Annotated in this window: 47 protein-coding genes (2 of these 47 running past the window's edge); 17 read left to right on the top strand and 30 right to left on the bottom strand. The window is 69.8% G+C overall.

Annotated elements, in window-relative coordinates; all coding sequences use genetic code 11:
- The 5 genes from F9C12_RS33245 to F9C12_RS33225 form a co-directional block, all read left to right on the top strand.
- A protein-coding gene (locus F9C12_RS33245; protein ID WP_409185699.1) for a hypothetical protein crosses the window boundary here: on the top strand, positions 1–713 show its 3' portion. The gene continues 421 nt to the left of window position 1, outside the view; 713 of the gene's 1,134 nt are visible here — the last part of the coding sequence; its start codon lies beyond the left edge, outside the window; the stop codon is at positions 711–713.
- Positions 714–888: 175 nt separating this feature from the next.
- Positions 889–1,986 (top strand): methyltransferase, encoded by a 1,098-nt coding sequence (locus tag F9C12_RS33240; protein ID WP_409463006.1) that lies wholly within the window; start codon positions 889–891, stop codon positions 1,984–1,986.
- Between the two features lie 63 nt (positions 1,987–2,049).
- Positions 2,050–3,318 (top strand): sensor histidine kinase, encoded by a 1,269-nt coding sequence (locus F9C12_RS33235; RefSeq protein WP_409463005.1) that lies wholly within the window; start codon positions 2,050–2,052, stop codon positions 3,316–3,318.
- Positions 3,319–3,533: 215 nt separating this feature from the next.
- Positions 3,534–3,908, top strand: a complete 375-nt coding sequence (locus tag F9C12_RS33230) for a helix-turn-helix domain-containing protein (RefSeq protein WP_409185696.1) — start codon at positions 3,534–3,536, stop codon at positions 3,906–3,908.
- A gap of 128 nt (positions 3,909–4,036) precedes the next feature.
- Positions 4,037–5,959, top strand: a complete 1,923-nt coding sequence (locus tag F9C12_RS33225) for an NB-ARC domain-containing protein (RefSeq protein WP_409463004.1) — start codon at positions 4,037–4,039, stop codon at positions 5,957–5,959.
- Between the two features lie 221 nt (positions 5,960–6,180).
- Here F9C12_RS33225 and F9C12_RS33220 read toward each other — a convergent pair whose 3' ends face one another.
- Positions 6,181–7,401: a hypothetical protein gene (locus tag F9C12_RS33220; protein ID WP_409463003.1), complete on the bottom strand. Its 1,221-nt coding sequence runs from the start codon at positions 7,399–7,401 to the stop codon at positions 6,181–6,183.
- A gap of 191 nt (positions 7,402–7,592) precedes the next feature.
- On the opposite strand from F9C12_RS33220, the gene F9C12_RS33215 reads away from it, so the two are divergent.
- Entirely contained in the window at positions 7,593–10,580 is a 2,988-nt protein-coding gene (locus F9C12_RS33215; protein ID WP_409463002.1) for an AfsR/SARP family transcriptional regulator, read from the top strand.
- A 310-nt stretch (positions 10,581–10,890) separates the two neighbouring features.
- Here F9C12_RS33215 and F9C12_RS33210 read toward each other — a convergent pair whose 3' ends face one another.
- From F9C12_RS33210 to F9C12_RS33190, 5 genes are read right to left on the bottom strand one after another with little or no spacing between them, the layout of a single operon-like run.
- A complete protein-coding gene (locus F9C12_RS33210; protein WP_409463001.1) occupies positions 10,891–11,088 on the bottom strand; it encodes a ferredoxin in 198 nt (65 codons plus the stop codon).
- Complete coding sequence (locus F9C12_RS33205; RefSeq protein ID WP_409467117.1) at positions 11,085–12,182, bottom strand: NADH-ubiquinone oxidoreductase-F iron-sulfur binding region domain-containing protein; 1,098 nt, start codon at positions 12,180–12,182, stop codon at positions 11,085–11,087. Before F9C12_RS33205 ends, F9C12_RS33210 begins: the two co-directional genes overlap by 4 nt.
- Before the next feature lie 12 nt (positions 12,183–12,194).
- On the bottom strand, positions 12,195–12,758 hold the full coding sequence (locus F9C12_RS33200; RefSeq protein ID WP_409185691.1) for a ferric reductase-like transmembrane domain-containing protein: 564 nt from the start codon (positions 12,756–12,758) through the stop codon (positions 12,195–12,197).
- Entirely contained in the window at positions 12,755–13,672 is a 918-nt protein-coding gene (locus tag F9C12_RS33195; RefSeq protein WP_409463000.1) for an FAD:protein FMN transferase, read from the bottom strand. The genes F9C12_RS33200 and F9C12_RS33195 overlap by 4 nt, the downstream gene beginning before the upstream one ends.
- A complete protein-coding gene (locus F9C12_RS33190) occupies positions 13,669–13,902 on the bottom strand; it encodes a hypothetical protein (protein ID WP_409462999.1) in 234 nt (77 codons plus the stop codon). Before F9C12_RS33190 ends, F9C12_RS33195 begins: the two co-directional genes overlap by 4 nt.
- A 104-nt stretch (positions 13,903–14,006) precedes the next feature.
- Between F9C12_RS33190 and F9C12_RS33185 the strand changes: the two genes are divergently transcribed.
- The 3 genes from F9C12_RS33185 to F9C12_RS33175 all read left to right on the top strand — a co-directional run bounded on the left by F9C12_RS33185 (position 14,007) and on the right by F9C12_RS33175 (position 18,421).
- On the top strand, positions 14,007–15,095 hold the full coding sequence (locus F9C12_RS33185) for a glycosyltransferase (protein WP_409462998.1): 1,089 nt from the start codon (positions 14,007–14,009) through the stop codon (positions 15,093–15,095).
- Between the two features lie 156 nt (positions 15,096–15,251).
- Positions 15,252–16,700: an argininosuccinate synthase gene (argG, locus tag F9C12_RS33180; protein WP_409185687.1), complete on the top strand. Its 1,449-nt coding sequence runs from the start codon at positions 15,252–15,254 to the stop codon at positions 16,698–16,700.
- A gap of 119 nt (positions 16,701–16,819) precedes the next feature.
- Positions 16,820–18,421 (top strand): DUF885 domain-containing protein, encoded by a 1,602-nt coding sequence (locus tag F9C12_RS33175; RefSeq protein WP_409462997.1) that lies wholly within the window; start codon positions 16,820–16,822, stop codon positions 18,419–18,421.
- Here F9C12_RS33175 and F9C12_RS33170 read toward each other — a convergent pair.
- Positions 18,418–18,840 (bottom strand): Fur family transcriptional regulator, encoded by a 423-nt coding sequence (locus tag F9C12_RS33170; RefSeq protein ID WP_101438277.1) that lies wholly within the window; start codon positions 18,838–18,840, stop codon positions 18,418–18,420. The two genes, F9C12_RS33175 and F9C12_RS33170, sit on opposite strands and share 4 nt — an antisense overlap.
- Before the next feature lie 118 nt (positions 18,841–18,958).
- Here F9C12_RS33170 and F9C12_RS33165 point away from each other — a divergent pair, with 118 nt between their 5' ends.
- Positions 18,959–19,357 carry a Fur family transcriptional regulator gene (locus tag F9C12_RS33165; protein ID WP_409462996.1) on the top strand — a complete coding sequence of 133 codons (399 nt, stop codon included), beginning with the start codon at positions 18,959–18,961 and terminating at the stop codon, positions 19,355–19,357.
- Positions 19,358–19,360: 3 nt separating this feature from the next.
- Here the strand turns inward: F9C12_RS33165 and F9C12_RS33160 are convergent, their stop codons facing one another.
- Positions 19,361–19,498, bottom strand: coding sequence for a hypothetical protein (locus F9C12_RS33160; RefSeq protein ID WP_409462995.1), 138 nt, complete (start codon positions 19,496–19,498; stop codon positions 19,361–19,363).
- 72 nt (positions 19,499–19,570) lie between these two features.
- On the opposite strand from F9C12_RS33160, the gene F9C12_RS33155 reads away from it, so the two are divergent.
- The 3 genes from F9C12_RS33155 to F9C12_RS33145 all read left to right on the top strand — a co-directional run bounded on the left by F9C12_RS33155 (position 19,571) and on the right by F9C12_RS33145 (position 21,896).
- On the top strand, positions 19,571–20,437 hold the full coding sequence (locus F9C12_RS33155; RefSeq protein ID WP_409462994.1) for an alpha/beta fold hydrolase: 867 nt from the start codon (positions 19,571–19,573) through the stop codon (positions 20,435–20,437).
- Positions 20,438–20,441: 4 nt separating this feature from the next.
- Complete coding sequence (locus tag F9C12_RS33150; RefSeq protein WP_409462993.1) at positions 20,442–21,035, top strand: TetR/AcrR family transcriptional regulator; 594 nt, start codon at positions 20,442–20,444, stop codon at positions 21,033–21,035.
- Positions 21,036–21,380: 345 nt separating this feature from the next.
- On the top strand, positions 21,381–21,896 hold the full coding sequence (locus tag F9C12_RS33145; protein ID WP_409185681.1) for a lytic polysaccharide monooxygenase auxiliary activity family 9 protein: 516 nt from the start codon (positions 21,381–21,383) through the stop codon (positions 21,894–21,896).
- A gap of 54 nt (positions 21,897–21,950) precedes the next feature.
- On the opposite strand, the gene F9C12_RS33140 is transcribed toward F9C12_RS33145, so the two are convergent.
- The 12 genes from F9C12_RS33140 to F9C12_RS33085 all read right to left on the bottom strand — a co-directional run bounded on the left by F9C12_RS33140 (position 21,951) and on the right by F9C12_RS33085 (position 36,914).
- Positions 21,951–22,748 carry a nuclear transport factor 2 family protein gene (locus F9C12_RS33140; protein WP_409462992.1) on the bottom strand — a complete coding sequence of 266 codons (798 nt, stop codon included), beginning with the start codon at positions 22,746–22,748 and terminating at the stop codon, positions 21,951–21,953.
- A 31-nt stretch (positions 22,749–22,779) separates the two neighbouring features.
- The gene (locus F9C12_RS33135; RefSeq protein ID WP_409185679.1) at positions 22,780–23,022 is read right to left on the bottom strand and encodes a PLDc N-terminal domain-containing protein; all 243 of its coding nucleotides are present in this window, start codon (positions 23,020–23,022) and stop codon (positions 22,780–22,782) included.
- Positions 23,023–23,143: 121 nt separating this feature from the next.
- Positions 23,144–24,259: an FAD-dependent oxidoreductase gene (locus F9C12_RS33130; protein ID WP_409462991.1), complete on the bottom strand. Its 1,116-nt coding sequence runs from the start codon at positions 24,257–24,259 to the stop codon at positions 23,144–23,146.
- 1,036 nt (positions 24,260–25,295) lie between these two features.
- Entirely contained in the window at positions 25,296–25,442 is a 147-nt protein-coding gene (locus tag F9C12_RS33125) for a hypothetical protein (protein ID WP_409462990.1), read from the bottom strand.
- 823 nt (positions 25,443–26,265) lie between these two features.
- On the bottom strand, positions 26,266–29,616 hold the full coding sequence (locus F9C12_RS33120; protein ID WP_409462989.1) for a TM0106 family RecB-like putative nuclease: 3,351 nt from the start codon (positions 29,614–29,616) through the stop codon (positions 26,266–26,268).
- A 656-nt stretch (positions 29,617–30,272) separates the two neighbouring features.
- On the bottom strand, positions 30,273–31,238 hold the full coding sequence (locus F9C12_RS33115) for an alpha/beta hydrolase (RefSeq protein ID WP_409462988.1): 966 nt from the start codon (positions 31,236–31,238) through the stop codon (positions 30,273–30,275).
- Between the two features lie 252 nt (positions 31,239–31,490).
- The gene (locus F9C12_RS33110) at positions 31,491–32,708 is read right to left on the bottom strand and encodes an RNA polymerase sigma factor (RefSeq protein WP_409462987.1); all 1,218 of its coding nucleotides are present in this window, start codon (positions 32,706–32,708) and stop codon (positions 31,491–31,493) included.
- On the bottom strand, positions 32,705–33,028 hold the full coding sequence (locus F9C12_RS33105) for a YciI family protein (protein WP_409462986.1): 324 nt from the start codon (positions 33,026–33,028) through the stop codon (positions 32,705–32,707). Before F9C12_RS33105 ends, F9C12_RS33110 begins: the two co-directional genes overlap by 4 nt.
- A gap of 24 nt (positions 33,029–33,052) precedes the next feature.
- Positions 33,053–33,673: a dihydrofolate reductase family protein gene (locus F9C12_RS33100; protein WP_409462985.1), complete on the bottom strand. Its 621-nt coding sequence runs from the start codon at positions 33,671–33,673 to the stop codon at positions 33,053–33,055.
- Between the two features lie 291 nt (positions 33,674–33,964).
- Positions 33,965–34,873, bottom strand: coding sequence for a ribonuclease Z (locus tag F9C12_RS33095; protein ID WP_409462984.1), 909 nt, complete (start codon positions 34,871–34,873; stop codon positions 33,965–33,967).
- A 110-nt stretch (positions 34,874–34,983) separates the two neighbouring features.
- Entirely contained in the window at positions 34,984–35,949 is a 966-nt protein-coding gene (locus F9C12_RS33090; RefSeq protein ID WP_409462983.1) for an NAD-dependent epimerase/dehydratase family protein, read from the bottom strand.
- Positions 35,946–36,914 (bottom strand): ScbA/BarX family gamma-butyrolactone biosynthesis protein, encoded by a 969-nt coding sequence (locus tag F9C12_RS33085; protein ID WP_409185670.1) that lies wholly within the window; start codon positions 36,912–36,914, stop codon positions 35,946–35,948. The genes F9C12_RS33090 and F9C12_RS33085 overlap by 4 nt, the downstream gene beginning before the upstream one ends.
- Before the next feature lie 183 nt (positions 36,915–37,097).
- Between F9C12_RS33085 and F9C12_RS33080 the strand changes: the two genes are divergently transcribed.
- Positions 37,098–37,718, top strand: a complete 621-nt coding sequence (locus F9C12_RS33080; RefSeq protein ID WP_409185669.1) for a ScbR family autoregulator-binding transcription factor — start codon at positions 37,098–37,100, stop codon at positions 37,716–37,718.
- A 322-nt stretch (positions 37,719–38,040) separates the two neighbouring features.
- Here F9C12_RS33080 and F9C12_RS33075 read toward each other — a convergent pair whose 3' ends face one another.
- Positions 38,041–38,658, bottom strand: coding sequence for a ScbR family autoregulator-binding transcription factor (locus F9C12_RS33075; RefSeq protein WP_409462982.1), 618 nt, complete (start codon positions 38,656–38,658; stop codon positions 38,041–38,043).
- A 275-nt stretch (positions 38,659–38,933) separates the two neighbouring features.
- Here F9C12_RS33075 and F9C12_RS33070 point away from each other — a divergent pair, with 275 nt between their 5' ends.
- A complete protein-coding gene (locus F9C12_RS33070) occupies positions 38,934–39,701 on the top strand; it encodes a BTAD domain-containing putative transcriptional regulator (RefSeq protein WP_409462981.1) in 768 nt (255 codons plus the stop codon).
- Positions 39,702–39,946: 245 nt separating this feature from the next.
- On the opposite strand, the gene F9C12_RS33065 is transcribed toward F9C12_RS33070, so the two are convergent.
- The 5 genes from F9C12_RS33065 to F9C12_RS33045 form a co-directional block, all read right to left on the bottom strand.
- On the bottom strand, positions 39,947–40,519 hold the full coding sequence (locus F9C12_RS33065; RefSeq protein ID WP_409462980.1) for a hypothetical protein: 573 nt from the start codon (positions 40,517–40,519) through the stop codon (positions 39,947–39,949).
- Positions 40,520–40,597: 78 nt separating this feature from the next.
- Entirely contained in the window at positions 40,598–41,467 is an 870-nt protein-coding gene (locus F9C12_RS33060) for a nucleotide disphospho-sugar-binding domain-containing protein (RefSeq protein ID WP_409462979.1), read from the bottom strand.
- A gap of 100 nt (positions 41,468–41,567) precedes the next feature.
- A complete protein-coding gene (locus F9C12_RS33055) occupies positions 41,568–44,123 on the bottom strand; it encodes an ABC transporter permease (RefSeq protein ID WP_409462978.1) in 2,556 nt (851 codons plus the stop codon).
- A complete protein-coding gene (locus tag F9C12_RS33050) occupies positions 44,120–44,860 on the bottom strand; it encodes an ABC transporter ATP-binding protein (protein WP_409462977.1) in 741 nt (246 codons plus the stop codon). The genes F9C12_RS33055 and F9C12_RS33050 overlap by 4 nt, the downstream gene beginning before the upstream one ends.
- Positions 44,861–44,886: 26 nt before the next feature.
- Positions 44,887–45,117: a hypothetical protein gene (locus F9C12_RS33045; RefSeq protein WP_409185662.1), complete on the bottom strand. Its 231-nt coding sequence runs from the start codon at positions 45,115–45,117 to the stop codon at positions 44,887–44,889.
- 412 nt (positions 45,118–45,529) lie between these two features.
- Between F9C12_RS33045 and F9C12_RS33040 the strand changes: the two genes are divergently transcribed.
- Complete coding sequence (locus F9C12_RS33040; RefSeq protein ID WP_409462976.1) at positions 45,530–46,159, top strand: ScbR family autoregulator-binding transcription factor; 630 nt, start codon at positions 45,530–45,532, stop codon at positions 46,157–46,159.
- Between the two features lie 179 nt (positions 46,160–46,338).
- Here the strand turns inward: F9C12_RS33040 and F9C12_RS33035 are convergent, their stop codons facing one another.
- Positions 46,339–46,941, bottom strand: a complete 603-nt coding sequence (locus F9C12_RS33035) for a ScbR family autoregulator-binding transcription factor (RefSeq protein ID WP_409185660.1) — start codon at positions 46,939–46,941, stop codon at positions 46,339–46,341.
- Positions 46,942–47,279: 338 nt separating this feature from the next.
- On the opposite strand from F9C12_RS33035, the gene F9C12_RS33030 reads away from it, so the two are divergent.
- On the top strand, positions 47,280–47,990 hold the full coding sequence (locus F9C12_RS33030; protein WP_409185659.1) for a BTAD domain-containing putative transcriptional regulator: 711 nt from the start codon (positions 47,280–47,282) through the stop codon (positions 47,988–47,990).
- Positions 47,991–48,115: 125 nt separating this feature from the next.
- Here F9C12_RS33030 and F9C12_RS33025 read toward each other — a convergent pair whose 3' ends face one another.
- From F9C12_RS33025 to F9C12_RS33015, 3 genes are all read right to left on the bottom strand, one after another.
- Positions 48,116–48,943, bottom strand: coding sequence for an ABC transporter permease (locus F9C12_RS33025; RefSeq protein WP_409462975.1), 828 nt, complete (start codon positions 48,941–48,943; stop codon positions 48,116–48,118).
- A complete protein-coding gene (locus F9C12_RS33020) occupies positions 48,943–49,866 on the bottom strand; it encodes an ATP-binding cassette domain-containing protein (protein ID WP_409462974.1) in 924 nt (307 codons plus the stop codon). The genes F9C12_RS33025 and F9C12_RS33020 overlap by 1 nt, the downstream gene beginning before the upstream one ends.
- 113 nt (positions 49,867–49,979) lie before the next feature.
- Positions 49,980–57,671, bottom strand: partial view of an SDR family NAD(P)-dependent oxidoreductase gene (locus F9C12_RS33015; RefSeq protein WP_409462973.1) — the 3' portion only. The gene runs 2,646 nt beyond the window's last position; only the last 7,692 of its 10,338 coding nucleotides appear in the window; its start codon lies off the right edge, out of view; it ends in the stop codon at positions 49,980–49,982.

The raw sequence follows: 57,671 nt of genomic DNA, 5'->3' as shown, positions 1-57,671 counted from the left end.
CGACCGCGCTGAAGAAGGTCACCACCGCGGAGTCCACGAAGAGCACGTACATCCCGCACTGGACGTATGACTCGCAGACCGTCTCGGTGTACACCGGCGCGCGCGGCGAGTACTACTACGTCACCGAGACCTACTACGACAACGGCGAGCGCAAGACGCGTCAGGTGCGGCATACCCGCTGGTACCCGGCGCGCGGGCAGGTCGCGCGGAACTTCGACGACGTCCTGGTTCCGGCGAGCACCCAGCTGCCGCTGCCGGAGCTGGACAAACTCGCGCCGTGGCCGCTGCTCGACTCCGCGCCGTACCAGCCGGAGTTCCTCTCCGGGCATTTCGCGCTGCGGTACGACATCGAGCCGGAAAACGGCTTCGAAGAGGCGAAGAACCGGATGGCCCCGGTCATCGCCGACGACTGCAAGAACGACATCGGCGGCGACACGCAACGGCTGAATTCGGTCGATACGCAGCACAACAACGTGACCTTCAAATTGATGTTGCTTCCGGTGTGGGTCGCGACTTATGTGTATGCCGGGAAGAACTGGCAGATCCTGGTCAACGGCCGCACCGGCGAAATCCACGGCCAGCGCCCGTGGAGCAAGGTCAAGATCGCCATCGCGGTGGTGCTCGCGCTGATCGTGGTCGCGGTGATCGTCTATCTCGTCGCGACGAAGGGGCACAGCACCGGCACTACGCACCATTCCGTTACGCACCACTGAGTTTTCCCGAAGGAGGTGAGGTGCCGTGCTGATGGGCATGGTTCTCGGCGACCGCCGCTCCCGCGTTTCGCGGGAGCACGCGGGTTCGCCGCTGTCTTGACCGGCGGGAATCCCTGCCTGCTCTTCGCGAAGCGTCGACGGCTGACTGGCCCTTCGACCCTTCCCGGGAGCATTCATGTCCACCGTTCAGTGGACCGAAAACGGAATCACCCGCACCGCCCGCTGGCATTCCGAGAACGGAACTCCGCCGCCGGGCCGCATCGTCGTCGTCGATGACCGGCTGAGGCCTGCCGCCGCTTTGCGGTTCGCACGCGCTGGCACCGGAATGCTGTGGCGCGGCGATTTTCCCAACGCCCGGCAGCTCGTGCGCGCCATGGACCGCCGGATTCCGCGACCGCCAGGCTCCTTTCCCGAGATGCGCGCGGCTCGGGCTCGACGCGCGATTCTGCTGGGAAAAGTCCTGGTCTTCGTGGAAAGCGACCATTCGCTGCACCTCCGGAGAGCCCCCGACATCCGAGCCGCCTGTGAGCACGCGTTCGGCGGTATCCCCGGCACGCTGCTCTCGTTGCGTGAGCTGCTCGGTGCCCTGAGCGCTTATCAATGGCATCAGAAAGGCATCTATCTCAAGGCTTTGGACGCGCGGATCTTTCCGTCGTACAGCGTGTTCGCGCCGACCCGCAGCGAGTACCTCGATCTCGTCGCGCGGGAACCGTTGCCCGGCAAAGGGTCTCCGGTCGTCTTCGATCTCGGCACCGGTACCGGCGTGCTCGCCGCGCTCCTCGCCCGGCGCGGTGCCGCCGAGGTGGTGGCGACCGACCTCAACCCGCGCGCGGTGCGCTGTGCCCAGGACAACCTGCGCCGGCTCGGCCTGACTGATCGGGTCCAGGTCCTCGAAGCCGACCTGTGGCCTTCCGGCCGGGCTGACCTGGTCGTCTGCAATCCGCCCTGGCTGCCCGGAAACCCGGCGTCGGCGCTGGAACTCGGGATCTACGACGCCTCGTCCGCCATGCTGAACCGGTTCCTCGCTGGTCTGCGCGAGCATCTGACGCCGCACGGCGAAGGCTGGCTGATCCTGTCGGACCTGGCCGAACATCTCGGCCTGCGGACCCGCGCCGAACTGCTCGCGCGGATCTCCGCCGCCGGACTCGAGGTCGCCGGACGTCGCGAAACCACGCCAAGGCACCGGCGCGCCACGGACAGTGCCGATCCGCTGCACCCCCAGCGTTCCCGCGAACGGACGACGCTGTGGCGGCTGACCATGTCCAGAGCGTGACCCGGCGTTTCCACACTGGACTACACCAATCGAATATCCTCGCCGAAGACACGGGGAGGGACGATGCCCGGACCGGGTTTTGCCGTACCACGCGGGGAATTCGTGCGGACGCTGCTGCATCGCGGCAGCCCGCCGGAGCGGCCGGACACCGGCGGGGACCTCGCCGCGGTCGGCGACGCGACGCTGGCGCGGGCCGCGCGGTACTGGGTCGTCGTGCCGGTCGCCTACCGGATCGCCGCGTTCGTGAAGGTGTTCATCGGGTTCGCCGCGGCCAACGGCAGCGTCGGGTTGTTCCCGGTGCTGCCCGCGGCCGCGCTGGGCGTCGCCGCGAACGCCGGGTTCCTGTGGTGGCTGCTGCGCTCCGGCGGCCTGCCCGCGCGGCGCACGCGGCGGGTGCTCACCGCGGACCTCGGCGCGGGGCTCGTGCTGAACCTGCTGACCGCGGTGCTCGCGCCGGACGCGGTGCAGCCGTTCGCGATCGACGTCACCTGGACGTGGCTGGTCGGCTCGGTGGCGATGTGGGCCGGGACGTCCGGACTGCCCGCGGCGCTGCTGCTGCTCGCCGCGGCCGTCCCGGTGCGCGTGCTGCTGACCGTGGCCGGCGGGCTGCGGCCGGACGACCCGCTCGCGCTCAGCCGGTCGATCGGCTGCCTGGTCGCGCTGGCCGTGGCGATCGTGGTCGCGTGCGGGATCCTGGTGCTGCTGGGCGTCGGCACCCGGTTCGCGCTCGACATCGGCCTGCGCCGCGGGCAGGAAGCCGAACGCAAGCGCACCCAGCGGCTGCTGCACGACAGCGTGCTGCAAACCCTGGAAGCACTCGCCATCGCCCCGGCCGACGACGCCGACCACGCCGCCGAACGGCTGGCCCAGCTGCGCTCGGTCGCCCACGCCGAGGCGGCCGAACTCCGCCGGAGCATCACCGAGCCGGTCGAACCGCGCAAGGGACGCGGTTTCGTGGTCGAACTGGCCGACGTCGCCGCCGAAATGGCCCGCGAAGGCCTGCGCACCCAGCTCGTGGCCGCCGACTTCGCCGACGACGACCGCCTTTCCGCCGACCGGCGCACGGCACTGTGCGAAGCGGTGCGGGAGGCATTGCGCAACACGGTGAAACACGCCGGGACGAGCCGCGTCGTGCTCCGGGTGGAGGAACGCGACGGCGGAACGGCGGTAGTCGCCCGAGACCAGGGCCGCGGCTTCGACGTGCGCGAACGGGGTCCGGGATTCGGCATCCGGCAGTCGATCGAAGCCCGGCTGGCGGAGGTCGGAGGCACCGGACAGGTGGAATCGACGCCCGGGCACGGCACCCGGGTGACCCTGTGGGTGCCGCACTGAGCGGGCCGCGGATTTTCCCCGGATCGAGGGGAATCGATGCGCTTTCCGAAGCCGCCTGCCCGAGTTGGCTGAATATTCAATTCGGCAAGCCCGCTTGGTGTCGCCATTTGCGGACAAAGAACCTCGCGCGCATGCACCCCGTTCGTAGGTTCACACTCCGGCTCCGCGACGCCGATAATGGAGGGTCTCGCACGCCCAGTGGTGGGAGCGCTTGCATGGACACGCCGGACGACGCGCGCACGAATCGGATCGAGCGGAATCGCCGCATGCTCGAATCCTGGCGGGCGGGCGCGTCGATCACCGAGATAGCCAGGGAACACGGCCTGTCCCTGAGCTGGACCGGACGGCTGCTGCGCCAGGAAGGCGCGGTGCTGCCGGAAATCCGCCAAGGCGTGCGCCGCGAACTCGACGTGCCGAGGATAGTCCGCGAGTACGAGTCGGGGTCCACTATTCAGAGCATCGCGGACGCGCATCAGGCGTCCTATGGCACTATCCGTCGTTTGCTGCTGCGGGAAAAGGTGACGATCCGCCCGCATGGCGGCCAGAACGCTCTCGATCGGCGCAAGCCCGGTGACGCACCGCGGCATTGATCATCACATCGGGAGGGTGATTCCCGACTCGTTCAGGTTTCTTTTACCGCCCGCAGCAGGTAGGGAGGAATAATCGGGGGTGCGGAATGAGTGAAGCGCGGCCAGGGGCAGCGACGTCAGACAGACCAGTGCGCGCACCGGTCCAGCTGCCGCCCGCACCGACCGTGCTGCTCGGCCGCGGCCCGGAACTGGCCCAGCTGGACGAAATCCGGCTCCGCCGCGACCCCGCCCCGTCCGTCGTCGTGCTCACCGGCGTCGGCGGAATCGGCAAAACGGCGCTCGCCCTGCACTGGCTGCACACCCACCGCGACCGGTTCCCCGACGGCATCCTCTGCGCGAGATTTTCCGCCGAGGGCACCGAAACCACGGAGCCCGCGAGCGCGGTACTGCACGGTTTCCTTGCCGCGCTGGGCATTCCCGCCGACGACATCCCGGCCTCGCTCGCCCAGCGAGCCGCCGAATTCCGTGCGGTGACGGCGGATCGCCGGTTCGCCCTGCTGCTCGACGACGTCGTGCACAGCGCCGACGCCCGTGCCGTGCTGCCGTCCAGCGCGCACGCGTTCGTGCTCGTCACGAGCCGGTCCCAGCTGACCAGCCTCGCGCTGGACGGCGCGGAAATCCTTCCGCTCAGCCCGCTTCCGGACCGGCCTGCCCGCGAAGTGCTCGCCCGCCGCTCCGGGCAGCGGCAGTTCAGCCCGGAGGACGCGGAAAACCTGCTGACCGCGTGCGCCGGTCTCCCGCTGGCGCTCACCATCACCGGAGCGAGGCTGCGCGTCCGGCCGAGACGGAACCCGGACCAGGAGGCCCGGCGCGGCCGGCGCTTCGGCGGTTTCACTGGTTTGGCAACGGTTTTCGACGCCGCCTACGCCACGCTCGACGATTCGGCGGCCCGGCTCTACCGGACGTGCGGCATCCTGCCCGGTCCGCACCACGCGGTCGACGCGCTCGCCGAAACCCTGCAGAGTTCGCCCGCCCACCTGGACGACGCCGTCGACGAACTGATCGAAGCCAACCTCCTGCACGAACTGGAGGACGAAACCGTGGCACAGCACGACGTCGTCCGCCACGACGCCCGCGTGCGCGCGGAACGCCAGGACGCCGAGGCCGACCGGCGTTATCTCGTTCACCGGTACACCCGCTGGTATCGCGACCAGACCGTCACCGCGAGCGCCCTCATCCACCCGTTCCGGCCGAGCTTCGCGTCCGAAACCGTTGCGGCGACGGAATCTTTCGCCGACCGCGACCACGCGGTGACCTGGTGGCGCCGGGACCGATCGGTGATCAACGCGGTCGCGAAAGCCGCCGAGGCACACGGCTGGGACGAGGAACTGTGGCAGCTCGCCGAAGCGTCGTGGGGATTCTTCCTGCACCACCGGGATTACGAATCGTTCCTCGAACTGTGCACGGCGGGGATCGCGGCCGCGCGGCGGTGCCAGCTGCCGCTGGTGGAGGCCCGGATGCACAGCCAGGCCGGGTACGTGCACGAGCGGCTGCGGCGCTTCGAGCAGGCCGCCGCCCATCACGCCGCCGCACTCGAGATCGGCGAGCGGGAACAGCACGGACCGACCCAGGCCACCGCGCTTTCCCGGATGGCCAGGGACGCACGCGCCCGAGGCCACGTTGAAGCCGCGCTGGAGTTGTACGAGCGCAGCGCCGAGAAACACGCCGAAATCGGCAGACCGCGCGGAGTCGCCATGGCCCGGCGCCGGCGCGGTGACCTGCTGGCCGCCTTGGGCCGAGAGGACGACGCGGTGCGCGAGCTGACCGAAGCGGCCGCCATCATGGAGGAAGCGGGCGACGCGAGCCAGCTCGCGCGCACTGTCATCTCGCTCGCCGCGATCCACGCCCGGCGCGGCGACTACCACCGCGCGCACGCCGAACTGGTGAGTGCACTCGAGGGGGTGGAACGGCTTCAGTCACCGCATTTCCAGGCCGAAGTCCTCACTGCGCTCGCCGGGCTCGAACGCGGCCACGGCGACGAGGCAAGCGCCGAGCGCCGTCTCGAGGAAGCACGCCTCCTCAGCCGCGACTCCGCCGAGCCGCCGCACTGACCACACCGTCCCGCCGGACCAGCGCACTGCCGCGGCGATCGCACCGGGCCACGCCGAGATCAGGTCATCGGCATCGCCAGCGATCGCGGCCCTGGCGCGGGACCGGACCACGACATCCGCGCTGGCCGCCCAGCGGGGAGCGGCCAGCCCGACATCCGCGACCAGCACCGGCACCGCGCGGCGGCCGGGCAACGCGAGCCGGACGCGCGCGACCCCGGTGCTCACGCCTTCCGCCCAGGCAGCGGCTGGGGCAGGGCCGGCGACGGCGGATACGCCGGCGCGCTCGGTTCGGACAACTGCAGCAGCCGGTACATCGCCGACCGCAAGATCCCGGCCGAGCAGTCGATCCTCCCGCTGACGACCGGCAACACCGCCGCGGCGAGCCTCGGCGCCGCGGCGATCGCGGCTTTCTCCTGGGGTTCGAACGGCTGGTCCAGAACCAGCGGTTTCGCGTGCGCCCGCACCGCCTCCGCGACACTGCCGGCCTGCGGTCGCCCGTCCGGCATCGACGCGAGCGTCACCGGCCGCCCCATGGCCGCCGCGTAGCCCGTGGTCGAGCCGTGGTCGCCGATCACCCAGTCAGCCGCGATCATCGTCGCCTGCCACCCCTGTTCGGGCGGGATCACCCGCAGACCCGCTTCCTGGCACCGGCCGAGCCACGCCACGACCTGACGCCGCCCGTGGACCGCCCAGATATTCGGATGCAACACCGCCGCCACCGCGTAGCGGTCTCGCGGAAGCCCGGCCATGATCGCCTCGTACATCGCCGGCATCCGGCCGAACACCGAATCAGTGAACCAGGTCGAACTCACTACCACCAGCCGCCGCGAGCCGACGCCCAGCGCTCGCCGGTACTGGTCGCGCCGCCCGCTCGCCGCCCGCATCCCGTCCAGGCAGAGGTCTCCGGCCACGACCGCGACGGGCAGCGCCTCCGGACACCGCTCGCGCAGCACCTCGACCTCGGCATCAGTACCGAGACCCAGCACCGAGGGAAGCACGCGCCCGCGAAACGTGAGCGACTGCCGCTCGATCGCGGTCGTCGCGACGGTCGCCCCGCCCGCCTGCCTGCTGAACCGGCGCCCCGGCACCCGCCCGCCCCCGTGCCCGATCACAAGCAGCGGCCCCCGCACTTGGTCGATCTGCTGATCGGACGCGGCCAGCACCAGATCGAACCGGTGCGCCACCGCCTGCTCCCAGGGCAGCACCAGCCCGTGCTGCGCCCGCACGTACTCCTCGGCCCCGGCCCACCGGTCGACGCTGTGCGGCACGGTGAACATCACCTGCACCCGCAGATCCCGTTCGAGCAGCGAGATCAGCTCGACCAGCCGCGTCCCCGCCGTCACGGTCGGGACGACCGCCAGCACGGTCCGGCACCCCGGCCGCGTCACCCGCGTCGCGGCGTCGAGACCGATCGGACCGCGTACCCACACCTCGTGCGCCATCTTCATCCCCTCCGTCCGGAAACCGACGAACCGAGGCTGCGGCGCGGTCCTGACCGAGGACTTCCCGCCGCTGGACACAAAGCGGACCGAAACCGGACAAGACAATTCCCTCCGATGATCGTTGTCCCGCAACGGTCGCCGATTCGCCGGATCAATGCGAAACTGGGCAATCGACGAGGGAGGGGCGTCGAATGGACTTCGCCTACGGAATTCTCGGGCAGACTGCGGTGCGGATGCACGGGAAGATGAATGAGCAATGGGGGCGGCGGCAAAGCCGGAATATTCTCGGAATCCTGCTCACTTGGCCGGGCCAGCGCTTTTCCGACGACACCCTGATCTCCTGGCTCTGGGACGACGACCTGCCCGGAAACCCCCAAGACGCCCTGTACAAGGCAGTCCACCGGCTGCGGCCCGCACTGGACGAAGCGGACGTGCCCGTCTCGGTCATCCGGTCCGGCGACGGCTATCTGGCCGATCTCGACGAGAGTCTCGTGGATGTCGCCGCGTTCCGGGAAATAATGCGAAATGCGCACTTGGCGGAGCGTTCCGACGATCATGAAACGGCGTATGAATCAGCCGCGGCCGCCCTTTCCTTATGGCGCGACGAACCACTGGCGGGCCTCCGCACCGAACGCGCGGACAATTGGCGCGAGGACAGAATAAAGTCCATGTTGCTTCCCGCGCGAGAATTCCTGACGAGCCAATTGCTGGCGCTCGGCCGTCCCGACGAGGCCGCGGGATGGATGCAGGAGCTGACCCCCGACCACGCCGGCCGCCTGGCCTTCGTCAAGCTCCAGATCCAGATCTACTACGCGCTCGGGCAGTCCGAGCAGGCCCTGACCCACTACCTCGACGCGCACCGGCGCTTCCACGAGGCCGCGGACGACACCGCCGCGGCCTTGCTGCGCACCTTCCACGACAAGGTCCGGGACAGCTACGAAAACCCGCCCGCGGTCACCCGGCCCGCTGCTGCCCCGGTGCGCCGGGCCGTGCCGCCGTCTCATCCGCTCCCCCGCGACCTCCGCGGGTTCATCAGCCGCACCCGCGCACTGGACACGCTGGACCAGTGGCTCCGGCCGGACTCGCCGACCCGCTCGCCCGCCGTCGTGCTCAGCGGCCCGCCCGGCATCGGGAAGACGAGCCTCGCGGTCCACTGGGCGCACCGGGCCGCGAACTGGTTCCCGGACGGAACGATCTACCTGGACCTGCACGGCTTCGGCCCGGCCCCGCGGCTCGAACCGTCCGACATAGTCGACCGCCTGCTCCCCGAGTTCGGCTACCCGGTCGACCACGTGGTGGACCCGGCGGCCAGGGCCGCGGTGCTGCACCAGCAGCTGACCGACCGCTCCGTGCTGGTGATCCTCGACGACGCGGAGAACTCCGAGCACGTCGACCAGTTGCTGAACGTGCTGTCCGCCTGTTCGGTGATCGTCACGTCGCGCCGCCGCCTCAGCGCGCTGGTCCGCAGGCACGAACTCGCCGAACTCAGCCTCGACCGGCTCGACGACCACGATTCGCTGGAGCTGTTCGTCCGGCGCTTGCGCGGCCGCGGAGAACGGGAACCCGACGCGGCGCGCCGGATCGCCCATCTCTGCGACGGCTTGCCGCTCGCGCTCACCCTCGTCGCCGAGAGCGCCGCGCGCCGGCCGGGACTGAGCCTCGGCACGATGCTCGACCAGCTGCGAGACCCGGAGATGCTCCTGAGCATTGGCGACGACGGCGACGACCAAAGCCTGCGCGCGGTGTTCTCTTCGTCGTATCGCATGCTCGAACCTCCGAGCCAGGCCATTTTCCGGCTCTTCGGCCACCATCCCGGCGCGGAGATCCACGTCGACACCCTGCTGTCCGCGGCCGGGCGTCCCGCCGCGGAAACCCGGCGGGCACTGGAAACCCTGGTCGCCTTGCACTTGATCGACCAGCCCGGCGACACCGACCGCTACCGGATCGTCTCCATTTTCCACCGGTACGCCCGGACGCTGAGCGACCAGGACCACGACTCGCGGCCGTTGCGGCGCTTGCTGTCGCATTACTACTGCACCGCGCACCACGCGCACCGGATGGCACACCCGCACCGCGACCGCCCGCCGCGACCGGATCCGGAACCCGGCATCCGCCCGACCGAGTTCAGGACGCCGGACGCCGCGACGCGATGGTTCTTGCTTGAGCGTACAAATATCGTCGCACTAACCGCTCTGGCCCTGAAGCATCGTCATTTCGAAATAGCCTGCATGCTGCCCCATCTGATTGCCGATACCCTTGATAAATTCGGTTTTTACGACGAAATGAGCACCGGTTTCGCCATTGCGGCACGGGCCGCACGGGCGAACCACGATCCGCACGCGGAAGCCTCTACCTTGAACGACCTCGGCGAACTCAATCTCACGCTCAGCAATCACAAAACGGCCGAACAAGCTCTGACGCGAGCACGGGAGCTCGCCACGGCCGACGGATCGCCCGTCGGGGTGTTGACAATCAACATCAACTTCGCACAGCTGTACCGGCACACCGGATGCCCCGCCGAAGCGATCGCGCTGTTCCGCCGCTGCATCACGCACGCGCAGCGCAACCGCGACCTGGTCCGCGAGGCGAAGGCGGAGCAGTATCTCGGCGAGACCCTCGCCGAACTCGACCAGTACGAAAAGGCGCTGCCGCACTACCATCGCGCACTCCACCTGCGTGCGCTCACCGGCGACCCCGCCGGTCAAGCCACGACCTACACGACGCTGGCGGAACTCCATCTCCGCGAGGAACAATTCGCCGTCGCACACCGGCATTGCCAGCTGGCACAAGCGCAGATCGCCGGCGACCTCACCGCCACGATGCGGCTGCGCACCGTACAAGCCCGACTGGCGGCGGCCGAACGGGACGACCGGGCTGCTCTGCGGTTGTCACAGGAAGCGGTCGAACTGGCCGAGCGGGCGCACAACGCGACTGGCCAGGCTCGGGCGCTGGAGGCATTCGCCGAAATCCTCTACGCACGCGGGAATCATGAAGACGCTGTCGACGCGTGGAGACGCGCCGCGGCCTTTTACCGGGGTCGAGGCAAAGACGCCAAGGCCGACCGCGTCGAAGAACGGCTGGCGGCGGCTCAGGATCCGCATGCGATTCCGCAAGCCAGGGGCGGCGAAAGCACTGTCGCCATGCCCGCGCCGCGGAGGTCCTCCATCACGAATGGGTGAATCACTTCCAGCTACTGGATGAATCCCCCGTCCTGCGAGAGGATTCGCTCCGCTGGGTTGTCATCAAGTGCAGACAACGACTCTCAGTAGAGTCCCTGACTCCGAGTTTCGTTCCGCACGATAGCTTGGCGTTGCAACATCCATGTTACTGGCCGGGAGCCCGGCCAGTCTCGCTTTGAGGAGCAATTGTTGATGCACTTCGCGTCGTCCTACGCCGAGTATGCCCCGTGGATCGCAGCTGCCGCGGGAATGATTTCGGCGTGGTGGCGCTGCTGAATCACGGCTGAATCCGGCGTTGGCGCTGCAACAACTACGATTTCCGTAACCGCAACGCCAGCGCCGGACAAGCCCCGGCCGCCCTTCGGGCCTCGGGCAGCAATGGCGGCGGAACCGCTTCCCCGCGCACCACCGGATAACCCCATTCGTCCAGCGTGATCAGTTCCGGCAGGACCTCCGCGCACAACCCGTGTCCCCGGCATGCGATCGGGTCGACCGTCAGGCGGTTCATGCCGCACCTGCCGTGGTTCGGCACGCGCCTGCTGCCAGGTGGGCTTGGACGTCGGAGGCGAAGACTCGCAGGGCGCTCGCGGCCAGGCGGACCGCTCCGTCCGGGTGGGCGCACGCGCCCCGTCCACTGAGGAGCGGGAGGCGGCGGGCGAGGCGGGCCGTCGCGTTCCGGCCGGACAGCAGGTCGGTGAAGTCCGCGGCGATGGCCGGGAGTCCGAACATGCACGGTCCACATTGGCGGGCCGATTCTCCTGCCAGGGCATAGAGAATATTCCGGGTCAGTTCTATGCCGCACTGAGATTCTGGGAGCAAGTGCAGCGAGGACAGGCCCGGTTCGCGACCGAGAGGCAAGGGCTCGGCCAGGGAGCGCGGCATCCAGGTGCCGCCGTAGCCGCCGATCAGGATTGTTTGTGCGGTACCGGATCCACCGGCTCGGGCGAGGATCGCGGAGATCGGGGTGTCCGCCGGGACTTCCAGTACGCCGGGGCGGGCGACGGCTCCGGTGACGGTGACCAGATCGGTGTGCACAAAACGGTCCGCGCCGGTTCGGGCGACGAGCGCGAATCGGGCCAGGGTTTCGACATTTTGGACCAAAGTGGGGCGTCCGCGCAGGCCGCGTTCGGTGGGGCGCGGGGATTTGCCGGTCGGGCGGGCGTCGCCGGTGCCCAGGAAATGCACTAGCGCGGTTTCTTCGCTGGCGACGTACCGGTGCGGGACCACAACGACCTCTACCGGAACGGCGTCTCGGCGTTCGGCTAGAGCGGCGATTACGCTTCGGTTTTCCTCGTGCAGGCAGAGGTAGGCCGCCGTAGCGCCGCAGGCTCGAGTGGCGACCTGGATTCCGTCCAGTACCAGGTGCGGAGCGAGGTCAAGCAGAGCACGGTCCTTGCTGCTGAAGGGATCGCTCTCGCAGCCGTTGGCGACCACAATGGACCGTCCTGGTGCGACAGAGCGCAGTTTCGTCGCGGCGGGGAAGCCAGCTCCTCCGCGGCCGCGGATACCGGCGACGTCGATCTCGCGGAGCAGTACGGTACGGTCCCGGACAGGAAGTCCACCGTGGATAGACAGGTGGGCGGCAAGGTTGTTGCGGTGCAAAGGAAGCAAGAGTCACCTCCGAAGTGGAGAGAGGCGGCGCGCCTCGGTGTCGGGGCTGGTACTGCCGAAACGCACGCTCGCGGCGGCCAGGACAGCGATAAGGCACGCGATATCGAGCGAGATGAGCAGCGGGCGCGCACTGTCGGACGCGACGAGACCGACGCTGTGCGCGAGCGCAACAGGCCAGCACAGATAGGCGAGCCAATGCACCGCGCGCCAGAGTCGCGGCGGAATGCGGGTTCGCAGCAGGCTCGTCACCACAATGGCGAGTAGCAAATCTACCGCTACCGCACCGATTCCGCTCCAGAACGGCTCGTAACCCGAGATAAACGGGACGACGACGGAGAGCCAGCCGAGGTCCACATAGCCGTCGACGACGGCGAAGACGATGTGTGCGCCCAAGAAGACGAGACTGACCAGCGCCAGGTTCCGATGCAGGTCCGCGAGAGCGAAGCGCGGCCAGCGGCGGGGCGAAAACCGGGCAGAGTTTAGGAAACCGAGTACCACGACAGCCGTCGAGAAGACCAGCGCGACGATTCCGGTGGCCCGGCTGAAATACCACAGCGCGGAACTCACGATGCGTGCTCCCGGCGTTCCGCGGGCCAACCAGCCGTCGTCCGGACCGCACCGCGCGAGGTCACCAGGCGCGCGGGCAATCCTCGCGAATTCAGCCAGTCCAACGCTGCCACGCCGAGTACGACCGAGGCGGTGCTCGCCGTGTTGGCGTCCACACAGGACTTCGCGGCTACCGAAACCGTTCGCCAGCAGGGATCCGCCGGTTCGCCCGTGCGCGGGTCGACAATGTGGTGCACCACGCGTCCGCCACGCCGCCAGGTCCGCCGCGCGACGCCGGACGTTGCCAAACCGCCGCCGGTGAGCGTGATCGTCGTATCGGCGGCGTCGGTGTGGTCGTCACCGAGCGCGATTCGCCAACCACCTGCCGGTGCCGCACCCGCAACCGCGAGATCGCCGCCGAGGTTCACCAGCACACCGCAGCCGGTGCGGTGGGCGATTTCGGCGGCAGTCTGGTCCGCGGCCAGCGCTTTCGCGGTCGCGCCGAGGTCCAGCATTACCCCGCGCGGCAGCACGACAATCCGGCGGGCCGGTTCGAACAGCACCCAATGCGAGCCGGGCGCGGGGACTGGTGCCGCGGCGGGTCCGTCAGTGATCTCGGCGAAGTCGCGGTCGTAACCAAGCGCTGCCATCGACGCGCCGACCGTCGGATCGACCAGGCCACCGCTCAGCCACGAGGCGCGCAACGCGGCCGACAATGCGTCGGCCAGCAACGGGCTCACCTCCACTTCCCGGCCCGCCGCACGGTGGAGTGCCGAAGTCTCCGAGTCTGTCCGGAATCGGCTGCATGCCCGGTCGAGTTCGGCGAGCCGCGTCCGCAGCAACTCGGTCGCCGGGCCGAGCGCGGCTTCCTCGGTGACGAGCACCCGCGCGGTCGTGCCGAGCGCGGGAAAAGCCGCCGAATACGGCCCGGTCACGACGCGCCCGATCCGGTGTGCGCGTGCCCGGAGCCGGAGCCGGGGTTCTCGGCGGGTGCCCGCAGCTGGTCCTGGCCCGAGCTGGTCGACGGCGAAGCGGCCGCCGTCAGCCCGTATCCGATGCCGCCCGCTGCCGCGACTCCGAGCACCGCCGCCACCGCCGTGACGACCGCGGTCCGGTGCCGCCCACGTGCCCGTTCCTCTTGCCGTTTCCTGATGTCCGGGTCCATGCCGGGTGTCCTCTCCGGTGGTGGGAACACCCAGTCTCAGCCGCGAATCTATGAGCCCGCTGGGAACGACCTGTCAGTTTGCTGCCAGTCACTACACTCCGCGCATGAGCACGGTCCTCGCGTGGGCGACGCTGGCGGTGTGGGCCGGACTCGCGTTGTGCCACAGCTGGTTCTGGCGCACCGACCAACGGCTGCCCGAGCTGATCCGGCCGGAGCGCTGGCCGTCCGTCGCCATCGTGGTACCCGCTCGCGACGAGGCGGACCTGCTTCCGCAAACCCTCCCCACGCTGCTCGGCCAGACCTACCCCGGCGACGCGCGCGTCGTCCTCGTAGACGACGGCAGCAGCGACGGAACCGCGGAAGTCGCCCGGTCGCTGACTGTCCCCCATGGACTCCCGCTCACCGTCACCAGCCCCGGCGAACCACCGGACGGCTGGACCGGGAAACTCTGGGCCGTCGCGCACGGCGTCCGCGAGGCAGGCGACGTCGACTTCTTTCTGTTGACAGACGCTGATATCTCACACAGCCCCGACTCGCTGGAAAGTCTCGTCGCCGCTTCCACCAGCGGCCGGGACCTGGTATCTCAGATGGCCGTTCTGCGCACCGCAACATTCTGGGAGCGGCTGATCGTGCCCGCTTTCGTCTACTTCTTCGCGATGCTTTACCCGTTCCGCCGCGTGAACTCCGCCCGCTGGCGCACCGCCGCCGCAGCAGGAGGTTGTGTACTCGTCCGCCGCTCAGCGCTTGAACGCGCCGGCGGAATCGCCGCGATCCGCGGTGCGGTCATCGACGACGTCGCGCTGGCCCGCGCGGTCGCGTCCGCGGGCGGCCGGATTTGGCTGGGTTACGCGTCGAAGGTCTGGAGCGTCCGGCCGTATCCCCGGCTCGCGGACCTGTGGCAGATGGTGGCCCGCAGCGCCTACACCCAGCTCCGGCACTCGCCGCTGCTGCTGGCCGGGACCGTCGTCGGCATGAGCGCCGTTTTCCTCGCCCCGCCCGTGCTGGCCTTGACCGGCTCGTGGCAGGCCGCCGCGGCGTGGCTGCTGATGGCGGCGACATTCGTCCCGGTCGCGCGGTATTACCGGCAACCCCTGGTCGCGGGGCTGCTGCTGCCGTTCACCGCGGCGCTCTACACCCTGATGACGATCGACTCCGCCCGCCGCCGGACCGGCTGGAAGGGCCGCACGTACTGACGGAGGAGCTGAACGAGACGGCTCATCCCCCAGCCCCGGCATGCCACGGCGTGGTCGCGGAGGCAAGAGCGGCGAAAGACCTGGACAACCGCACGGAGAGCGAGTTCACACCACCCGGGGATGCACGTTCATACATCGTCATGCATAATCATTCCTATGTCCAAGGTGCTCACTTCCCTTCCCGTCGGCGAGCGGGTCGGCATCGCGTTCTCCGGCGGCCTCGACACGTCCGTGGCGGTGGCGTGGATGCGCGACAAGGGTGCGGTTCCGTGCACCTACACCGCCGACATCGGCCAGTACGACGAACCCGACATCGCGTCCGTCCCCGGCCGTGCGCACGCCTACGGGGCGGAGCTCGCGCGGCTGGTCGACTGCAAGGAAGCCCTCGTCGAGGAAGGGCTCGCCGCGCTGACCTGCGGTGCGTTCCACATCCGCACCGGCGGCCGGGCCTACTTCAACACCACCCCGCTCGGCCGCGCGGTCACCGGCACCCTGCTGGTGCGCGCGATGCTGGAGGACGACGTCCAGATCTGGGGCGACGGCTCCACCTACAAGGGCAACGACATCGAGCGCTTCTACCGCTACGGCCTGCTGGCCAACCCGGGCCTGCGGATCTACAAGCCGTGGCTCGACGCGGCGTTCGTCGGCGAGCTCGGCGGCCGCAAGGAGATGTCGGAGTGGCTGCAGGCGCACAACCTGCCCTACCGCGACAGCACCGAAAAGGCCTACTCCACCGACGCGAACATCTGGGGCGCCACGCACGAGGCGAAGTCGCTCGAGCACCTGGACACCGGCATCGAGATCGTCGAGCCGATCATGGGCGTGCGGTTCTGGGACCCGGAAGTCGAGATCGCGCCCGAGGACGTGACCATCGGCTTCGAACAGGGCCGTCCGGTGACGATCAACGGCAAGGAGTTCGGCACCGCGGTCGAGCTGGTCCTGGAGGCCAACGCGATCGGCGGGCGGCACGGGCTCGGCATGTCCGACCAGATCGAGAACCGGATCATCGAGGCCAAGAGCCGCGGCATCTACGAGGCCCCGGGCATGGCGCTGCTGCACGCGGCGTACGAGCGGCTGGTCAACGCGGTGCACAACGAGGACACCATCGCCAGCTACCACAACGAGGGCCGGCGCCTGGGCAGGCTGATGTACGAGGGCCGCTGGCTGGACCCGCAGGCGATGATGCTGCGCGAATCGCTGCAGCGCTGGGTCGGCACCGCGATCACCGGCGAGGTCACGCTGCGGCTGCGGCGCGGCGAGGACTACTCGATCCTCGACACGTCCGGCCCGGCGTTCAGCTACCACCCGGACAAGCTGTCGATGGAGCGCACCGAGGACTCCGCGTTCGGCCCGGTCGACCGGATCGGCCAGCTGACCATGCGGAACCTCGACATCGCCGACTCGCGCGCCAAGCTGGAGCAGTACGCGAGCCTCGGCATGGTCGGCGGCACCTCGCACCCGAAGCTGATCGGCGCCGCGCAGGCGGCCGCGACCGGCCTGATCGGCGCGATGCCCGAGGGCGGGGCCGAGACGATCGCGTCCCGCGGCCGGACCGACGACGTCGAACTGCTCGACCGCGCCGCGATGGAATCCGGCACGGACTGAGGCTTTTCCCCCGCGGATGCCCGCGTCGGCTCACCGGCGCGGGCATCCCCTCTATACCAGCGACCGGACCCCGCTAACGTCTCTATATTCCGGCGGCGGCTCCCGGCTAACGTGACGGCGTGACCCCGATTTTTCAGCTGTCCGCCGATCACGTCACGGCGGAGGCAGCGCTCGACCCGATCGCCGCGACGCTGGACGGCGTGACCACCGACGCGACCGCGCTGACCGACCTCACCCCGGACGGTTTCGCGGCCCGCGCCGAGCTGTCCCGGCGCACACTCGCCGCTCTCGCGAAGCTGTCCCCCGAGTCCCGCGCGGACCGGATCGCGTCCACGCATCTGCGGAACAGCCTCGAGGCCGAGCTGGCCTGGCACGAGTCGGGCGAGCCGTTCCGCCAGGTACAAGCCCATTTCGGGACGCTGAACAGCATCGCCGATTCGGTCCGGCTGCTGCCGCGTCGCGACGCGGACGACTGGCACGTCCTCGTGGTCCGGATGGCCGGCGTCGAAACGATGCTCGCCGGATGGCAGAAGACGCTGCAGGCCGGTCTCGACCGCGGGCTGCGCGCGGCCCGTCGCCAGGCGCTGGAAACGGCGGCACAGGCCGAGCGGTACGCCGGTGTCCACAATGCACTCGTCGAGGAGTACGGCGACGGGCCGCGGGCGGCCGAACTGCGCGCAGCCGCCGATGCTGCCCACCGCGGTTACGCGGCGCTCGCCCGGTTCCTGCGCGAGGATTACGCCCCGCACGCCACCGAAACCGACGGTGTCGGCGCGGAACGCTATGCGATCGCAGCCCGGCTTTCGCTCGGCGCGGACCTCGATCTCGCCGAGGCGTACGAATGGGGCTGGGCGGAACTTCAGCGCATCGAAACGGAAATCGCCGCCGAGGTCGCGAAAATCCAGCCCGGCGCGAGCGTGGCGGAAGTCCTCGCCCGGCTGGACGACGAATGCTCGGTGGCCGGCGAAGAGTCCTATTTGGACTGGCTGCGCGCGGCGCACGAGCGCGCGATGGAAGCCGCGAGCGAGCACTTTGACATCCCAGAACCGTTGCGTGCCTTGGACGTCGTGCTCGCGTATGGCTCAGCGTCGGGTTCGCCGTACTACACCGGACCCGCGGAAGACGGCACCCGGCCCGGTCGCACGTGGTGGCCGCTGGGCGGACGGGAACGCTTCGCGACCTGGTCCGAGCTGACGACGGTGTTCCACGAAGGGGTCCCCGGACACCATCTGCAGATCGGCGTCGCTGGGCTCGCCGGAGACTCGGTCAGCCGTTACGCCCGCGTCCATTCAGTGAGCGGGCACGCGGAAGGCTGGGCGCTGTACGCCGAACGCCTCGCCGACGAACTGGGCTGGTTCTCCGAGCGCGGCACCCGGCTCGGCATGCTCGCCGGTTCCGCGCTGCGGGCCGCGCGCGTCGTGATTGACCTCGGCTCGCACCTCGACCTGCCGCTGCCGGACGGTTCGCGCTGGGACTTCGCCACCGCGTGCCGGTTCCTGCACGAGCGCGGGCTGGCCGCACAACACCGGGTGCACGCTGAGATCGTGCGCTACCTCGGCTGGCCAGGCCAGGCCATCTCGTACAAGATCGGCGAACGCGCGTGGTTGCAGGCGCGCGCCGAAGCAGCCGCCAAACCCGGATTCACCTTGCGCCAGTGGCACCGCGACGTGCTGGCCGTCGGCCCGGTCGGGCTCGCCGCACTTCAGGACGCGCTGCGTTAGGCCTTGGCCTCGCACTCCGCGCACATCCCCCACCACGTGACCTCGGCCTGGTCCACCCGGAAACCGGGCACCGGACCGGGTTCGAGGCATGGCGCGGCTCCGATCGCGCACGGCACGTCCTGGATCCGGCCGCAGCCGCGGCAGACCAGGTGGTGGTGGTTGTCGTGGGTTTCGAGTTCGAACCGCGCGGGCGAGCCGGCCGGTTCGAGCGGGCGCAGCAGCCGGGCGCCGACGAGGTCGTCGAGCACGTTGTAAAGGCCCTGCCGGGACAGCGCGCCGACAGCCCCGTCGGCGTCGAGCACCGTCGCGATCTCCGCCGCCGTGACGTGCGGGGTCCGCGCGACCGCGGCCAGCACCGCACGCCGCTGCGGCGTGTTGCGCAGACCTTTGTCGCGCAGGCGCGCCCCGAACTCGTCCATGGCCCGGATGGTACCCGCAGAGTTGACCGAATCAATTCTGGCGTGCAGTGGCTCACAGTTCCAGAGTTGACCCGTTCTTACATTTGACTGGATCAACTGTGCGGACTACAAAGGATACGTGCTCACGACCTCCGCACCCCTCCCGTCCAGCGCCGACGCCGGAACCCGGCTCCGGCGCGCCGGCCTGCGCGTGACGACCGCCCGGCAGGTCGTGCTGGAAGTGCTGGCCGAAAACCCGCACGTGACCGTCGCGGAACTGCTGCCGCTGGTCCGCGCACGGCTGTCGATGGCGTCCACGAGGGGCGTCCACGACGTGCTGACCACCGGCGTCACCGCCGGTCTCGTCCACCGCTTCGACCAGGTCGGCGTCGCGCAACGCTACGAGCTGGCCGGTTTCGACCACGCCCACCTGCTGTGCCGCCAATGCGGCCGGCTGGAAGCGACCCCCGGCACTCCCTCGGTTTCGGCCGAGGAAGTGGTGTCCGGTCTGTGCTCGCGCTGCGAACCGGCGGGGTAAACCTCAGCGGAACGCGGCGATCTTACGGGCCAGTCGGCGAAGACTCCGTTCGCCGGACGCGCTGACGCGCAGTTCGGCCAGGATCCCGGCGGGCCGCTGGACGATGCGCTCGACCGGACCACCCGGCACCCCCTGGTTCATTTCCCCTGGTCAGCCGGGGCATTACCGCAGAGGTAATTTACATACAGACTGCATGTATGTATCTTCGTCGACATGACCGCACACGAGAGCCTCGGCACCGCCCGGCACGTCAACCTCCCCCAAGGCGAACTCCGGTACTTCGAGCGCGGACGCGGCCGCCCGGTCGTTTTCGTGCACGGCGTGCTCACCAACGCCCTGCTCTGGCGCAAAGTCGTCCCCACTGTCGCGGACGCCGGATTCCGTTGCCTGGCACCGGATCTCCCGCTGGGCGCGCACCCGGTGCCGATGCGCTCGGACGCCGACCTCAGCGCCCCCGGCCTCGCCACCCTCCTCGGCGATTTCCTCAGCGCGCTGGATCTGGAAGACGTCATCCTGGTCGCCAACGACACCGGCGGCGCCATCACGCAACTGCTGCTCGCGCGGTACCCGGAGCGGGTCGGGCGGGTGGTGCTGACGCCGTCGGACAGTTTCGAGTACTTCTTCCCGCCGATCTTCCAGCCGCTGCCGACGATCGCGCGGGTCCCGGGTTCGATGGCGGTGCTCGGCCAGCTGCTGCGGATCAAGGCGTTGTACCGGCTGCCGCTGCTGTTCGGCTGGGTCACGAAGCGTCCCCTTCCGCCGGACATCGCCGAGGAATACCTGGGCAAGCTGCGCACATCCCCTGGCCTGCGAAGGGATTTGCGCAAGTTCCTGCGCACCGTCGACTCGAACCTCACCCTGGCCGCGGCGGAGAAACTGCGCCAGTTCAAGCGTCCGGTGCTGCTGGCGTGGCCGCCGGAGGACAAGCTGTTCCCGATCAGCCTCGCGCACCGCTTGGCGGAGGTTTTGCCGGACGCGGAACTCGTCGAGATCCCGGACTCCTACACCTTCGTCTCGGAGGATCAGCCGGACGCTCTGGCTGGGCACATCACGCGCTTCGCCGCCGCCATGGCAGATTAGGTGCGTGCGACGTACCCAGCAAGAACGCTCCGACGCGACGCGAGCCGCACTGATCAAGGCCGCCCGCGACCTCTTCGGCGCCCGCGGCTACCACGAGGTGCCGGCCGAAGAAATCACTCGCACGGCAGGCGTCACGCGGGGCGCGCTGTATCACCACTTCGGCGATAAACAGGGCCTCTTCCGGGCCGTCGTCGAAGTGCTGGAACGGGAATTGACCGCGGAGGTCTCGGAAGTTCTTGACGGCGCACCGGATCCGCTTTCCGGGCTTTCCTCCGCACTGCGGGTTTTCCTGGACGCTTGCCTGCGCCCGGACGTCCGGCGCATCTCGCTGACCGACGCGCCCGCCGTGCTGGGCTGGGACGCCTGGCGGGACTTGGAGGCCGAGTACGGGCTGGGGCTGGTCGCGGAAAACCTGGCGGCCGCGCGGGAAGCCGGGTTGATCGTGGATACGCCGGTGGATGCCTTGGCGCAACTGGTGCTGGCCGCGGTGATGGAGGCAGCACGGATGATCGCCAACGCGGACGATCCGGACCGGGTGCGGGAGGATGTGCAGCAGGTGTTTTCCGGGTGGTTGAGCGGGTTGCTGCGGACCTCTTAAGGCAGAGTCCGCTGCGACTCGCCGCGCTTGGTGAAGCACCTCGGAAGGTCCGCGGCTCGGCGACGTCCGCCGCCCGTTCCTCCACCGGACAGGCTCGCCAGCTGCGATATCCGTGGCCGACGCACCCGATCGCCGCGCAAACCTCCGAGCCCGTGCCGTGGCCCCGTATCAAATAACACAGCGTAGCCAATTCTTGACCGAGCGCGGGCACCCGAGTATGGTCTAGACCACAATTCTCCCCACCCCTCCGCCCGCGCAGCACCCCACCGCGGGCTCGCCGGTCGTGCCGAGGCTCGCCCGGCCGCCCTCCGGCGCGGGAGCGGGCCCGGCTTCGAAGGAGCCATCATGTCCCGCAAACGCACGATGCTCGCCGCGCTCGGCGGCGCGGTCCTCGCTCCGGTGCTGATGCTGATCGGCCCCGGCATCGCCAGCGCGCACGGCTACGTCAACTCCCCGCCGAGCAGGCAGGCCCAATGCGCGGACGGAACGGTGTCCTGCGGCGACATCAAATGGGAACCGCAGAGCGTCGAAGGCCCCAAGGGCCTGCAGAGCTGCAGCGGCGGCAACGACCGGTTCGCCGACCTCGACGACGACAGCAAGGGCTGGAAGGTCACCCAAGTGGGCAGCCAGGTCACTTTCACCTGGGTGTTCACCGCGCGCCACCGCACCAGCGACTACCAGTACTTCATCGGCGGCACCGAGGTCGCGAGCTTCAGCGGCAACGACCAGGCCCCGCCGGAAACTGTGTCGCATCAGGTCGACCTGAGCGGCTACCCGGGACAGCAGAAGGTGCTCGCGGTGTGGAACATCGCGGATACCGGCAACGCGTTCTACGCCTGCATCGACCTGAACGTTTCCTGACCGCGCGAAATGCCGGGCAGCCACGCGGAAACACCGCTCCGGCTGCCCGGCGTTTCATTCGGCGAACGCCTCGGCGACGGCGAGGCTGTCTTCGTATACGTGGTACCGCCTGATCAGTCCACCGCCCACGGTCAGAGATACCGCAAAGCTGGTCGTGAAATGTTTGCCGGTCGATTTGACCGTCTGGGCACTGGTCCCGGCGAGCACCGCATCCGCGCCATCGACCAGGATCCGGTCGACCCGGACCTCGCTTTCCTCTGGTACACAAGCACTTCCGAGCGTCCGGAAGTGTTCCGCGACGTCCGCCCGGGTGGAGCGAGGGCGGATCCACGGCACGACCGGATGGCCCGGTTCCGGCCAGCTCACCCACCAGTCGACCGGTTCCGCGAAAAGCTCCGCGATCCGATCCGGGTCCCCCTGTTCGAGCCGGCGCAGGAATTCGTCTACCACCGCCCGGACGTCCGGGGACGCGGGGCGCGGCGGCTCGGCGAACTGGCAGTCGCGCCGGATGCGGCCGTCCTCGCCGAGTTCCGCCACGACAAAGCCGGTCCAGGCGATCTCGCCGCCCGCCGCGGGGACCATCTGGGTAGTGAACCGGACCATGCCGTGATGGCCCACCGCGTCTCCGGCGTACCGGAAGACGAATCCCCCGCCAGCGACGAATTCCTCGAAAGCCTCGCCGACCCGGCGCTCCAGCTCCTGCTGGCCCCGGTACTCCGCGGACTCGGTGCACTGCACGCCGTCCTCGGCCCACAACGAGGCGATCATGGTGCGCCGGGCGGCCGGGTCGGATTCGTTCCATACTGCGACATACCGGTCGGCGAACTCGCCGGCGTCGATTACGTGATCCATGCTGGGACGCTAACCGCGCTCCCCTGACATCTTATGTCAGCGAAGCTTCCGCGCTCCGCTTTCCGACCAGGAACCACAGCATCGGTCCGAGGAACGGCGCGCAGAACGCGAAGACCACCCACACGAACTTCATCCCGAAGCCGAGCGGGCTGCCGAGCACGCTCACCAGCGCGCCGATGAACAGCAATACCGGAAACGCCACCAGCAGCGCGATTCCGGCGATGGCGGCGAACTGCAGGCCTTCGTGGACGGTGTCGGCCAGGACGGCGGTCATCGAAAAATTCCTCTCTCACAGCGGGTCGAGGCCCAGTGTGCGAGAGGAACCGCCCGGCCCGGATCGGCTTGACGGCTCGATCCGGGTACCGCTTAAGTCGTACTCAGGTCCACTATGGACGTCAGGCTCCGAACAGCTCGAGCAACGCCGCCGGCGCGTCCGCGTTGAAGCAGCTCTCAAGACTTTGCGCCGACTCCGCAGCTGATTTCGCGCTGCGCGGGAACAACGCGGCCTCGTACTCGGCGAGCGCGCGTTCGACGTCGCCCGGGTGCCGAGCAAGCGCGAGTCCCAGCTCGGCACCGTCGAGCATGGCGAGGTTCGCGCCCTCTCCGGCGAACGGCGACATCAGGTGCGCGGCATCGCCGAGCAGCGTGACGCCGGGCACCCGCGGCCACGAATGCTCGACGGGGAGCGCGTGGATCAGCCGGGGGGTCAGGTCGCCGTCCGCGTCCGCGACCAGGGCGCGGAGCCGGTCGGACCAGCCGTCGAAGTGACTCAGCACGGCGGCCTTGGCGGCGGCCCGATCGGTGAAGTCGACGGACGCGGTCCAGCTTTCCGGGACGCGCACGGCGGCGTAGACGTGCAGGCTGCCGTCCGGTTCACGATGCGCGAGGAATCCCTTGTCCTCGCCGAGCGCGAAACTCATGCCGCCGCCGAGGAGAGCTGCCGCGTCCGGGTGCCGGGTGTCGGCGTCGAGGAGGTCGACCTCGACGAACGAGATCCCGGTGTACGCCGGTTTTTCCGGCGAGACCAGCGGCCGGATTCTCGACCAGGCGCCGTCGGCTCCGATGAGCACGTCCGTGGTGAGGGACGTGCCGTCGGCGAGCGTGAGCTGATGCCGCCCGCCGGGGAGGGGCTCCGCGGCAATGACCTTCGCGCTCCAGCGGACGGTTCCCTCTGGCAGCGAGCCAAGGAGGAGGTCGCGCAGGACCCCTCGGTCGATCTCTGGCCGCTCGCCGCCGCCGTCGTCCGCTTCGGAGAACAGGAGGGCCGCGGTGCGGTCGTAGACGCGAGCTTCCTGGCCGCCGGGGTGGATCAGGGCCCGGAACTCGTCGTGCAGGCCAGCGGCGCGGAGGGCGACCTGGCCGGAATCCTCGTGGATGTCGAGCATGCCGCCCTGCGCGCGGGCGGACGGGGAGGCGTCGAGGTCCAAGACGGTGGCTTCGAGGCCGTGCACGTGCAGGACGCGGGCGAGGCTGAGACCGCCGAGGCCGGCGCCGACGATGGTGATGGTCATGGGTTTGCTCCGTTTCTTCCGTGGGTGACTTGACCTAGGGTAACGAACATGTTCGTTACGAACAAGTTCGTTGTTGAGTGATGTCGCTCGGCACCGTGCTCCTGAGTGGGGCTTTGGCAGATTGGCGGTCCCGCTCCGAACGCCCAACGGCACAACCTGACCTGGTTGATTCCTGCGATCACTCGATTGGTGGCGATCCAGATCACCTGATGGGGCCGGAACATTCGAGCGGTCCACGCGTTGTACAGGGTGTCGGTACGGAGGTGCCCCCGGGCCTCACCTTCTGCCTTCCAGGAATACCGGTTCGGCCGGAGCCTGGTCGTGCCACTCGCCGCGAGGCGGCCCCCGTACCGGCGCATAACTACCCGCTCCGCGCGACTGCTCCCCCCCAGACGCGGAACGGGATCCGGTGCTCCTGCTCCCGCCGGCCGGTAACCCCCAGCCGGTCCGGACGGAGCGGGAGCACACCCCCAGCCGCGGGAATGTTCTTGGCCCGCAACGAGTTGTACTGGATAGAGTGGTCCCGGACAGCGGCAACTTTCACCGCCGCAGGAACCGTCCTTTTCGATCTGCCGGACAGTCCCGGTGAGACTGTCCGCACCCAACCCACCGGTTTTTTTCCCAGCCACCCCGTCCGCTGCGGCATCTCCCCCCAGTGCCCCGCGCGGACGGGGACCCCGCGCCCCCGCTCCGGTTCCCGCAAGCCGGACGCGCGGGGCGCTCAAACCGCCTCGCTCGCCGCGCCACCCCTCCCCCACGGTCGCGCGAGCGAGGACATATACCCGCCCGGCCGCCGGCTCCCGACCAGAGCGGCCGGGCGGGTATCCCGCACAGTGATCGCTTTGCTGTGCGGGATTGCTCGCTCTTGCCGAGCTTCCGGCTCAGCCAGCGCAGGTGACCGCGGACTGAACCGATTGCAGCGCAGGCGTACGCGCCCGTCACCGAATGCCGCACCACGACGCAGGCGAGCGCGACGCTCGGCAGCGCTGATCACCAGCCCGCGGCTCCCGCTGAGTGCCGCCATCACGCCGCAGAGCTACGCGCCCTTCGCCAGCGTCCGATGCAACCGATCGCAGCAGGCATACCCGTGCTTCGCCAAACGTCCGGTCCATCCGACCGCCGCACAGGCGTACGCGTCCTTCTCCCGCCACTCGACCGCGGCGCAGGCATAAGCACCCGTCACCGAATGACACATCGCGGCACGGGTTTACCCGTCCTTCGCCAGCGACCGACCCAGCCGACCGCAGCACAAGCGCGCACGCCCGTTACCCGGCCGACCACGGCGCACGTATGCGCGCCCGCCACCACAGGCCCCGACGCAGCCGACCACAACGCAGGCACGCACGCCCGTCACCGACGCCCGACCACAGCGCAGGCATGCGTTGCCCGCCGTCAAACGCGGGCCCAGCCGAGCATCGCGCACGCGTGCATGCCATCGCCCACCGTCCGACCCAGGCGATCACAGCGCAGGCATCCGCGCCCCCGTCGCGGGATCGCACGCGACGCAGGCCCACCCACCTTCGCCAGCATCCGACCCAGCCGACCACAGGCACCCGCGCCTGTCGCCACACGACGCATCGCGACGCGGACCACCCGCCCCTCGCCAGCATCCAACCCAGCCGACCACAACGCAGACACCCACGCCCGTCACCGAATGGCGCATCGCGAGGCAGGCCTACTCGCCCCTCGCCAGCATCCGACCCAGGCGATCACAACGCAGGCGTCCACGCCCGTCACCACACGACGCATCGCGACCCGGACTACCCGTCCTTCACCAGCGTCTGACCTAGCCGACCACAGCGCAGGCACCCACACCCGTCGCCACACGACGCATCGCGAGGCAGGCCCACTCGTCCTTCACCAGCGACCGACCCAGGCGACCACAGCGCAGGCACCCACACCCGTCACCACACGACGCATCGCGAAGCAGGCCCACTCGCCCTTCACCAGCGACCGACCCAGCCGACCACAGCCCAGGCGTGCACACCCGCCACCGAACGCCCGGCTCAGCCGATCCACTCGCGAGCGTCACGCAGCAACCCCAGCATCCCGGAGACCAGCCGCATCTGGTCCACCGTTCTGATGTCGGCTTCGAGCAGCCTCGGGGAGCACACCAGGACCGCGACGGACTGTGCGCGTGACAGAGCAACATTCAAGCGGTTGCGCGACAACAAAAAATCAAGGCCTCTCGGCAAGTCTACCGCCGACGAGGACGTCATTGTCGTCACCACAACGGGTGCTTCTTGGCCCTGGAACCGATCGACGGTGCCGACTCGGACGTCGCCGAAACCGGCGTCGGACAGGGCGCGCGTCACCACACGTGCCTGCAGGTTATACGGGGCCACGACAAGGAAATCGGCGTCCGTGAGCGGTCGGCCTTCCCACAAACGGCCGTGCAGCGACTTGATCACCGAGACCACCTGCTCGGCTTCTTCCACCGAACGCGTCGTGTTCCCGCGATGCTCGACCGACGCCAGATAGAGACCTGACGGGAAGCCGTCGATCGAACGGTTCGCGGTGGGATGCGAGTGCAGCAAGCCCGCGTACGACAGGTTCGAGACCGGCGCGCACACTTCGGGGTGCATGCGGCGCGTCAGGTCGAGGAAATAGCCCAGTTCCGGCGGGATGATGTCTGCTTCGCCAATCAGGTGGCCCAGCGCCGACGCCTCCGCTCCGGCCGGGTGCGTGCCCTGCACCACCTGGGGCAGTTGCTGCGGATCTCCCAGCAGCACTAGGTTTTTCGCGCACATCGACACCGCCAGCGCGTCCGCGAGGGCGAACTGGCCGGCTTCGTCGATCACGAGAACGTCGAAGGGTTCCTCGCGCACGGCGGCGTTGGCGAACGTCCAGGCCGTGCCGCCGACGAGGTGACCGGTGTTGTTTTCTTCACGCCAGCGTACCAGCGCCGTGTTGCTTTTCGGCTGTTCCCAAGGCAACGACGGGTCCGGCGTCCGCTTCGCGCGCTTGGCGCAGGCCATCTCCGGCGCGTTCTCCATGGCCGCCGAAAGCACGTTCTCGACCGCTTTGTGGCTGTTCGACGTGACGCCGACGGTCCGGCCCGAACGCACCAGGTGCGCGATGAGTTTCCCTGCCAGGTAAGTCTTTCCGGCTCCCGGCGGGCCTTGGACGGCGAGCACGGAACCGTCCAGCCGGTCGACCGCGGTGATCACGGTCGCGACCAAATCTTCCCCCGGTTCGGGCAAACCACCGCGCAACCGGGGGATGCGGCGCAGCAGGTCGACGCCGGGGTGTGACGGCAGCGCGGGCAGATTTTCCCCGACCAGCCGGGCGAGATCGGCCACCGCCTCGTCCTTCGGCGACGGGCGGACCGGGCTGCCGGGCAGGACCGCCGCGGGGAGGTCGTTGGACGTCCGGTCCGGCGCGCTGCTCTCCTCCAGGGTCACTTCGACCGCCGTCGTGGACACGACTTTCGCGTCGCGAGCCTCGGCACCGTAACGCAATCGCACGTCGTCACCAGGCGCGAACGGGTGCGGACGGTCTGGATCGCACCTCACGGTGAGCGAGCGTTTCGCGGTGCGCAACCGGCCGGACGGCGGGACCCATTCGCCCGCGGTCACAGATACCGGGACCGCGCAGGTCGTGTCGACTTCGAGGTCGCTGAGCGGCGCGGCCAGCTGGCGGAAGAACTCCCACCACGCCGGGTTCGTCTCGCGGCGGTGGTAGCCGACCGACGCGGCGAGCAGCGCGCGGGCGTGGTCGTCGGGGGTGAAATCCGCGGGATCCTCGGGGAGGCCGTCCAGGAGAGGGTCGACCAGCGCTGCCATCGCGGCGGCGCGCTCGGCTCGGCGCTGGGCGGCTTCCTCTTCTTCGGTGCGGCGGAGCAGAGCGTCCACTTCGGACTCTTGCTCCGGCTCAGCCAGTTCGATTCCGGCTTCGGCGCGCACGCGGTGCAGGAATTCGTGCAGGCGCATGGTGGAAACGCAGTCGTACTCATTGTAGTCCGCGATGCCACGCAGCACTTCGTCGGCCTGCTCGGTGTCTCCCGCGGCGGAGAGCGTCAGGTAATCCTCGTACGCCTCGATGCTCGACGCCGCCGTTTTTACCTCGCCAGCGCGGGCTTCCGGCATGTACAGTGGTTCTAAATACTTGATCGAATACGACCGCTGTCCTACCCGCAAAGCCTTGCGTACCACGGCATACAGGTCGATCATCGCGCCGCTGCGCAGCAACTCGTCCACGGCTTCCTCCCGCGTGCCGTGGATCGCGGCGAGCCGCTTGATCGCCGTGACCTCGTACGGCGCGTAGTGGTAGACGTGCGCGTCGGGGTGTTCCGTGAGTCGTGCGGTGGCGAAGTCGATGAACTCCTCGAACGCTCGTTTCTCCTGCGCGCGCGAGTGCGCCCAGAACGGGGTGAAGCGCTCGTCCGGAGTGACCGCGCCGAAGAGGTACTCCAGGCCGGTGCCGGCCAGGGCGTACGGGTCGCCTTCCATGTCGAAGAAGACGTCGCCGGGGCTGGCCTCGGGCAGTTCGGCGAGCGCGTCCGGGGCGATGATTTCGTAGGCCAGCTCACCGGTTTCGTCCTGCCGAACCTGGATCGCGGCCTGCGCGCGCAACGAGGCGAACGTGCCCTCGGACATGTCGCGCGGACGGTCGGCGGGCTCGGCGGCGGCGAGCGCGTCGATGGTGCCGAGCCCGGCGGTGACCAGCTTGCGCCGCTGCTCGCTGCGCATCCCGGCGACCAGCGACAGGTCGCGGTCAGCCTCGCGCGCGGACGAACAGTGGTCGGCGAACGCGCATCCGGTGCACGCCGGACGTTCGTCGGCCCAGATGCGGTCGGGCAGCTGCGGAGGACGGTCCTGCAGCCGGTCGCGGAGCCGGTCCACGAGCGGGAGGAAGTCGTCGACACGGAGGCTGCGCGTGCTGCCGTCGCCCAGAAGCAGGTGCATCTCCGGCCCGGCGGGCCAGCCGGCGCGGCGCAGAGCGTCGGCGTACGCGGTGAGCTGCACGACCGCGGACGGCTTCGCGTGCCGGGCGAGTTTCGTGTCGTAGACCTCGTAGCGGCCTTGGTCGTCGCGCAGGAGGAAATCGGCGCGCCCGGAGAACTCGCCGTCGTGGAACACCGCCTGGTAGATCACCGGCGCGCCCGCACGCAACGCTTCCTCGGTCGCCTTCGCCGCGACGACCGGATCGTGCTCCTCGATCTCTACGACCTGCGTCCGCTCGTTGCGCAACCGCCCGAGCGTGGCCACCTCGTGCGCCCGGCCGTGCTTCACCGCCAGCCGATCGGGTGCGGAAGTGGGCCGCGGCGCGCCGGGTATCCCCGCCGCCAGCGCCTGCTTGAGGATGCTCCGGTGCTCGCATTCGAGCAGGTCAGCGAGATCAGACGGCGTGTACATCGCCCGGCAGTCTGTCACGCCTCCGGGCGGGCTCCGGCGAGGCGGGCGCCGACACGCCGCCCGGAATTGTCGGTGGTGGGTGGGATGATCTTGGGGTGGCTAGGAGCGGGTGTGATGGGGAGGTGAGTGCTGGGGTTTTGGGATGACGGTGAGCTGGTCGTGCTGGTGGTTGGAGGTTGTGTTGGGGTGAGGAGGTTCTGGTTTGGAGGCTGTGCTGAGTAGTGCTCGGTGACCTGTGGGCTGGCGGGGTTGGCGGGAAGGTCGTTCATGCACGCACCTCGACGGGAGGTCGTCGGACACACCGGCCCATAGCGGCTGCCGAGCACGTTTCGCGAGGAACGCGCCACCCCGACGAGCTGGCCAGGGCGGCGCGCCGGTCCGATACGGGCGTGCTCGGGCGAGCAGCCGCTCAAGCCACGACTCACAAGAAACGCACCGCCCCAGCGAACAGGCCAGGGCGGCGCGCCGTCCCGCTACCGCTGTGCTCGAGCAAGCAGCCGCTCAAGCCACGACTCAAGAAAACGCGCCACCCCAGCGAACAGGCCAGGGCGGCGGGCCGGTCCGCTACCGCCGTGCCCGAACGAGCAGCCGCTCAAGCCACGACTCGCAAGAAACGCACCGCCCCAGCAAACAAGCCAGGACGGCACACCGTCCCGCTACCGCCGTGCCCGAACGAGCAGCCGCTCAAGCCACGACTCGCGAGCCGCGACGCACGCCGCACCCGCTGAGGATTCTGGGGCGAGGTCGTAGAAGCCGTGGAAGGCGCCGCTCCAGACGTGGAGTTCTGCGTTTCCTCCGGCGGCCCAGATGGCGCTCGCGAAGGCTACGTCCTCATCTCGGAAGACCTCTGCCTCGCCGACGTCGATGAAAGTCGGCGGTAGGCCGCTCAGGTCGGTTGCGCGTGCGGCTGCTGCGTAGGGCGAGACGGCGGCCGTTCCCCGGCGGGTGCCGAGGACTGCTGTCCATGCGGTCAGGTTGCTGGTCCGGTCCCAGACGCCGGTGCCGTCGTACTGGCGCGACGACACCGTTTCGTTGCGGTCGTCGATCATCGGGCATTGGAGCAGCAGGCCGAGCAGTGCCGGGCCGCCGCGGTCGCGGGTCAGCAGGGCCGTTCCGGCGGCTAGGCCTCCTCCGCCGCTGCCGCCGAACATCAGCAGGCGGGTGGGGTCGAAGCGCAGCGCGTCCGCGTTGGCGGCCGTCCAGCGCAGGCCTGCGTAGCAGTCCTCTACCGGCACTGGGTCGGGATGCTCCGGTGCCAACCGGTATTCCACGGTGACGGCTACCGCGTCGTATTTGAGCACCCATTCGATCAGCGGGGCTGCCGCGGCGAACCGGTCTCCCATGACCATTCCGCCGCCGTGGAGGTGGTAGATGCCGGGGCCGGGCGTCTCGTGGTCCACGCGCGACAGAACGGTGACCTCGATCCGCGCGTCGTCGTAACCGGGGATCGTGTGGTGGGCGCAGCGGACCGGGCGGTCGCCGATTTGTTCTTCGATACTCGGGAAAGGGAGGCTTCGGTAGTACGGCAGCTGGTCCGCTGTCATGCCGACCGGGGCGCGGCCGTCGAGTGTCGGCAGCACTGCGGCGAGTTCTGGATCGTAGGGGGGACGTGGCAGTTCCATGAGTGCTCCTGAGCATCATCGGTCCCTTCGCTGCCAGCGCACAGTGGAGCGCACGCCAAAAGCGCGAAAAAGGGAATTCGGTGGGAGAGAGTCGTGGCCGAGGGCACGCGTCGGCGGTGGCCGCCGAGAACCCGGCGGCTAGTCTCTGTCCACCTCGATGAGCATGTCTCGAGAGTACCCCACAGCTCAGGCTTCGGCGACCGAAAACCCGGTATGGCAAGGACTTCGCCGTCCGCTCGCGGGTACGACCACCTACCGCAGTTCGTCGCGTCGGCGAGACAGCGCGGCGGTCTCCGCGGTGTTGCCCGCCAGCTCGATCGCCCGGTCGTAAGCCGCGCGTGCCTCCGAACCTCGGTCCAGTCGGCGCAGCAGGTCGGCGCGAGTGGCGTGGTATGGGTGATATCCGGCCAACCGGTCCGCAAGCTGGTCGACCACGGCCAGCGCTGCCTCGGGGCCATCGAGTTCGGCGAGCGCGATGGCGCGGTTCAGCACGACGATCGGCGACGGGTCGACGCGGACGAGCTGGTCGTACAGGGCGAGGATCTGCGACCAGTCGGTCTCGCGCATGTCCCGCGCGGACGTGTGCACGGCGTTGATCGCGGCCAGAATCTGGTACCGGCCCGGAGCCACCCCGGCGGCGAGGCGTTCGCGGACCAGGCGGTGGCCTTCGGCGATCAGCGCCGGGGTCCACAAAGCACGGTCCTGTTCGTCCAGAGCGACTAGTTCACCGGCAGCGGATACGCGGGCGGGGCGGCGGGCTTCGGTGAGGAGCATCAGGGCCAGCAGGCCGGTCACCTCGCCATTGCCGGGCAGCAGGGCGCGGATCAGGCGCGTCAGCCGGATGGCTTCGGCGGTCAGATCCTGGCGCACCGGATCGGTGTCCGGGCCAGTGGCGAGGTAGCCCTCGTTGAAGGCCAGAAAAAGGACGGTGAGGACGCCGGACACGCGGGTCGGCAGGTCTTCGGCGTCAGGCACGCGGTACGGGATGCGGGCGGCCTTGATTTTGGCTTTCGCGCGCGTGATCCGTTGTCCCATCGTGCTTTCCGAGACCAAGAAGGCCCGCGCGATCTCCGGCACGGTCAGGCCGCCGACCATGCGCAGCGTCAACGCGATCCGGGCTTCCTCCGCGAGCGCCGGGTGGCAGCAGGTGAAGATCAGCCGGAGGCGGTCGTCGTCGATGTGGTGGGGAGGGTCGGCGTCGTACACCGGCTGGGCCTCCCGTTGTTTGTCGTCGCGCTTGTTTTCGCGGCGGATCCGGTCGATCGCTTTGCGGGTGGCGGTGGTGGTCAGCCAGGCGCCGGGGTTGGGCGGCACGCCGCCGGAGGGCCAGCGTTCGACGGCCGTCGCGAACGATTCGGCTGCGGCTTCTTCGGCGATGTCCAGGTCGCCGAAGCGTTTGGCCAAGCTGGCGACCACCCGGGCCCATTCTTCGCGGTGGACCCGGGTGATCGCCTCGCGGACGTCGCTCACTGGAACGGCCGGACCTCGACCTTGCGGTTGCACGCCTTCGACCCTTCGGCGGCGAGTTTGAGCGCCACGTCGAGGTCCGGCGCCTCGATGACCCAGAATCCGGCCAGGTATTCCTTGGACTCCAGGAACGGGCCGTCGGTGACCATCGCCGCCCCGCCCCGGTTGTCGATGACGGTCGCGGTTTCCGGCGCGGCCAGGCCTCCGGCGAAGACCCAGTGGTTTTCGGTCTGGAGACGCTCGTTGAAGACGTCGATCGCGGCGTCCTCCTCCGGCGTGGAGAGCGTGGGCTGGTCGTGGACCACGGAAATCAGGTACTGCATCCGAGTCTCCCGTCGTTGTCGAGGTCAGCGGCCCGCGTACTGCGGACGTCCGGCCGGGTGCCAGACCTGGGTGGTCACGCCGTTGGCGTCCACTCGAGACTCAACCAGATCCAGCGCCAGATCCAGGCCGTTCTCCGGAAAAAGCCGCTTGCCCTGTCCGACGATCACCGGGATCACGAGGAAAATCATCTCGTCTACCAGGCCCTGTTCCAGCAGCCACTGGACCAGGGTGCCGCTGCCGTGCACCTGCAGTTCGCCGCCCGGTTCGGCTTTGAGATCCGAGACGGCGGCCGCCAAGTCGCCGGACAGGACGCTGGTGCCGGACCACTTCGGCTCGGTGAGCGACGCCGAGGCCACGTACTTCGGCCGGTCGTTCAGCGCCCGCAGGATGCGCTCCCGGCCGGGGGCGTCCTCGGCGCGCATCGTTCCCCACGAGGCCGCGAACAGGTCGTATGTGCGACGGCCGAACAGGAAAGCGTCGGCGCGCTGGTAGGTCTCGTTGATGAACTCCAGCGTCTCGTGGTCGCCCTTGCCCAGCGCCCAGCCGCCGCGTTCGAATCCGTTCCGGCGGTCCTCTTCCGACGCGCCGCCGTTGCCCTGGACGACTCCGTCAATGGTCAACTGGGTCACGGTGGCAAGCTTCATGGTCGCGGTTCCTTCGCTTCGGTGTCGCCCCTTTCGGGCGGCTTCACCACTGCTACGAACGTCGGTGACCCGATCCGACAGCGCGGCCGAAAAATTTCTGGGGAGTCGTCATCCTCGTGCATTCAGCCAGGTCACGACGGCGCGGCCGGTGAAGAACGGCTTCGAGGTCCGGTGAGATCTCAACCTCGTGCAGCCCGGACAGCAGCGGACCGAACGCGACTGGATCGCCGACGCCTTCCGGCAGCCCCTCGCTGTCGATCCCCGAAACCGCAACATCCCGGGCGCCGCTCCTCACCGGCGCGGAGGCAGCGGCACCACGTCCAGGTCGCGGGCCACGTGGATCTCCCCGTCGAACACCTTCGCCGCCTCGTCGCGGAACCTGTCCGCCTCCTCGTACGGATAACGCTGCGAGAAGTGCGTCAGCAGCAGTTCCCGGGCACCCGACTCGGCGGCTAGCCGACCGGCGTCGGTGCTGGTCAGGTGGCCGTAGCGGTAGGCCAGGTCGGCGTCGTCGGCGCGGAAGGTCGATTCGGCGATCAGCAGGTCCGCCTCGCGCGCGCAGGCGAACGCGCCCGCGCACAGGCGGGTGTCCATTACGAACGCGACCACCTGGCCCCGGCGCGGAACGCTCACTTCCTCCAGCCGGACCACCCCGTGCGGGGTCTCCAATACGCCCTCGGCCTGGAGTTTTCGGATAGCGGGGCCTTGGACGCCCGCGGCGGCGAGTGCGTCCGGCAGCATTCGGATTCCGTCCGGTTCGGCGTAGCGGTAGCCGTAGCAGTCGATGCGGTGTTCCAGCGGGTATGCCGACAGCGCGCCGCCCAGCGGGCCCGGTGCGGAGATCGGCAGCGGGACCAGCTCGGCGCGTTCGTGGAACGACGTCGAGTGCCGCAGCCGGTCGAAGTACTCCTGACCGGACGCCGGGTAGTGGCAGCGCACCGGATGCGCGACGGCGTCCAGGGAAAGCCGCTGGATGATGCCGGCGAGGCCGAGGCTGTGGTCGCCGTGGAAATGGGTCACGCACAGGTGCGTGAGTTCGCTCGCCGTCGCGCCGGCGTACATCATCTGCCGCTGAGTGCCCTCGCCCGGATCGAAGAGGACGCCGTCGGTGTCGAAGCGCAGCAGGTAGCCGTTGTGGTTGCGGTGCCGGGTCGGCGTCTGGCTCGCCGAACCCAGCACGACCAGCTCGCGTCGGGACATGACGATCATCTTCGCGCCGCGCCCGCCGCTCTCGCCACCGAAATGAACTCCGCGGAGAGAGCGGCGATCGCCGGATGAATTCGTGCGGTCACTTTACGTGAATTCGATCTTCAGTCCATATCGGAAATCGCCAGCGTTTCCCGATACCAGTTCCGGGATTGGGCCAACCGGACGCGCAGGCCCGGTCCCGGGGACACTCCGGTGACCTTCCAGACCTTGTCGCTGGCATACCAGTGGTCCCGGGTGAGCAGCGACCATTGGTGCTCGCTGAGCCACGGCGTGCGCGCCCGGTGTTCGTCCAGTGGCAGGTCCGCACAAGGAACCGGCAGGTCGAGCAGGCCGCAGACGGCTTCGAGCAGCTCGCGCATCCGCACCGGTTCCGGATCGGCCACGTGGAACACCTCGCCGGGTTCGCCCAGCGCCGGGTCCAGCGCGAAAGCACTGAGCACGGCGGCGAGATCCCACGAGGACACCACTGATGTCCGCGCCGTGCCGCCGTCGGCCCACGCCGGCACCGCCCGCAACCATTTCGCCAGCGCCGGGACCACGTGCCGGTCGCCGTCGCCGTACACCAGATGCGGCCGCAGGACGATCCCGCCCGCGGCGCGGACCTGCTGCTCCCCGGCCAGCCTGGTGCGGCTGGTGGCCGAAGCGGGCCCGAGGTCGAGCGTGTCCTCGGGCGCGCCTCGGTGCTCGCCGTCGCGGTAGACCGCGCAGGTGCTGAGGTGCACGATGCGGCGCGTGCCCGCGCGGTGCGCCTCCGCGAGAAGCCGGGCCGTGCCGCGCTCGTTGACCTCGGCGCATTCCTCTTCGGTGCCGCCGATCCGGGACGCGGCGTGCACGAGCGTCGTGACGCCCGTGCACGCCCCGGCCAGTCCGGCGGCGTCGGTGAGGTCGCCTCGGTGGATCCGCGCGCCGGATCGCGTGATCCACTCCGGCACCGCACCGCGCGCCAGCACCCGCACGGCGGCGCCGCGGGCGAGCAACGCCCGCAGCACCTCCGAGCCGATGAACCCGGTCGCTCCGGTGACGAGGATTTCCCCCGCCGGGCTGTCCGCTCCCAGGCCGGCAGTCACGACCTGCGCATCGCCAGGATTCCGGTGGCGGCGGCGCGGCCCTTCTGCTCCAGGACCACCCGCACCACGCGGCATCCGTCCGGGTCGGCTTCGAGTTCCTCCGCCACCAGCAGGCATTCGGAGTCGAACTCGACGTAGGCGGAGAACTCGAAATCCGAACGCAACGGCAGCGCGTGCGGATCGCCGAGCGTCAGCAGCGCCGCCTGCCGCGCGCCCTCGAGCAGCACCATGCCCGGAACGTGGTCCACCGAGTGGTCGAACAGCGCCGGGTGGTCCGGGTCGAACTGCAGCGACCAGACGCCCGGGGCCGCGGTGTCCGCCACCAGCACGTCCTCCGGGCGGTCCCGGCCGACGAGCACCGGTTCCACCGTGGGCAGCGCGCGGGCCTGGAACGGCGTCGCCGCGAAGTGGTCGCCGCGCAGCCGGCGGTAGACCGCCGGGGACACGCAACGCCAGGTCTCCGAAGCGGTGCCGACCAGTTCGTCGTCGCGGAAGCAGCCGAACTCCGTCCGCATGCCGACGAGATTCTTGCCGCGGAACACCGGGTCGTGCGTGCTCGCCCGCAGCACCACGTCGATCGGCCGACCTGCGGTGACCAGCCCTTCGGGGGTGATAGAGCTGGTCTTGCCGTCGGAGATGAACGCGTTGCCGAGCGAAACGCCGTAGGCGCGGTGCGCGATCAGCAGCGACGCCTGGCGGGTGGTTTCCGCGTACAGCAAGGGGTCGTGCGACCCCGGGGTGCGCGGGCCGAAGAAGCCGTGCCGGCGCGGCCACTGCGCGCCGACTTCGAACTGGCCCTCGCCCACGATGTTGAGATCGGTGACGAAAACCTCCGAGACGGCCGCGCGGTGCACGAGATTGCGCGGGATCGTCTGCTGGAAGTCGACCGGGCGTCCGCCCGGCGAACTTTCGCCATCGGTGATGAAGGTGCTTTTGACAGACTCCTCTAACAATGTACCGACCATGTCGGTCCTCCCAGAAAAAAAGAACTTCCCCAGTACCCCCACTACATTTTTAGCGGAAACGGGCAGACAAAACCATACCTACCTACCGGTTTTTTTCTCTGGCTCCGGGGGCCGGGAGGGAGGTAGACTGCCGTGCCACCGCGGCCGGTCCGGGCCCGCGGCTTCCCGAAAGGAGTGTGCGCAGTGGCTCGCCAGGAACGCGCGGAGCAGACCCGCAAGGCCATCCTCGACGCGGCCGCGTCCAGGTTCGACGCGGTCGGCTTTCTCGGCGCGAGCCTGTCGGACATCCTCGCCGAGGCGGGAGTGACGAAGGGCGCGCTGTACTTCCACTTCAAGTCGAAGGAAGAGCTGGCGGACGCGTTGATCCGCGACCAGTTCAGCGTGTGGGACCCGCTGGCCGACATCGAGAACCCGGGGCTGCAGACCGCCATCGACCTCACCCAGAACATGGGGCACAGCCTGCGCACCGACGTGCGCGTGCGCGCCGGCATCCGGCTGGTCATCGAGCAGGGCTCGTTCGTCACCCCGGCCGCGAACGCCTACAAGCAGTGGATCGACACCGTGCACGGCCTGCTGCTCGCCGCGAAAGCCGCCGGCGACGTGCGGAAAGACGTCAACGCGCACGATCTGGCGCAGTACGTGGTCGCGTCGTTCACCGGGAGCCAGCTCAGCTCGCAGGTGCTGACCGGGCGGACGGACCTGCACGAGCGGATCACGTTCATGTGGCAGACGATCCTGAACGCGGTGGTCCCGCCGAGGCGGCTGCACAAGTTCGATCCGGCGGGGACTCCTCCCGCGGAGTGAGATCGGGGTCGGTTGGGGAACCGGGTGGTCGGTTTGCTTTGGGTGGGTTGCGGAGTTGGGGCGGGGGTTCCGGGTTCGTGGGGTCGCGGCCGGTCGGTCCGCTTGGCCTCGCCGGTTTGCGACGCGGGGATTCTCGACTCCCGGCAGCGCTGCTGCTCAGGTGGCCGTCGTCCCGGCATTGGGCGAAAGCCGGTCCTGAAGCACCCGCCACAGCCGAACGGCCGGTTCGCTTGAGCGGAGCCCCGATTGCGAAGGCTCCAGGCCCGCGGGCCGGTCGGCCCCACCGGTCGCGGTGAATTCCTCAACCCGGCAGCGCCGCCGGTCAGGTGCCCGTTGCCTCGGCGGCGGGCGAATCCGCTGGTTGCGAGGCCTCGATCACCCGCCACAGTTCGGAAAGTGTGCTCGCCAGGTCGGTGTCAGCCGGGATTGTGCCGCTCGCTGCGGCTGATTCCAGGCCTACACAGGTCACCACGACCAGCAGCGCCGCCATGTCCGGACGGACGTGCGGGCTCAACTCCCCCTCGCTGTGCGCCGCGGCGATGTGGGCGCGTACCTGGCCCAGCCATGCGCGGACGAACACTACGAACCGCGGGTCGTTCGAGCCCATTTCGCGGGCCAGCCGGAAGCTTGCGCCGACCTTGGCGTCCTCGGCCAGCCAGCCCATCAGTGCCCGGCTCAAGTCGGCCAGTCTGCGCAGGTGCGGGCGGCGTCCGCGCGCTCGTGCGACATGCCGGTGCAGGACCGCGACGGCCGCCGACTGCACCTCGTCGCAGACCTCGTCCTTCGACGAGAAGTGGAAGTACAATCCGCCCTTGGTCACGCCCGCCTCGCGGGCGATGTCCACCATGCTCGTGGCCGCGTAGCCGTCGCGGTGCAACAGCGCCGCCGCGGCGTCCAGCAGCAGGTGCCTGGTCAGCTCCGCGCGGGCCTGTTTAGCCACCGTCTTCCCCATCGTCTCGCGCCGGGAACGGCACGGCGTGCGCTCCGGCCGCCTCATCATGACATACCGACCGCCCGGTTTACCAGCATTCCGGGGTCCCCACCTGGGATACGGCAGGTCGGTGAAGATCGAAACAAACCAACCTACCGGTTTTACCTTGAAAACCGACCTCCCGGTTTGCTATGGTCCCATGGTGGACCCGGCTCGGACCGGCAGGCAGCGGCGCTGGGGGCGCCGCCGGGCGGGTCCGGCGCGAGAGACACCGGAGGGCAGTCATGCTGAACTACGAAATCCTCGGACAGATCAGAGTGAGCGGCCAGCCCGGCGTCTGCGCCCCGCGGGCCCGCAAGATCGAGACCCTGCTGGCCGTGCTGCTGGCGAAGAACAACCAGGTCGTGACCGCCGAGCACCTGATCGGCGAGATCTGGGGCGAGCATCCGCCGGCGCGGGCCAGCGCGGCACTGTATGTGTACGTGTCGCAGCTGCGGAAACTGCTGCGCGGCACGAGCAAGGATGCGGAAGAGAGCCCGGTGGTCACCAGTCCGCGGGGGTATTCGCTGCATGTCGGGATCGATGAGCTTGACGCTGACCGGTTCACCCGGCTTTACGAGCAGGGGCGGGCCCTGCATTGGGACCGTTGCTACGGGCAGGCCGCGAAGGTGCTGCGGGAGGCTACGGGCCTGTGGCGGGGGGCGGCTTTCGGCGGGTTCACCGACTCGCCGGATGTGCAGGCTTATGCCACGTTGCTGGAGGAGAGCCGGCTCGGGTGTCTCGAGTTGCTGATGGAGACCGAGCTGTTGATCGGGCGGCATCGGGAAGTCGTCGGGCAGCTGTCCGCGCTGGCCAAGGAGCATACGCTCCGGGAGACGTTCACCGAGTATTTGATGACTGCGCTGGCTCGGTCGAATCGGCGGGCGGAGGCGTTGGAGACGTTCGCTTCGGCGCGGCAGAATTTGGTGCGGCAGCTGGGGATCGAGCCGGGGAGTTCGTTGCGGAAGCTGCATCACAGCATTCTTGTCGGGGAGATGTCGGACGTCGGGTGAGGGTTTGCGGTGGGGGTCGGCCCGGTCTTCCTTTTTGGGGGCCGGGTCGGGGTTTGTTCGGCTCGTCGCCTGGCGGCGACATTGCGGCCGGGGGTGCCCCACCACCCCGAAGTTTTATTGTGCTGACGGTTCGGGGTTGGGGGGCGGTGTGGGTGGCTCGATCCTGGGTGCAGCGGTGCGGTTGTGAAAGTCGTGAGGGGAACCCTGAGGGAACTGATTCCCTCAGGGTTCCCCTCACGGCACCCCTAGCTGCGGTAGACCGAGACTACGAAACCGCCGCAGGTTACTGGTTCTCCGTACCAGCCGCCCCATCTGCTGTCCAATGCCAGGCCTGCCAGTTCTGCCATCAGGTCCAGTTCCGCGGGCCATACGTAGCGGAGCGGCAGTGCGGTGTCGGCCAGGTGCACGATTTGCCGGACGTCGTCTACCGTGCGTACGCGGGCGTCTGCGGTCCAGCACGCCGGGTCCGGGTGCCGACCCTGGACTACCAGGGCGCCGCCGGGGCGTAACAGGCGGCTGTAGCGGCCGATCGCGCGCAGCTGGTCTCGTTGGTCCGGCAGGCGGGACAGCACGTCCGCGCCCAGGTATCCGGCGTCGAAGCGCGGGCCTGGTTCCAGGTGGACCTCGTAGCCTTCGCCGGCCAATGCGTCCGCTACTGGGCCGCCGCCGGGGACCAGGACTCGGCCGGTGCCTCGGGAGCGGGATACGCGGTCGGTTACTTCCGAGAGGAACGCGACCGCGCCCGCGGGGTCCTCCGCCAGCGGGGCCAGCCACGCGGCCACGGGATCGACCGGCTTTTCCATCACCCGGGTCGGCATTGCGCCACCTCACTTCACGCAGTGGTCCTCGCTACTCCACCGAGAGTGCCCGAGCGGTCTAAAGCCGACCTAGCGGGGTCAGGGGTTCCTAGCGAGGGTGGCGACGACCTCCCGCGGCGCTGGCAAAGCGGCCACCTCCGCGCGCAACGCCTCCGCACCGGCGCGGAGTGTTTCGTTCGCCAGCTGGGAGATCCCTTCCACCGAACCCGAGAGCCCGGCGCCGGCGGCGGTGACGCGAGTGCCGAAGGCGGACTCGGTCAGCGACAGTTGCGGCAATCCGTACGCCACCGCGGCTAGCGCCAAGGACTCGTCGCCGTCGTGGACTACCGCTACGCAGGTCGGAAGCACGGCGGCCGGAGGGGCGGCGGCGAGGCGCACCGTTTGCGGCACGGCGAGCCCGGCGGGCACCCCTGCGGCACAGACGAACTCCACAGTGGACAGTGTGCTGAAGACTGGTTCGTACCAAGATGGATCGTTCAGCGACAAAAGGATGCGCGGGCGGCATGCCTTGCGGCGCAGCCAACTCGGCACCTCGGCCGGGCCGAAGTACGGTATGTGCCGGAGCGGCTGTCCGGGAGAGTCCCGCAATGAAGGCGGCACGACATCGAGCGTGTGGTCGGCAGCGGTGTCCGGCTTGTCGAGAGGTCCCAGCACGCGCACCGCTTTCGCCTCCACCGCGCGGGCGGCGGTGATTCCAGCCCGCGCGTTCGACACGACCACCGCGGGACGCCACAGGCGCGCGAACTCGATCAGCGCGGTGGATTCGGTCAGTTCCACGTCGCCGTCCTCCAGTTCGACCGCGACGCAGCCGGTGCGGAGGACGTTCTTGACGAAACCGGAGCGTCCGGCGATTTTCACGTCGTGTCCGGCGGTCCGCAATGCCCAGGCCAGCGGCACCAGGGCGTGCAGGCGGGCCGTCGAGGACGGGGCGGCCAGGAGTACGCGCATGGGATCACTCCAGATACGGCGGAAACCGGGCCGGCCCGGTGCGGACAGTCCCGGCGAGACTATCCACTCCGGACCGGCCCGGCGTACTCCGGGAAAACCGTTACTGGCCGGGCATTTTCACCGCTTCGATGGCATTGCGGCGCATCGCCAGCCGGGCCGAGAGCGCGGTCGCCGGCCACACGATCAGGAAGATCGCGACCACCACGGCGAGAAACACCCAGACCGGTCCGGACGGGATGATCTCGCCGGTGGTCAGCGCCATCGGGAGCACGGTGAAGAGCGAGATCACGATGCCGAGCACGAGTCCGGTCACCGCCACGATCCCACCTTCCACGAACAGCATCCGCCGCACCTGCCCGCGGTCCGCGCCGGCGAGCCGTTGCGCGCCGAACTCGCGACGGCGGGCCAGCACGGCCACCGAGAGCGTGTTCACCGCGGCGATCGCGGCATACGCGATGGCGAGCACGGCCAGCAGGTAGTTGATCAACGCCTCGACGTCGGCACTCGCCTGGAAGCTCGCGGCGAGCGTGCTGTCGTCGCCGACCCTGGCCCCGGGCCAGTTCTTCGCCCGGTCGGACAGCGCCGACATGATCGCGCTGGCGTCGCCGCCCCGCACGAGCACCTGCGACGCCAGTCCGCTGGTGGTGTGCGCGGCCAGAAGTTCCGCGGGCAGCACCATGCTCGCGTAGCTGGACGGGCTGTCCAGCAGCGCGACCACGGTCACCGGGACCTGCGCTCCGTCGCCGAGCCGCATCTTGAGCTGCGAACCGACCTTGACCTCGAGTTTCTCGGCCACCGAAACGGGCAGCGCCACGGAATTCCCGCGCAACGCGGTGAGCGAGCCTTCGGTGACCTCGGTGGTGAGCACCGTGCCGCCTTGGTCCTGCGCGGCGACGCCCAGCAGCCGCAACGGGTCGCTTCCGTTGCCGTCGTAGGGTTCTTCGACCCAGCCGGAGCTGGTGACGAGCGGCGACGAGGTCGAAACCCCTGGCGTGCTGCGGATCTGCGCGAGCTGGTCCGGCGAGAACCCGCCCGCGGCCGAGGTGACCACCACGTCCGCCCGCAACTGCCCGGCGTACGCGCTGACCTGTGCTTTCTGCGCGGTGGTCTCGGAATACACGTTGCCGAGCGCGACCGCGCTGGCGAGCGTGATCGGCGTGAGCACCGCGGCGAACGCGACCGCCCGCGCCCGGGTGTTGATGACCGCGAGCGTGGCGTCGCGGCCGGCGACCCGGCGCACGAACGGACCGAACCGGTCCACCACCCAGGCGATGATCTCCGGGCCGAGCAGCGCGACGGCGATCGCGCCGGTCAGCAATGCCGGACCGCCGATCGCGGCCGCGCTGTCGGCGGGCATGAAAACCGTGGTCGCGGCGAGCAGCACGGTCGCCGCACCGCAGATCAGCGCGCCCATCCGGCGCACCGCGTTGACCTTGACGTCCGGGATCGCCGCTTCGGCCAGCGCCTGAACGGGCCGGGCGCGCGCGGCGGCCAGCGCGGCGAACCACGCGGCGCCGAAGGTGATGGCGAACGTGACGACGATTCCCGCCGCGAACGCGATGATGTCCTGGGTGAAGGCGAGTTCGTCCGGCACGATGCCGAGCGAGCCGCTGGTGCTGAAAATCCAGTTCCCGAGCAGGCTGCCGAGGAACGCCCCGCACACCGCGGCGAGCGCGCCGACCGCCATCGTCTCCATGACGACCATGCGGTGCACCTGTTTCGGCGTCGCCCCGGTCGCCCGCAGCAGCGCGAGTTCCTGCTGCCGCTGCCGGACGGTGAGGCTGATCGTCGCGGAAACCACCAGCGCCATCACGACCAGCACCATGCCGCCGAACACCGCGGCGAGCAGGATCAGCGGCAGCTGGCTTCCGTTCACGCCAAGGAATTCGGCCGAACCGCGGTCGTCGCCGGTCAGCACGGTGAGCGCCGGAACCTGCGCCGAGATCTTGCCCGCCAGCTCCGTCGCGTCGACTCCGTCGGCCGGGAACACGCCGACGAGCCCGACAGTGCCCGGATGCGGGTTGAACCGCTGTGCGTCCGCGACGGAGAAGAAGAACGCGGGCGACTTCACGGTCTGCGCGGGCTGCGCGACACCGGAAACCTGGAACGACTGCCGCTGTCCGTTCACCGCCAAGTCGACCGCCGAACCCGCGTGCACGCCGGCCGCGGAGGCGGTGGCCGCGTCGAGGACGACCTGGCCCGGCGTGTTCGGGGCCGTGCCCTCGGTGAGCTTGTATCCGCCCAGCGAAGCCGAATCCCAGCCGTGTCCGGAAAGGACCGCCGCACCGGACTCGGCCGGCGCGCCGTCGCGCAGCAGGACGGTCGCGAACGAGACGTCCGGCACTGCCTGCCCGACGCCCTGCACCGCGGAGATCTTCGCGACCTGGTCCTCCGGCAGCAGTGCCCGCTCGGCGTACGGAACGACCTGGGATTCCTCGTCCGGCAGCTTGAACCCGGCGGATCCGCCGACCACGAGCGGAGCCGCGGACAGCCGCTGCGGTGCCGCCTTCAGCACAATCGCCGTCTCGAACAGCCCGGCACACGCGATCAGCAGACCGCAGCCGATGAAGATCGCGACGAACGACGCGAGCGACGCCGCCGCGCGGTACCGGAGGCTCGACAGCGCGAGCGCGAGCACCACTCGCCGCGAATTCACCGCTGCCTCCTCGCTTGCTCGCCGAGGTGCGCCAGAGTGCTCGCCACCGCGTCGACGCTGGGCGAGGCCATCTGCGTGACGATCCGGCCGTCGACCAGGAACAGCACGTTGTCCGCGTGGGACGCCGCGACCGGGTCGTGGGTGACCATCACGATGGTCTGGCCCGCGTTGACCAGCTCGCGCATCAGACCGAGCACCTCCAGCGCCGTGGTGGTGTCGAGCGCGCCGGTGGGCTCGTCGGCGAACACCACGGCCGGACGGGCGGCGATCGCGCGGGCGATCGCGACACGCTGCTGCTGCCCGCCGGACAGTTCGCCGGGCCGGTGCTTCACGCGCTTGGCCAGCCCGACGCGCGCGATCACCTGGTCCACCCACGCCTTGTCCGGCGCGCGGCCGGCCAGCAGCGTGGGCAGCGTGACGTTCTGCTCCACGTTCAGCGCCGGCATCAGGTTGAACGACTGGAAAATGAACGCGACGTGCTCGCGGCGCAGTTCGGTGAGCTGCGTTTCGTTCTTGCCCTTGAGGTCGGTCCCGACGAGGGAGACCGTGCCCGAGGTCGGCGTGTCCAGCCCGGCCGCGCAGTGCAGCAGCGTGCTCTTGCCGGAACCGGACGGACCCATCACCGCGGTGAAAGTGCCTGCCGGGAAGGCAACGGAAACGCCGGCGAGCGCTTCGACGGCGCTCTCGCCGCGGCCGTAGGTCTTGCGCACCGCGTCCAGCCGGACGGGCGTTGCCACGGAAGCAGTAGTGGTGGGCACGTCGTTCACTCCGATCCGTTGCCGGAACCGCGGCGGTCGAGCGACCACCACACCCCGAGCACGATGACGCCTCCGCCCAGCGTCCACAGCCAGAAGGGCCATTTGAACGACAGGCTGATGAGGCACATCAGCAGCCAGATCACGAACTGGACGCCGAGGACGGCGGCCCAGGCGATCGTGACGACGAGGCGAGCGGATCCGCTCTTCGAGCGGGTCTTCCCGGTGCTCTCCGACATGAGGCCCCCCAATACGGCTTCGGCGGAGTCGGACTTAATTGTGTAAGGCTTGAACAGTTTAGCGGACCGCTGAAGATCAGGGAACCCCAGCCCTGCGTACGGGGATATTCGGAAGATGCTGCCGGGGCGGACGTGCCGAGCCGATCAGTGTAAGACTTGCACAGTTTAGCGAAGGACCTGCCGAGGCGGAAGATGCCGATCGAATCCCGGATTCCGGCCGTCCATTGTGGACACCGCAGGCCGCGCGGCACTGGTCCCCGCCGTCGTCCCAGCCCCACCGTACCCCTAGAATCATACCAACCGAGCGGTTTTTAGTGGCTTTCCCGGCCGCCGGGCCGTAGACTGATTCTCTGCGCGGAGTACTGCCGACTGGTCCGCAGGGGACCGATCCGCCCAAGCGAGAGGGGCCGCCGTGGCTCGCCAAGAGCGTGCGGAGCAAACGCGGAACGCGATCCTCGAGGCGGCCGCCTCACGGTTCGACGCCGTCGGCTTCCTCGGCGCGAGCCTGTCGGAGATACTGGCCGAAGCGGGCGTCACGAAGGGTGCTCTGTACTTCCACTTCAAGTCGAAGGAAGACCTGGCCGACGCGCTGATCGACGAGCAGTTCACGGTATGGGACCCGCTCGCGGCGACCGAAAGCCCGGGACTGCAGACGGTCATCGACCTGACCCAGGGGATGGCGGCGAGCCTGCAGTCCGACGTGCGGGTCCGGGCGAGCATCCGGCTGGTCGTCGAGCAGGGTTCGTTCATCGCGCCGGCGGGCACCGCGTACAAGCGGTGGATCGACACGATCCACGGCTGCCTGCTCGCCGCGAAGGCGGCGGGCGACCTGCGCAAGGAAGTCAACGCATACGACCTCGCGGTGTACGTGCAGGCGTCGTTCACCGGAATCCAGCTGAGTTCCCAGGTGCTGACGGGCCGCGCGGACCTGCTCGAGCGCACGACGTTCATGTGGAACACGATCTTGAGTTCGGTGGTCCCGCCGCGGCGGGCGCACCGGTTCGCTCCGGAAGGGACGGCGCGGGCGACCGCCGCGGTCTGAGCTTTCGGGAAGGGCGGCTCGGCCGTGGTGCCCAGCAACGCGGCCCAGGCGATCAGCAGCAAGATCGAGGACACTCCGAAGCGACGCGTAGCCCGGTCCAGGAAGTGTTCCGGCACAACAAGAAGCAGCTTCCTCAGGCGGCTGTCCCGGCGTATCCGCTTTTCCTGCCGCGCAAGCGCTCAGGTCCGCGCCGACACCGGGCGGAAGGACAGTTCCAGCGACCGCCACAGCGTGCTCAGCGTGTCCGCCAAGTCGCTTTCCGGCACCACGATCCGGCTCGACACCGCCGACTCCAGACCCGCGCACGTCGCCGCCAGCAGCAGCTCCGCGGTCTCGACCGGCACGTCCGCGCCAAGTTCGCCGCTGGCCGCCGCTTCCGCCACGCACTGGCGGACCTGCGCCAGCCATGCCCGGGAAAACGCCGTGAACCGCTCGTTCGCCGAGCCCATCTCGCGCGCCATGCGGAAGCTCGCGCCCACCTTCGGGTCGTGGTCCAGCCAGCACATCAGCGCCTCGCCCAACTCGGCCAGCCGCCGCAACGCCGGACGGGAAACCGGCTGACAGCGAACGTGCTCGCGCAACACCGCTGTCGCCGCGCCCTGGACCTCGTCGCAGATTTCGTCCTTCGAACAGAAGTGGAAGTACAGGCCGCCCTTCGTGACCCCCGCCGCTTCGGCGATGCCCACCATGCTGGTGGCCGCGTATCCGTCCCGGCGCAGCAGCCTGGCCGCCGCCTCCAGCGCCAGGCGCCGCGTGTGTTCCGAGCGCGCCTGTTTGGCCACCGCCGGTCCCTCCGCTCGAGTCTTCCGGCGCAGGCGACTCTGCGCACGCGATCATGATTACATACCAACCGCCCGGTTTTCAAGCGAAGGCACCCGTGAACTCAGCTCTCCGCAACGGAAACGTCACCCACACGCGGGACAAACAGACCGACCTCCCGGTTTTGTCTTGAAAACCGGCGGGTCGGTTCAGTACGCTGTTCCGAGCAGGACCGGGCAGTGGGGCGCTGGAGAACACTGGGGGCGCCGGGCCGGGCAGATCCGATCGACGCGGACACCGGAAGGCACGGGAAATGGACTACGGGATACTGGGGCAGCTCAGAGTGGAAGGGCGGCCCGGCGTGAGCGCTCCGCGGGCACGCAAGATCGAGACGCTCCTGGCCGTGCTGCTGGTCAAGCGCAATCAGGTGGCGACCACCGAGCACCTGATCGGAGAACTCTGGGGAGAGCGTCCGCCGGCCCGCGCGAGCGCCGCGCTGTACGTCTACGTCTCGCAGCTGCGGAAACTGCTGCGCGGCACGGGTTCCGCCGACAGTCCCGTCGTCACCAGCCCGCGCGGCTACTCGCTGCGCGTGGCCGACGGCGAACTCGACGCCGACCGCTTCACCCTCCTCTACGAGCGAGGCCGTTCCCGGCACCGGGACCGCGACTACGAACCGGCCGCGGCCGTCCTGCGCGAGGCCGCGAATCTGTGGCGCGGCGCGGCGTTCGGCGGCTTCACCGACTCCCCCGACGTCCAGGCGTACGCCGCGCTGCTGGAGGAAACCCGGCTGGAGTGCCTGGAGCTGCTGATGGAGACCGAGCTGCTGATCGGGCGACACCGCGAGGTCGTCGGCCAGCTGTCCGCGCTGGCGAAGGAACACACGCTGCGCGAGACGTTCTACGAGTACCTGATGACTGCTTTGCTGCGCTCGAACCGGCGCGCGGAAGCCCTCGAGACCTTCGCTTCCGCCCGGCAGAACCTGGTTCAGCAGCTGGGCATCGAGCCCGGCAGCTCGCTGCGGAAGCTGCACCACAGCATCCTCGTCGGCGAGTTGTCGGACGCGGTCTGACCCGGCCCGCGTCCGGCTCCAGCGGCCCGGTCTTCCGCCACCAGCGGGGGGGACCGGGCCGTTTCTCGCGCGCGAAAAGGCGGCCCGTGCTCGGGGGCACGGGCCGCCTTCGCCACCGCGGGGGGTCAGCCGCGGGCGCGCTGGTGGAACTTCCGGATCGCGAGGTACGCGCCGGCCGCGGTCAGCACGACCGACCAGGCGAGCGCCAGCCACACCGTCGACGCGACCGCCGCGCCGTTCATCAGGCCGCGCACGGCGTCGATCACCACCGTCACCGGCTGGTTGTCGACGACCGCCCGCAGCACCGACGGCATCGAGCCGGTGGGCACGAGCGCGCTGGTGGCGTAGGGGACGAACACGAAGATCATGCCGAGACCGCCCGCGCCCTCGACAGTCTTGGCGATCGACCCCACCAGCGTGGCGAACCAGAACACGCCGGCGGCGAACAGCACCAGCAGTCCGGTCGCGGCGAGCCAGCCGAGCACGCCGCCCGCCGGGCGGAATCCGATGGCGAAGCCGACCGCGACCATCACCACGAGCGAAAGCAGGCTGCGCAGCACGCCGGACACGACGTGGCCGACGAGGACGGCCGAGCCGGCCATCGGCATCGAGCGGAACCGCTCGACCAGGCCCTGCGTCAGGTCCGCGGCCACGCCGACCACGGTCGTCGTCGAGTTGAAGCCGATGCTGACGACCACGAGGCCGGGCACCAGGTAGTCGACGTAGGCCATGCCGGGCAGGTTGATCGCGCCGCCGAACATGAAGCGGAACAGCAGCAGCAGCACGATCGGCAGCGAAACCGCCTGGATCAGCATCTCCGGGTTGCGGACGATGTGCTTGACGTTGCGCGCGACCAGCACCCGGCAGTCGGACAGCGCCAGCGCGAACGCCGAACGGCTCGGGGTGCCGGAAACCTGCGTCCCCGCGTGCTCCCTGGACAAAGTCTGGGTCATCAGTTCGCTCCCGCGGTTCCGGTGAGGGTGTGGAAAACGTCGTCCAGGGTCGGCTCGGAGAGCTCCAGCCCGGTGGTTTCGAGGCCCGCGTCGTCGATCCGGTTGAGCACCAGCCGGACCTGGGCGGGCTCGTCGATCGCGACGCTGACGGTGTCGCCGGTCAGCATCCCGCCGGCGACGTCGTGCGCGCGGGCCGCTTCGGCGGCGGTGGCGAAGGAGAGTTTCAGCCGCTCGGTGCCCACCTTGCGCTTCAGCTCGGCCGCCGTGCCCTCGGCGACCACGCGGCCCTTGTCGATGACCGCGATCCGGTCGGCGAGCTGGTCGGCCTCCTCGAGGTACTGCGTGGTGAGCAGGATCGTGGTGCCGCTGTCGAGAAGGTCGCGAATCGCGTCCCACATCGCCGAGCGGCTGCGCGGGTCGAGGCCGGTGGTGGGCTCGTCGAGGAACAGCACCGGCGGCGAGGTGATCAGGCTGATCGCCAGGTCGAGCCTGCGCCGCATGCCGCCGGAATACGTCTTGACCTGACGCTGTCCCGCCTCGACGAGGTCGAACTGCGCGAGCAGCTCGCCGGCCCGCTCCTTCGCCCGCGCGGCGGGCAGGTGGAACAGCCGGGCCATCATCTCCAGGTTCTCGCGGCCGGTGAGCAGCTCGTCGACCGCGGTGTCCTGTCCGGTCAGGCCGATCTGCTCGCGCACCGTCCGCTTGGACCCGGCGAGGTCGTGGCCGTTGATGGTCACGGTGCCGCCGTCGGCGTCCAGGAGGGTGCTGAGGATCCGCACCGTCGTGGTCTTCCCGGCGCCGTTGGGGCCGAGCAGCGCGAACATCGTGCCGCGCCGCACGCTGAGGTCGACGCTTTCCAGCACTTCCACGTCGCCATAGGACTTGCGCAGCCCCCGTGCTTCGATTGCGTAGCCGGTGACCATGGGGTTACCTCTCCTCGTTCGGGTCTTTCCAGTGGGCCACAGCCCGGCCGGCCCGGACAACAGTGGCCGGGGCCGGCCGGGTTAGGGGTTCCCGCCCCGCGCGGCCGGTGCGGTCAGTCGTCGCCGGCGCCGATCGCCATGCTGATCAGCGCGTCGGTGTCGAGGTCGTCGATCGACGCCTCTTCCCCGGCTTCCGGCTCCTCGGTCTTGTCTTCGGCCAGGCGCACTCCGGCCAGCTCCAGCAGCCCGTCCAGAAGCCCGGCCGCGCGCAGCTTCTCCAGCGAGATGCCCGCCAGCGCCTCCCGGACTCCTTGCTCCGTAACGGTTTCCTCCGCGACGGCTTCCTCGGCGGGGGCCAGTTCGCCGACGAGGAAGTCGGAAAGGATCCGCGGGGTCGGGTAGTCGAAGATCAGGCTGACCGGAAGTTTCAGCCCGGTGATGAGGCTGAGCTTGTTGCGGAACCCGGTGGCGGACAAGGAATCGAAGCCGACCTCGTTGAACGAGCGGTCCGGTTCCACCGCCTCCGGACCCGCGTGGCCCAGCAGCGCCGCGGCGTGCGTGCGCACCAGGTTCAGCACCGTCGGGACCCGCTTGTTCGCCGCAAGGCCGGCCAGTTTCTTCGCCAGCGACTCGGTGTCTTCCACCGCGTCCTGCGCCGCGCGACGGCCGGGCGTGCCGGCCAGACCGCGCAGCACGGCCGGGAGGTCGTCGCCGCCCGACGAGGCCAGCACCCGGGTGTCGAGCGAGATCGGCACCAACAGGGGTTCGGGGGAACCCGCCGTCGCGTCCAGCAGCCGCAGACCGTCCTCAGTAGACAGTGCGGTGATGCCGGTTTCGCCGATCCGGTGCGCGTCCGCGTCCTCCAGCGCCGCGCCCATGCCGTCGCTCCACAGACCCCACGCCAGCGAGGTGCCGGCGAGGCCCTCGGCACGGCGCCGGGCGGCCAGTGCGTCCAGGAACGCGTTGGCCGCGGCGTAACTGCCCTGCCCCGGTGCGCCGAGGACCCCGGCGGCCGACGAGAACAGCACGAACGCGCTGAGATCCCGTTCGCGGGTCAGCTCGTGCAGCACTTCCGCCGCGTCCGCCTTCGCCCGCAGGACCTGGTCAAGGCGTTCCGGCGTGAGGGAGGTGAGCACGCCGTCGTCAAGGACACCGGCCGCGTGCACGACCGCGCGAAGGTCAACTCCGTCCAGCAGCGCGGAAACCGCGGCGCGGTCGGCCGCGTCGCAAGCGGCGAGCGTGACTTCAGCGCCGAGTCCGGTCAGTTCGTCCCGCAGTTCGGTCGCGCCCGGGGCATCCGCACCGCGACGGCTGACCAGCAGCAGGTTCCGCACCCCGTGCTCGGCGACCAGATGCCGGGCGACCGAACCGCCCAGCGCACCGGTCGCGCCGGTGATCAGCACCGTGCCGTCCGGATCCCAGACCGGCGCGGCGACCGCGTCCGCGGCCCGCTCCAGCCGCGGCGCCAGCACCGCGCCGGCCCGCAGAGCGACCTGCGGCTCGTCCGACGCCGACACCGCGGCGAGGGTGCGGCCGCTCGGGGTTCCGGTGCCGAGGTCGACCAGGGTGATCCGGTCCGGGTGCTCGGCCTGCGCCGAGCGCACCAGTCCGGCGACCGCGGCGCCGACCGGATCGGGGTTCTCCCCCGCCTCGGCGGCCACCGCGCCCCGGGTCGCCACGATCAGCGAACCGGTCGAGCCGGCCAGCCAGTCCTGCAGCAGGCCGAGCACGCGGTGCAGTTCGGCGTGGACGTCGTCCGTACCGCCCGCCGGCAGCACGACCAAGCCGCTCGTCTCGGCGACCGACCCGGCCGCCGTGGCGCCCAGCGCCTCGGTGAGGCCGAAGGAGTCCGGGCCCAGCACGGTCCAGTCGGTGACCTCGGCGACGGCGTCGAGGTCGGTCTGCTCCCAGGCGACGCGGAACAGCGAGTCGCCACCACCGGCCGGAACCGCCTGCGGCACCGCGGACATCGGGCGCAGCAGCAGAGATTCCACCGAGGCGACCGGCGCACCGGTTCCGTCGGCGATCTCCAGCGCGGCCGCTCCCGAGCCGATCTGCTTCACGTGCACCCGCAGCGTCGTCGCCCCGACCGCGTGCAGCCGGACGCCTTCCCACGCGAACGGCAGCGCCGGTTCGTCGCCAGCCGCCCCGGAGACACCGATGGTGTGCAGGGCGGCGTCGAGCACGGCCGGGTGGATGCCGTAACGGTCCACATCGGACACCGAAGCAGGAAGCTGGATTTCCGCGAACGCTTCGCCGTCGCCCTTCCAGGCTGCGACGAGGCCGCGGAACGCCGGACCGTACGCGAGACCGTCGGCGGCCAGTTCCTCATAGGTGCCTTCGAGTGGCACCTGCTCGGCGGCGGGCGGCCACTCGGACAGCTCGAACTTCCCGGCCTTGCCCGCCTTGGCGAGCTTGCCGATCGCGTGCCGCGTCCAGGCGGTGCTGTCGCCTTCCGGCCGGGAGTGCACGCTGAACGTCCGGGTGCCGCCGCTGTCGGGAGCACCGAGGGCGAACTGCACGCGCACGCCGGTCCGCTCCGGCACCACCAGCGGGTACTCCAGGGTCAGCTCTTCCAGCCGCGGGCAGCCTGCCTCGTCGCCGGCCCGGATCGCCATCTCGACGAAACCGGTGCCGGGGAACAGGATCGAGCCGCCGACGACGTGGTCGGCCAGCCACGGATGCGTGCCCACCGAAAGCCGTCCGCTGAACAGCAGCCCCTCGGCGTCGGCCAGTTCCAGTGCCGATCCGAGCAGCGGGTGGTCCTCCTCGCCGACGGCACCGGAGGTGCTCTCCAGCCAGAAGCGCTGGCGCTGGAACGGATACGTCGGCACCGGCACCGGGTGCGCGCCGGTCGGTGCGTAGATGGCCGCCCAGTCGACGTCGACGCCGCTGACGTGCAGCTGCGCGACACCGGTCAACGCGGCCACTGCCTCGTCGTTTTCCTTGTGCAGCAGCGAAGCCAGTGCTTCGGGTTGCTCGTCGAAGCAGCCCGCGGCCATCGCGGCGAGCGTGGTGTCCGGGCCCAGCTCAAGGAACCGGGTCACGCCGTCGGCGGCGGCTCGGGTGACCGCGTCGCGGAACTGCACGCACGCCCGGACCTGGTTCACCCAGTATTCCGGCGAGGCCAGGTCGGCCGGACCGCCGGTGACCGTGGAAATGATCGGGATTCGCGAGTCCGAATAGGACAGTCCTTCCGCGACAGTGCGGAATTCGGCGAGCATCGGGTCCATCAGGCGCGAGTGGAACGCGTGCGAGACCCGGAGTTGCTTGGTGCGCTCGAACTTCGCCGCCACTTCGGCAACCGCGTCCGCAGCGCCGGAAATCACGACCGCGGTCGGGCCGTTCACCGCGGCGATGTCCACAGTGTCCCCAGCGGCTTCCAGTACCGCTTCCGGAGTTCCGTCGATCGCGACCATCGCGCCACCGGTCGGCAGCGCCTGCATCAGCGCGCCCCGGGCGACCACCAGCTTCGCCGCGTCCTCCAGAGAAAACACGCCAGCGCAGTGCGCCGCCGCGATCTCGCCGATGGAATGCCCGGCGAGCACGTCCGGCTTGATGCCCCATGCCCGGACCAGGCGGAACAGCGCGACCTCCAGCGCGAACAGCGCGGGCTGGGTGTAGCGGGTCTCGTCCAGGCCCTCCCCGCTGTCGATGACCGACCGGATGGGCCGGTCCAGGTGCCGGTCGACCGCGGCGCAAGCTTCGTCGTACGCGGCGGCGAACGCCGGGTACTGCTCGGTGAGCCGCGCGCCCATCTTCGCCCGCTGCGAACCCTGGCCGGCGAACAGGAACGCGGTGCGCCCGCCCGCGGTGGCGATTCCGCTGACGACGCCGCGGGCGTCCTCCCCGTCCACCAGCGCCGCGAGACCGCGCACGAACTGCGGCGAGCGGCTGCCGATCAGCACTGCCCGGCGGTCGAACGCACTGCGCGTGGTCGCCAGCGAGAGACCGATGTCGGCGAGGCTGCCTTCCGGTTCCTCGTCCACATAGGACATCAGCTGCTCCGCCTTGGCCCGCAGCGCCGCGGCACCGCGTCCGGAGACCGGCCACGCGACCGGCCCGTCGTAGGACGGCACGCCGCTCTCGACCTCGGGACGGTCGCCTTCTTCCAGGATCACGTGCGCGTTGGTGCCGCTCACCCCGAAGGACGAGACGCCGACGCGGCGGGTGTGGCCGTTGGGCAGCCACTTCACCGGCTCGGCCAGCACCCGGACAGTGCCCGAGGACCAGTCGATCTCGCTCGACGGCTTGCCCACGTTCAGCGTGGCGGGCAGTTCGCCGTGGCGCATCGCCTCGATCATCTTGATGACCCCGGCCGCCCCGGCCGCCGCCTGGGTGTGCCCGATGTTGGACTTCACCGAACCAATCCACAACGGACGGTCCGCGGCGCTGCCGTAGGTGGCGAGCAGCGCCTGAACCTCTATCGGGTCGCCCAGTTTGGTGCCCGTGCCGTGTGCCTCGACCGCGTCCACTTCGGACGGATCCAGCCCGGCGTCGGCCAGCGCGGCGCGGATCACCCGCTGCTGTGCCGGACCGTTCGGCGCGGTCAGCCCGTTGGACGTGCCGTCCTGGTTCACCGCGCTGCCCTTGAGAATCGCCAGCACCGGGTGACCGTTCGCGCGGGCGTCGGACAGGCGCTCCAGCACCAGCACACCGACGCCTTCCGACCAGGTGGTTCCGTCGGCGTCGTCGGAGAACACCTTGCACCGGCCATCGCGGGCCAGCCCCTGCTGACGGCTGAACTCCACGAAGGTCTCCGGCGTCGCCATCACCGTGACCCCACCGGCCAGCGCGAGCGAGCAGTCGCCGCCGCGCAGTGCCTGGGCCGCCATGTGCATCGCGACCAGCGACGACGAGCACGCGGTGTCGACCGACACGGCGGGGCCCTCGAGCCCGAGGGTGTAGGAAATCCGGCCGGTGACGATCGAACCAGCGCTGTTCGCACCCACGTAGTCGTGGTACTGGACGCCGGCGTACACGCCGGTCGGGCTGCCCTTGAGCGACACCGGATCGATGCCGGACCGCTCCAGCGCTTCCCAGGACGCTTCGAGCAGCAACCGCTGCTGCGGGTCGATCATCGGCGCTTCCTTCGGCGAGACACCGAAGAACGTCGGATCGAAATCACCGGCGTCGTAGACGAAACCGCCGCGGGCGACATAGGTGGTGCCGGGACGGCGGCCGGTCGGGTCCAGCAGGCCGTCGACGTCCCAGCCGCGGTCGGTCGGGAAGTCCCCGATCGCCTCGCGACCCTCAGCGACCAGCTCCCACAGCTGTTCCGGCGAGGTGACCCCGCCAGGCAGGCGACAAGCCATGCCGACGATCGCGATCGGCTCCTCCGAATTGTCCTTAGTGGACACGGTCGCGATCTCGACGGTCGTGCCCGCCAGCTCGCCGAGCAGGTGCGCGGCCAGCACTGACGGGGTCGGATAGTCGAAGATCAGCGTTGCGGGCAACCGCTGCCCGGTCGCCGCAGTGAGCCCGTTGCGCAACTCGATGGCGGTCAGCGAATCGAAACCGAGCGACGAGAACTGGGCCGACGACTCGATTTCGTGCGCACCGCCGTAGCCGAGCACGGTCGCGGCGTGGCCACACACCAGCTCCAGCACGGCGTCGGCGCGGTCGCCCTCGGGCAGGGCCAGCAACCGCGCGGCGAAGGAATCGACCGGAGCGGCGGTCGCACCCGCCGCGACGCGCCGGGCTCCCCGGCCGGTGAGTTCTTCCAGGATCTTCGGGACGCGGTCGAGCTTGCGCAGCGTCGGCAGGTCGAGCTTCGCCGCGGCGACGGCAGGCTGCCGGATGGCCAACGCCCGGTCGAGCAGGTCCAGCGCGGCCGCCGTGGACAACGGCACGATGCCGCTCGCGGCCAGGCGGGAAATCTCGGACTCGGCCAGGGTGCCGCCCATGCCGCCGGCCTCGCCCCACAGGCCCCAGTCCAGCGACACCGCCGGCAGGCCGTGCGCGACGCGGTCGGCGGCGAGGGCGTCGAGGAACGCGTTCGCGGCGGCGTATCCGCCCTGGCCGGGCGCGCCGAGCACGCCGGAGACCGACGAGAACAGCACGAAGGCGGAGAGCGCGGTGTCGCGGGTGAGTTCGTGCAGGTTCAGCGCGCCGTCGACCTTGGGCCGGAGCACGGCGTCGACCCGCTCCGCCGTCAAAGCGGTGACCACGCCGTCGTCGAGCACCCCAGCGGCGTGCACCACCGCGGTGAGCGGGTGCTCGGCGGGGATCGAGGCCAGCACCTCGGCGAGCGCGGCGCGGTCGGCGACGTCGCACTGCGCCAGGTCGACGTGCACGCCCAGCTCGGCGGCCAGGTTGGCCAGCTCGGGAGTGCCGCGCCGGCTGACCAGCAGCAGCCGGCGGACGCCGTGCTCGTGGACGAGGTGCCGGGCCACCGTGCCGCCGAGCGCACCGGAGGCCCCGGTGATCAGCACGGTGCCGTCCGGGTCGAAGTACGCCGGCTCGGTCGCGGAGGTGGTGCGCACGAGCCGCGGGACGACCACGCTGCCGGTCCGGACAGCGAGCTGCGGTTCCCCGGTGGCGAGCACCTGCGGCAGGACTGCGCCCGCCTCGGTCTCGGCGTCGAGGTCCAGGAGCACGAACGTGTCCGGGTTCTCTTCCTGCGCGGAGCGCACGAGGCCCCAGACGGCGGAGGCGGCGAGGTCGGCGACCCCACCGGCGGCCGCGACGGCTCCGCGGGTCACCACGACCAGGCGCGCGTCCGCCGGGTGCTCCTGCGCGAGCCAGGTCTGCAGGGCGCCGAGGACGCGGGCGGTCAGTGCGTGCGTCTCCTCCGCCGTGCCAGTTTCGCCGAAGCAGTCGAAGATCTCGGCCGTTGATGTGTCCACAGTGGACTCAGTGGGGATCCGCCGCCACTCGATCCGGTAGAGCGGCGCGGCCGCGTCGGTCGCGACCGGCGTAGTGGCAGCGCGGAATACCGCCTCGGCCACGGTGGCGACGGGCGCCCCGGTAGCGTCGGCGAGAGCGACTTCGTAGCCGTCCTCGGTGGTCGGCGTGAACCGCACCCGCAGCGCCGAGGCACCGGTGGCGTGCAGTTCGACTCCGGTCCAGCAGAACGGGACCCGGCCGACGCCGCCGTCCCCGCCGCCCGCGACGCGCAGCGCGTGGGTGCAGGCGTCGAGTGCGGCCGGGTGGAGGCCGAAGCGGCCAGCGTCGTTGTCCTCCGGCAACGCGACTTCGGCGAAGATCTCGCCCTCGCGCTGCCAAACTGCCTGCAGAGAACGGAAAAGCGGGCCGTAGGCGAGGCCGGTGTCGGCGAAGTCGTCGTACACGCCCTCGATCCCGACCGGCTCGGCACCGGCGGGCGGCCACTCGGCCAGCTCCACCCCGCCGCGGTACGACGGTGGCGTGACCGTGCCGCTCGCGTGCAGCGTCCACGGTTCGCCGTCGGCGCCTTCCTCGCGCGAGTGGACCGTCACGGCGCGGACACCGTGCTCATCCGCGGCCCCGACGGTCACCTGGACCTGCACGCCGCCGCGCTCCGGCACCACCAGCGGGCTGCTGAGGGTGAGTTCCTCGATCCGGCCGCTGCCGACCTGGTCGCCGGCGCGGACAACCAGCTCCAGGAACGCCGTGCCGGGCACGGTGATGACCTCGCCGAGCCGGTGCTCGGCGAGCCACGCGTGCGTCTCCGCGGAAAGCCGTCCGGTGAGTACCACGCCGTCGGTGTCGGCGAGCGCGACCGCGGCGCCGAGCAGCGGGTGCCCGGCGGAGGTCAGCCCAGCGGCAGTGACCTCGTCGCGGTTGGCGCGCGCGTCGAGCCAATAACGCTTGCGCTGGAAGGC

This window comes from Amycolatopsis sp. GA6-003 (assembly GCF_046267895.1).
Lineage (GTDB): Bacteria > Actinomycetota > Actinomycetes > Mycobacteriales > Pseudonocardiaceae > Amycolatopsis.
Note: the sequence above shows the minus strand (reverse complement) of the source record. Positions and strands in the feature narration are given on the sequence as shown.

Coding starts and splice junctions, on each gene's coding strand:
- F9C12_RS33240 (WP_409463006.1), top strand. CDS start 889: ATGTCCACCGTTCAGTGGACCGAAAACGGAATCACCCGCACCGCCCGC.
- F9C12_RS33235 (WP_409463005.1), top strand. CDS start 2,050: ATGCCCGGACCGGGTTTTGCCGTACCACGCGGGGAATTCGTGCGGACG.
- F9C12_RS33230 (WP_409185696.1), top strand. CDS start 3,534: ATGGACACGCCGGACGACGCGCGCACGAATCGGATCGAGCGGAATCGC.
- F9C12_RS33220 (WP_409463003.1), bottom strand. CDS start 7,401: ATGGCGCACGAGGTGTGGGTACGCGGTCCGATCGGTCTCGACGCCGCG.
- F9C12_RS33215 (WP_409463002.1), top strand. CDS start 7,593: ATGGACTTCGCCTACGGAATTCTCGGGCAGACTGCGGTGCGGATGCAC.
- F9C12_RS33210 (WP_409463001.1), bottom strand. CDS start 11,088: ATGAACCGCCTGACGGTCGACCCGATCGCATGCCGGGGACACGGGTTG.
- F9C12_RS33190 (WP_409462999.1), bottom strand. CDS start 13,902: ATGGACCCGGACATCAGGAAACGGCAAGAGGAACGGGCACGTGGGCGG.
- F9C12_RS33185 (WP_409462998.1), top strand. CDS start 14,007: ATGAGCACGGTCCTCGCGTGGGCGACGCTGGCGGTGTGGGCCGGACTC.
- argG (WP_409185687.1), top strand. CDS start 15,252: ATGTCCAAGGTGCTCACTTCCCTTCCCGTCGGCGAGCGGGTCGGCATC.
- F9C12_RS33170 (WP_101438277.1), bottom strand. CDS start 18,840: ATGGACGAGTTCGGGGCGCGCCTGCGCGACAAAGGTCTGCGCAACACG.
- F9C12_RS33160 (WP_409462995.1), bottom strand. CDS start 19,498: ATGAACCAGGGGGTGCCGGGTGGTCCGGTCGAGCGCATCGTCCAGCGG.
- F9C12_RS33155 (WP_409462994.1), top strand. CDS start 19,571: ATGACCGCACACGAGAGCCTCGGCACCGCCCGGCACGTCAACCTCCCC.
- F9C12_RS33145 (WP_409185681.1), top strand. CDS start 21,381: ATGTCCCGCAAACGCACGATGCTCGCCGCGCTCGGCGGCGCGGTCCTC.
- F9C12_RS33140 (WP_409462992.1), bottom strand. CDS start 22,748: ATGGATCACGTAATCGACGCCGGCGAGTTCGCCGACCGGTATGTCGCA.
- F9C12_RS33135 (WP_409185679.1), bottom strand. CDS start 23,022: ATGACCGCCGTCCTGGCCGACACCGTCCACGAAGGCCTGCAGTTCGCC.
- F9C12_RS33130 (WP_409462991.1), bottom strand. CDS start 24,259: ATGACCATCACCATCGTCGGCGCCGGCCTCGGCGGTCTCAGCCTCGCC.
- F9C12_RS33120 (WP_409462989.1), bottom strand. CDS start 29,616: ATGTACACGCCGTCTGATCTCGCTGACCTGCTCGAATGCGAGCACCGG.
- F9C12_RS33115 (WP_409462988.1), bottom strand. CDS start 31,238: ATGGAACTGCCACGTCCCCCCTACGATCCAGAACTCGCCGCAGTGCTG.
- F9C12_RS33105 (WP_409462986.1), bottom strand. CDS start 33,028: ATGCAGTACCTGATTTCCGTGGTCCACGACCAGCCCACGCTCTCCACG.
- F9C12_RS33100 (WP_409462985.1), bottom strand. CDS start 33,673: ATGAAGCTTGCCACCGTGACCCAGTTGACCATTGACGGAGTCGTCCAG.
- F9C12_RS33095 (WP_409462984.1), bottom strand. CDS start 34,873: ATGTCCCGACGCGAGCTGGTCGTGCTGGGTTCGGCGAGCCAGACGCCG.
- F9C12_RS33085 (WP_409185670.1), bottom strand. CDS start 36,914: ATGGTCGGTACATTGTTAGAGGAGTCTGTCAAAAGCACCTTCATCACC.
- F9C12_RS33070 (WP_409462981.1), top strand. CDS start 38,934: ATGCTGAACTACGAAATCCTCGGACAGATCAGAGTGAGCGGCCAGCCC.
- F9C12_RS33065 (WP_409462980.1), bottom strand. CDS start 40,519: ATGCCGACCCGGGTGATGGAAAAGCCGGTCGATCCCGTGGCCGCGTGG.
- F9C12_RS33060 (WP_409462979.1), bottom strand. CDS start 41,467: ATGCGCGTACTCCTGGCCGCCCCGTCCTCGACGGCCCGCCTGCACGCC.
- F9C12_RS33045 (WP_409185662.1), bottom strand. CDS start 45,117: ATGTCGGAGAGCACCGGGAAGACCCGCTCGAAGAGCGGATCCGCTCGC.
- F9C12_RS33025 (WP_409462975.1), bottom strand. CDS start 48,943: ATGACCCAGACTTTGTCCAGGGAGCACGCGGGGACGCAGGTTTCCGGC.
- F9C12_RS33020 (WP_409462974.1), bottom strand. CDS start 49,866: ATGGTCACCGGCTACGCAATCGAAGCACGGGGGCTGCGCAAGTCCTAT.